This is a genomic window from Nocardia carnea NBRC 14403, assembly GCF_000308515.1.
Taxonomy (GTDB): Bacteria; Actinomycetota; Actinomycetes; order Mycobacteriales; family Mycobacteriaceae; genus Nocardia; species Nocardia carnea.
This window is the reverse complement of the sequence record NZ_BAFV01000040.1, coordinates 114276-162217: the sequence shown is the minus strand read 5'-3', so window position 1 is coordinate 162217 and position 47942 is coordinate 114276. Positions and strand designations below refer to the sequence as shown.

The following is a 47942-nucleotide window of genomic DNA, read 5'->3' as shown; positions in this document are numbered from 1 at the left end:
ATCCCGCAATCGGACGGTGTGATGCGGCGACCACACAGCTCCGTCAGGACCTCGGCGATCAAGTTCGGCCCCGGTGACGTCGGTTGCTCGCCGGCCAGCCATCGACCTACAGACGTGTGGTCGTAGCGGAGTTCTATCCCGATACCCCTGCCGCGTTCGACTATCCGGCGCGCGAATCCTTTCCGGCTCGCGCGGGTTTCGTAGAGCAGCTCGCCCAGTTGATGGTTCGGCTGCTTAGGGCGACGTCCCATTACCGAAGTGTGGCACGGACTTTGCTCCGGTAACGACCGCGCGCTTTTCTGCACACCCCCTCTGCACACACCTGCCGCCTGCGCGCGCCTTACCTACCGATGTGCTGAGCGATGAACTGGGCCAACTGATCCGATCGTGACACCAAAGGAACACATATGCCCGAGCCTGAACACGTCCACCGTGACGGACAGCGCCGCTCGCTGGTCAGTGGACCGCGACTCCTCGCAGACGAGCCTCATTCGACGTCGCCGGAAACGAGGTAGTGCCATGATCGGCCCGATCGCATTGGGGTGGATCGATTATGACGCCACCCGTGCGCCTTCATGGGACCGGTCCCAGGTGCTTCGCCTCGCGAAACGACTCGGCTACGACCTCGTGTGGCCGGACGAACGCTCGGTGCTGTCCGTGGCCGACCAAGCGCGCAATGCCGGGGCAGATGTGGTGATTCTGCCTGCCCCCGATCATCTCGGCCCGCTGGAGTTGAATCGGGTCATGGATGTCGCCGATGTGGAGACTGTCCTGCCGCGCCTCAGTTTCGCACGCTGGGCATACGGGAAGGTGTCGCCGTGAGCGCCCCGGTCGTCGCGGGTTTTGTGATCGCAATCGGTCTACCGCTAGTGGTGATCGTGGCCGCGATCTGGTGGCCGTCGTGATCGGGCGTGCGCGGTCCGGGAACGTGCGGGCGACGTTTCGAACGGAGAGGTCGGGTGTTCGGGGCAGGCTCCCATATCGTACAATAAGCCGTACAACTCCGGGAGGACCGCGCGATGACCAAAGCCCTACCTATATCGACCGTGCGACAGAACCTGTTCGGACTGGTGCAGCAAGTCAACGACGACCACGACACGGTCACTGTCGTGTCCAAGAGCGGTGAGAACGCCGTGCTCATGGCGGAAAGTGATTACAACTCGCTGATGGAGACCCTGTACGTGTTGCGTACTCACGGTGGTGCCCGGCTGCTGCAATCCGCCGAGGACGCTCGTGCGGGACGCACCGAAGCGCATGGGCTCATCGATCCGGATGCCGAGTGACCGCCGCCGAGCGGAAGCTCACGTTCACCGCGCAGGGCTGGAAGTCCTACACGAGTTGGCTTGCCACCGACCGCTCCGTGTTGAAAGGCGCGAACAAGATGATCGACGCGGTTCTGCGTGATCCGTTCGCGGGTATCGGCAAACCGGAACCGCTGCGTCACCAACTCGCTGGTTGCTGGTCGCGGCGGATCACGCAGGAGCATCGTTTGATCTACCTGGTGACAGATGCTGAAATTGTTGTGGTGCAAGTAGGCTCACACTACGAGGGCTGAAACTACCGTTCGGCGGACACTGGGGAATTGCGACCCGTGCCGGCAGCTGGCTGGGGGCGGTGATCCGCCGACGGTTACCGGAATCGTGCCGACACAAGTGCTCCGACTTCGGCTATCGCTGCCCGAGCCCGGGCAACCGACGGAGCCTGCATGGCGAATCCGTGGCCGACGCCCGGAAAGGGGAGTTGGGCGGTGGGGACGTCGGCCGCGCGGAGTCGGTCGCCGTAGGCTTCCACGGCGTCGCGCAGTGGGTCGCCGTAGCCGACGGCGAGGATCGCCGGGGGGAGGCCGGCGAGAGAGTCGGCCAGGGCGGGGACGCCGTAGGCGTCGTCGGTGGCGGGGTCGTCGCCGAGGTAGAGGTTCTTCATCCAGTCGATATCCTCGGCGGTGAAGAAGGGGGAATCGCCGAATTCGCACATGGAGGGGCGGTCGGTGCGGCGTTCGATACCGGGATAGAACAGCACCTGCTGGGCGATGGCCGGGCCGTTCTCGTCGCGGCTGCGCAGGGCGGTGGCGGCGGCCAGGCAGCCGCCGGCGCTGTCGCCGCCGACGCCGATTCGGGCCGGGTCCACGCCCCAGGTGGTCGCGTTGTCGGTGAGCCGGTGCAGGGCGGCATAGGCCTCGTCGTTGGCGACTGGGTAGCGGTGTTCGGGGGCGAGCCGGTAGTCGACACTGCAGAGGACGGCGCCGGTGGCGTCGGCGATATCGCGGCCTCGACCCCGAGTTCGTGCAGCGGGCCGGTGCGGTTCGCCCGCGTCCGCTCGATGATCACGGCCACATCCGGATCCCAGATCGCCTGCGCGGCAGCGGTGTTCTCGGCGGGTGTTCTTCCTAGGATTCGGCGGGATCGGGCGGCCGGGTGGCGCGCAGCATCGTCCCGGCGCTGGTTTCACCGCCCTGGCGGTGCAGGTTCATCAGTTCGTCGAGGCGGTCGTTGTCGTGTTCGGCGAGCGCCGCGATCATCTGGTCGTGTTCGGCGAGGACCCGGGCGCGGGCGGCGGGGTCGTACAGGTAGGTGGCGTGGTAGGGCATTGCGAGCGTCCACAGGCGCCGTACCTCGCCGACCACCAGGTTCAGCGGCGACTGTTCGAAAATGGCGAAGTGGAAGGCGTGGTTGCGCAGCCGCATTTCCAGTAGATCACCGCGTTCGGCAGCCTCTACCACCAGATCGCCGAGCCGTCGGATCTCGGCCAGCACCTCGTCGCCGAACCGGGGCAGCGTGGCGATGATCTCCCGTTCGAGCGCGGCGCGCATCAGATAGATCTGGTCGAAATCCGACTGCCGCAGTCGCGCGACGGTGTATCCCACGTTGTGCTCGTGGTCCACCAGGCCGGCGGCGGCGAGCTGGCGCAGAGCCTCCCGGATCGGCAGCCGGCTGACACCGAGGCGTTCGGCCATCAGCACCTGGCGGATCGGCTGCCCGGGCAGCAGGTCACCGGTGACGATGAGTCGTTCGATCTCCTCGACGACGCGGGCCGCAGCCCGTTCACCGGCGCGCCCGCGGTCGGCGGGCGCGGAATCTGCACTGGGTATGCTCACGGGTTCCCGAAGATACCAGCCGTGCGGAGTTGCGCGATGCGATCGGTGCCGTATCCCATCGCGGCGAGGACCGCGGTGGTGTCGGAGCCGAGGGGGACGGCGGGTCGCGGACGGCGGTGACCGGACCGGCCCAGGGCGATCGGGACGCCGATGCCGCGATAGTCCCCGTCATCGATGTACAGGCCGCGATGCCGGACCTGCTCGGATTGCAGCGCTTCGTCGACCGTATGCACCGGGCTCGCGGGTACACCGGCCTCCTCGAGTCGCCGGCCCAGATCCTCGCGCGAGCATTGCGCGATACGTTCGCTCAGCAGCGCGACGAGTTCTTCCCGGTGGGCGTAGCGATCGCCGTTGGAGGTGAAGCGCGGATCGTCGGCGAGTTCGGGCAGGCCGAGAGTTTCCGTGAGCGAACGGAATTGACGATCATTGGCCGCGCTGACGAAGAAATCGCCGTCCGCGGCCCGGAACACCTGGTACGGCGCCACCGTGGGATGGAAATCCCCTGTCCGCTTCGGCACCGTGCCGCCCACCATCCAGTTGGCCGCGTGTGGGTGCAGGATGGAGATGACGGAGTCGAGCAGCGTGATATCGATCAGCTGGCCCTGCCCGCTGCGGCCACGTTCCAACATCGCCAGCAGGATGCCGCTCACCGCCATATTGGCGGCGACGATATCGACGATGGGAATTCCGACCCGCAGCGGGTTGCCGTCGGGATAGCCGTTGATGCTCATGAGGCCGCCGAAGGACTGCAGAACGGCGTCGTAGCCGGGAAATCCGCCCATCGGCCCGTCCACACCGAAACCGGTGATCCGGCAGTAGATCATCTCCGGATAGCGTTCGCTCAGCACGGACTCGTAGTCGAATCCCCAGCGCGCCAAGGTGCCCGCTTTGAAGTTCTCGATCACGATATCGGCGCCGGCCAGAAGGTGCCCGAGGATCTCCCGGCCCGCGTCGGTGCGCAGGTCCAGGCTGATGTTGTCCTTGCTGTGGTTGAGGCTCGCGTAGTAGGCGCTGCTCGCACCGGATTCCAGAAAGGGTGGTCCCCAGCCACGGGTCTCGTCGCCGGTTGGGGCTTCCACTTTGATGACTTCGGCGCCGTGGTCGGCCAGGATCTGGGCCGTGTAGGGGCCGGCGAGTACGCGGCTCAGGTCGAGGACCCGCACCCCGGTTAGCGCACCGTTGCCTGTGGCGATATCGGCGGCCCGCCATGCGGCACGGCCGTCGATTGTAGGCATCCCCGCATGGTGCTCGGCCTGGGTGGTGACGGTCATCGATTTCTCCCTTCCGCCGCCGCGCCCGTGTCTGCGCCACCGGATCCTGTGACGAGATCCCAGACATCGACGCCGTCTTCGAGGACCTGGTCGGCGAGTACACCTGCCCAGTAGCGTTCCGAGCCATACCGCTCTCGCCAGGCCAGCAAGGCCGTAGTGGACCGGCCGAGCGGATGTTCGGCCGTGAATCCGATCGCGCCGTGGAGTTGGTGGCCCGCGGCGGCGATCTCCCGTGCCGAGGACGAGGTCACCACTTTCGCAGCGGCGATCGCGGTTCGCGCCCGCTCCGGATCGCCGCCGGCGTCCGTGGCAACGGCGGTCTCGGTGGCCGTTTCCATGAGTGCAGTGCGCGCGGCCATCCCGGCCAGCTGCTGCTGCACGGCTTGGAATTTGCTCAGCGGGCGGCCGAACTGGGTGCGCTGTCCCGCGTATTCGACGGTCCGGTCGCAGACGGCGCGCGCTGCGGCGGCGAGCGCGACGGCATAGGCGAGCGCACTGCGTTCGACGAGTTCGGTTTCGCCTACCGGGGATTCGGCATACGACTCGACCGCGGCGGCATCGAAGGCGTAGTCGGTGATGGAGGCACCGATGAGATCGGTACCGGAGGTAGCCGTGACGCCGGAACCGGTGGGGGAGAGAAACGCGACCGCGGGGCCGCGGTCCGCGGCGACCGGGTCGAGCAGTAGCACCAGCCGATCGGCGTCGGCTCCGTGCACCACCGCCCGTACCGTTCCGTCCAGGACCAGTCTGCCGTCACCGGTTTCGCGGACCGCGGTGCCGGGCTGCGCGTGGCCGATCGTCGCGGTGTGCGCACCCAGGGAGATAGCGCAGCGTGCCGCCAGCCAGCCGGCGAGCACCGTGTGCTCGATGAGCATGGTGAGAGCACCGCCGGTGACTGCGGCCGAGACCACGGTGAGTACCTCGGCGAGGGTGCCACCGCTGCCGTCCAGGTCTTCGGGGATACTGATCCCGGTGAATCCGGCCTCGGCGAGTGCCGACCAGACAGCGCTGTCCACACCGGCGGCGGGAGTGGTGGTGTCGATGCCCGCCCGTTCGATCATCGCGCGGGTGGTCGCGAATAGTTCGGAGTCCGGTCCTGTCATCGTAATCCCATTCCGCGAGCAACGATTCCGCGAAGAATCTCGTTCGTCCCGCCACGTAGTGTGAATGCCGGAATATGCAGCATGCTGTTCGCCAGCAGACGGGCGAACGGATCGCCGCCGGTGCGCCGGGGGTCGGTAGCGCAGGCGGCCCGCACTGCCTCCACGAGATCGCCTTCGAACGCCGACCCGAGGTCCTTCACCATCGCTGCCCGGACATCGGGCCGGCGTCCCGCGGCCAGTTCGGCGGCCACCGACAGCGACATCCGGCGCAGCGCCCAGGCCTGCGCCGTGAGTGTTCCCAGTGTGATGCGTTGCTCCTCGGTGGCACCGGACCAGCGCAGCTCGTCGGCCCAGGCTCGCAGCAGCGGCATCGTGGACAGATAGCGTTCGGGGCCGGAGCGTTCGAACGCGAGCTCGCGCATCACCTGCGCCCAGCCGTCACCGCGCCGGCCCAGCAGCGCCTCCGGGCCGACGCGCGCGTCGTGGAAGATCACCTCGTTGAAATGGGCCTCGCCGTCGATGCTGCGCAACGGGCGCACCTCGATATCGGGATGCGACAGGTCCACGAGGAACTGGGACAGACCGGTCTGCCGATCGCCGGCCTCGCCGTCACTGCGGGCGAGCAGCACCATGGCATGTGCCATATGGGCGCCGGTGGTCCAGACCTTTGTCCCGTTGAGGGTCCAGGATCCGTCGTCGTGACGGACGGCCCGAGTGCGGACGGCAGCGAGATCGGAGCCTGCATCGGGCTCGCTCATGCCGATCGCGAAGAACAGTGTCCCGGCTGCGATTCCGGGCAGATAACGCTGTTTCTGTTCCTCGGTGCCGTTGGCGAGGATGCCCGGCGCCATCTGGCGGTCGGCGACCCAGTGCGCGGCGACCGGGGCGCCGTGGGCGAGCAACTCCTCGGTCACGACGAAACGTTCGACCGGAGACCTGTCGTGGCCGCTGTAGGCGGCCGGCAGAGTCATCCCCAGCCAGCCCTGCTGTCCCAGCCGGGCGCTGAACTCCGGATCGAATCCGCTCATCCAATTGTCCACGGCCGGAACGAATGCGCCCGCCGCGAGTTGTTCGTTCAGGAAGGCGCGTACCTCGGTGCGTAGCGCGTGCAGTTCCGCGCTCTCGGCTACCGGCGAACCGGCTTCGGTGGTCATCGTCCCGGACCCCGCGACGACCAGGATGTCTGTCCCTTACGCGACATGGACCACATCTGCACGCCGCGCTCGATCTCGAGCGCCGATGACCAGCTGACCGCCGGCGGTCCGAGCTCGAGGCGGGCGCTGGTCATGATCCGCCGGCTCAGCTCCGGGTCGGCGGCCGGCGCGGAGGTGAGCTCGGCGATGAGCGGATCGAGATCGGCTTCGGGAACGGCGGCGTAGGCGAGCCCGCAGGCGGCTGCCTCGGCCCCGGTCATCGAGCGTCCGCACGCGGCGAGGGCTACAGTCCGCGACCAGCCGGCAGCGCGACCGAGCAGGGCGAGGTGACCGCCGCCCGGGTGGAGGTTGCGGGCCAGGAACCCGCTGTCGAGCACCGACTCCGGGGTCACCACCATGATGTCGGCGGCCAGCGCCAGGTTGAGTCCGGCGCCCACGGCGCCGCCGACGACCCGGGCGACGGTGGGGACCGGCAGGGAACCGACGCGCACGAAGGCGCCATAGACCGCGGAAGTGCGGCGCACGGCCTCCGGGGAGGCCGGATCGGCGGAGGAGGCTGCGAGATCGCGAGTGTCGGCACCGCTGCAGAAGTACGCGCCGGCGGAGCGTACGACGACCGCGCCGATGGTGGGGTCGTTTTCCACCTGATCACAGAATTCGCCGATGAGTGCGGCCATTTCGAGGGTGATCGCGTTCTTGCGGCGGGGATTGTCGAGGGTCAGCTGCGCGACACCGCTCGTGAACTCGGTGAGAACCGAGGCTGCCGGCGGCGCGCCGGCCGAATCGTCTGGCGTCATGAAGTACGACCGTAGCAGATTGGATCCAAAATAAGATCCACTTTTGATTGACAATCTGTGGTGCGCGCCCGGAGAGTGGCAACAGCGAAGAACGCGACCCGGATTCGACCGGGCGGCGGGTAGAGAGGAGCACTCGTGTTCGAGTTGAACGGGCGGATCGCCCTGGTATCAGGAGCAGGTCAAAGCGTGGGCGAAGGCATCGCGACGGTGCTCGCGCGGCAGGGCGCCGCGGTGATCGTCAACGACCTCTTCGGCGAGCGGGCCGAGCGGGTGGCCGCGAAAATTGTCGCCGAGGGCAACACGGCGATCGCGAAGGCGTTCGACGTCATCGATTACGAGGCGACCGTCGCCGCCGTCCGTGCGGCCGAGGACGAACTGGGCGGGCTAGTGAACATCCTGGTGAACAATGCCGGGGTCGCGGAGACGAGAGTTATCAAGCCGTTCCGCGAGCTCACTCCCGATCAGTGGCCGCCGTCGATCGATCTGAACATCTACGGTGCGATGAACTGCATCAAAGCCGTGCTCGACGGGATGTGTGACGCAGGCTGGGGCCGGATCGTGCAGATCTCGTCGGGCTCGGCGCGAACGGGGCAGAACATCAACTATTCGATGTATGCCACCGGTAAGAGCGGTATCGAGGGTTTCATCCGGCATCTGGCGGCGGAGACAGGGCAGTACGGGGTGACGGCGAATATTGTCGCACTCGGGCAACAGGCCAACCTGATGGAGAAGATGACGCCGGAGATGATCGACAAGATCATTGCGACCATCCCTATCGGCCGCCTCGGCGATCCGATCGAGGTAGGGGCCTTCTGTGCGTACCTGGCCTCGAACGAGTCCGGCGGGATGACCGGCCAGACCCTGGACTTCAACGGCGGGTCGCAGACCCGATGAGCGGGAAATCGGCACCGCCAGCAACGGTCCTGTCGCTCAGCGCCATCCGGGGCACCGACCTCGCGAAATCCACGGAGTTCTACACCGCGGGATGCGGCTTCGAAGTGAAGCGTGAGTTCGCCACGGCCGGTTTCGACCCGGTGATCCTGCGCACCGGTTCCGCGCCGCAGCTCCTTTCTACGTCTCGGCGTCTCACCGGAACAATGACAGGGCGGGTCGTCGACGATCACCTGAGGCGGAACCTGTGACGTGGTGGTGCTGGGCTCCGGCGGGCCCGCCGTCGCCGGAGCACCGGCTGCCACCCGCCGCGGTCTGTCGGCCTGCGTGATCGAGTAACGGACCGCTTCGGCGGAGCCTCGTGGACGTGCCGACCTGGCTGCTGTCGAAAGCACTGGATCGGCTACGAACTCGACATCGGTTCGACGCCCAAGCGCTCGAGGATTTTTCCGGGAGCGTCCGGCGCCGACAAAGTACTGAGCCGGTGGGCGCGTGCCTCGGCGAACCGGGTGCATGCTTCGTCATCCGAAAACACCCAGAAGTCGCCGCGCGCTATCGCCTCGACGATGTGTTCCGCCGCGGCGAGCGGCTCCATTCCGCGTTCGGCAACCGAACGTTTCATCGAGCCGAACAGCGCGTCGGCGGCCGGATTACCCGTGAGTGTTTCGTGCGCGGCATCCACGAATATTCGGCTTCGAATCCAATTCGGGACAACAGCCGATACCTGGATCGGTGCTTCTACCAAGGCTATTTCTTGGTGTAGGCACTCTGTGAAGGCGAGAACTGCATGCTTGGTCGCGATATAGGCTGCCTGTGCCGGCATCGAGTTGAAGGCGCCCACCGACGAGACATTCGCTATACACGCGGGGACGCCCGATTCGATCATCCGCGGTACGAATGAACGGACGCAGTGGAAAATTCCGTCGAAGTTCACTCCGGTCACTTTTTTCCACCGGGCGGGGCTCATTTCCCACGACAGTCCGCCCTCTTCGACTCCGGCATTGTTCACCAGGAGTTCGACCGAACCATAGCGCGCGAAGACATTCGACGCCATCGCATCGACCTCGTCGGCGTCGGTGACATCGACGAGCCGGGCTTCGGCTCGACCGCCGGCGGAAACGACCGCGGCCGCCACTTTTTCGGCTCGTGCCAGGTCTATGTCTGCGACTACTACGGACATCCCCAAAGTCGCCAGACGCCGGGCGAATCCCTCACCGAGTCCTGACCCACCGCCCGTGACCACTGCGGTTCCGGATTCGAATCGCCTCGCTGCAACGGTCATTCGACACTCCTCGTAGTAGATTTGCGTGCGGCAGCCCGGAGTCGGCAACGTACGAACTCGGGCTTGTTCGGCAACGTCACTGCTCGGACCCGCAGTGGGACGACGGCTAATGCGAGGCGAGGTCCGTCGCGACGCACCGATCCCAGATCTCGCGTGCCGCGATCCGGACCTGGCCCACCAGTGTGCGGTAGTCGAGCGCGGTGACAGGCGCGCATACCGAGATCCCGGCCAGGTTGCCATAGATGTGGTCGGGCGGCCCGAGAGAGACGCCCACGCAACCGAGGCCGGCGAACGACTCACCGCGGTCGAACGCTGCGCCCCGGTTGCGGACACCGGCCAGATCCTCCGCGAGCTGGGCTTCGGTGGTGACACTCTGTGGCGTGCGCCGGGCCAAGGTTCCCTTGTCGGTGCGGCGGAGTTCGCCGAAGCGCGGCCGGTCGCCGGACAGGCCGGTGAATGCGAGCTGTGCCTTACCCACCGCAGTGAGGTGAGCGGGTACCCGCTGACCGACGGCGGTGGGAGTGGGCCCCGAGGTACGGCCGTTGACCTTTGCCAAGTAGACCGTGTCACCGCGGTTGACAACGCCGAGCTGGATGGTGAGCCCGGTGCGGTGTGCGAACGCCTGCATGATCGGCCGGGCGCCGTGCAGCAGACGGTTCTGGTTGAGCGCTGCCTGGCCCATCTCGTAGGCCTTGACTCCGAGTTCGTAAGTTTGTTCGGGGGAGCGCGCGAGCCAACCCGTGTTCGTGAGCTGTTCCAGAAGCCGATGGACCGACGAGCGCGGCAGCCCGGTGCGGGAGGTGACCTGAGCCAGTGTGAGCGGACCGGCCCCGTTGAACGTCTCCAGAACGAGGGATATCCGTTCGACCACCGAGACCGGGACCCCGGCAGGGCTTGATGTTCTCATTCGACCTCCCAGCACGCATCACAGCTCTGTGACGTGGGGCACAGTACTACTGTGTGCGGGTTCGGTTCAGCGCACCGTGACCGGCGTCGTCACCGACGATGGCATTCATGCCCTGCCGGTACCGAGGGGTCTTCCCGATCAGCGAGACACCGCCCGGCTACCTCGATCCGGAACGCGTAGCCTCCCGAAGATCCGATCGGGACCCGGGTGGCTGTGCGGGCGGGGTCACGGCCTTCTCGACGACACCAAAAAGGGTCCCACTCAGCAGGAGATTCACGTCACACCGCCGCTGCGGCTGCGAAGGTGGACCCACTGCGACGAGTTCCTCGGTCGCAATCACCTGACCAGGAGGTATCGTGGGTCCCACGACCGACACCGGCAACGAAGTCCGTGTCATCGACACCGGCGCGCCGCCCACGCGTTACGCGCGAGGCTGGCACTGTCTCGGCCTGCTCCGTGACTTCGCCGACGGCCGGCCGCACCAGATCACCGCGTTCGGTACCGAACTAGTGGTCTTCCGTGGCGAGGACGGGAAGGTGAACGTCCTCAACGCCTTCTGTCCGCATATGGGCGGGAACCTGGCCCAAGGCACCGTGAAGGGCAACGATATCGCTTGCCCCTTCCACGACTGGCGGTGGCGCGGCGACGGCAAATGCGCCTCCATCCCGTATGCCCGGCGGGTTCCGCCGCTGGCGCGGACCAAGGCGTGGCAGACCATGGAGGTCAGCGGGCAGTTGTTCGTCTGGAACGACCCGCAGGGCAGTAAGCCGCCCGCGGAGCTGGAGATTCCGGCGATCCCCACCTTTGGCGATCCCGGGTGGACGGACTGGGTGTGGAATTCGATCGTGGTCGAGGGTTCGCACTGCCGCGAAATCGTCGACAACGTCGTCGATATGGCGCATTTCTTCTACGTCCATTACGCCATGCCGACGTATTTCCGGAATGTTTTCGAGGGTCATACCGCGACGCAGGTCATGCGTTCGCTTCCGCGCGCTGATGCGGCCGGAGTCAGCACCAGCACGAATTACAGCGACGAAGGCCAGTCGGACGCTACGTACTACGGTCCTTCCTACATGATCGACAAGCTCTGGAGCGGCGGCCAGGCCGGGGCCGGCGAACCGGGTATCTACCTGATCAACTGCCATTACCCGATCAGCCCGACTTCGTTCCGGCTGCAGTACGGCGTGATGGTGCAGAAGCCGACCGGGATGGACGATGCCGCGGCCGAGCAGGTCGCTACCGCTGTGGCGCAGGGCGTCGCGATCGGCTTCGAACAGGACGTGGAGATCTGGAAGAACAAATCGCGGATCGATAATCCGCTGCTGTGCGAGGAAGACGGCCCGGTATATCAGCTGCGCCGTTGGTACGAACAGTTTTATGTCGACGTCGAGGACATCAAGCCGGAGATGGTCAACCGGTTCGAATTCGAGATCGATACCGAACGGGCCCTGCAGAATTGGCAGGCCGAGGTCGATGCGAATCTGGCAGCTGGTCGTAGCGCCATTCCGGCGCAGCGTCAGGCCGCCGCCGCGTCCTCCTGACCACTCACCCCCAACTATTTCCGTTACCCGGACCAGGAGCTCCGATGTCCTACGAAGTACTCGACAAAATCGTTGCCATCGCCGACGAGATCCGCGCTGGTGCCGACGAGGGCGAATCCCTCGGCCGCCTGCCCGACGATATGACCAAGGGCCTGAAGGATGCCGGGATCATCCGGCTGCTGCAGCGCAAGAAGTACAACGGCTACGAAGCGCATCCGCGCGAGTTCGCCGAAACCGTCATGAAAACCGCGAGTCTCTACGGTTCCGCCGGTTGGGTCGGCGGCATCGTGGGTGTACACCCATGGCAGCTCGCTTTCGCCGATCCCAAGGTGCAGGAGGAAATCCTCGGCGAAGACACCGATACGTGGCAGGCCTCGCCGTATATGCCCGGCGGTATCGCCGTGCCGACAGGTGACGGTTATGTGATGAACGGCCGCTGGCAATTCTCCTCCGGTACCGATCATTGTGACTGGATTTTCCTCGGCGCGATGGTGGGGGGCGCCGACGGCGCACCGTTGATGCCGCCGCAGAGCCTGCACGTGATTCTGCCTCGGTCCGACTACGAGATCGTCGCGGATTCCTGGGATGTGGTCGGACTGCGCGGCACCGGAAGCAAAGACATCATCGTCAAGAACGCCTTCATTCCGAACTATCGAGTGATGGACGGCGGAAAGGTGATCGACGGTACAGCGGCGAAAGAGTACGGCGTCACGGAAACGCTCTACAAAATGCCGTGGTCCACCATGTTCCCGCTGGGCATCACCTCCGCGACCATCGGCATCTGTGAAGGCCTGCTTGCGGCGGGCATCGACTATCAGCGCAACCGGGTCGGCGCGACCGGCACGCTCGTCAAGGACGATCCGTATGTGCTGCACGCGCTCGGCGAGGCGGCATCAGAGATCGATGCGGCCCGCCAGCAACTACTGGCCAATGTCGACCGCATCTGGGACAAGGTCGACCGCGGCGAGGAGATCGACTTCGAAGGACGGGCCGCCGTACGCCGCGATCAGGCCCGTGCCGCCTGGCGCGCGGTCCGCGCGGCCGACGAGATCTTCGACCGGGCGGGCGGTAACGCGCTGCGGATGGACAATCCGCTCCAGCGGTTCTGGCGTGACGCGCACGCCGGTCTACACCACGCCATCCATGTCACCAGCACCACCTATCACGCGGCCGCCATGGCCTCGCTCGGTGTGGAGGTCCCCGAGGGACCGCTGCGCGTGATGATCTGACAGCCCCGGAAAGGAATACGGACACACCATGACGGAAATCAAAGCGCTCGGCTATGTACGGGTTCAGGCCACGGATATGGAACGCTGGCGCGAACTCGGGTTCGAGGTCCTGGGTTTCGCACCGGGTTTCGGTGACGAAACCGACGCCCTGCACTTCCGGATGGACGAGCGAGCATCACGCATCACCGTCGAGCGCGGTGACGTCGACCGGGTGACCGCGGTGGGCTGGGAGGTCCGGGACGCGCTCGCGCTGCGCCGGCTGACCGCCACCTTGGACGAGGCCGGTGTCGCTTATACGCCGATGCCCCAGGAGCTGGCCGACCGGCGCAAAGTCGAGGCCGGTATCTGTTTGAAGGATCCCGGCGGCACCCCGCTGGAATTCTTCTACGGGCCCGTGCTCGAACACAGTCCGGTGATCACCAAATTCGGCCAGAAGTTCGTCACCGGCGATCAGGGCCTGGGCCATGTGGTGATGCCGACGACCAACTTCGACGAATCGTTCGCCTTCTACACCGAAACCCTGGGATTCCTGTCCCGGGGTGCATTCCGGATGGGGGTGTCGCCGGAAACAGGCCGCCCGTTGCGGATCCGGTTCATGGGGGTCAACCAGCGTCATCACAGCCTCGCCATCATGCCCAGCATGGAGGGTCGCGATCCGGGACTGATCCACGTCATGGTCGAGGTGGACGAGCTCGACGCGGTCGGCCGCGCCTACGACCAGGTGATGGCCCGCGATTTCCCGGTGTCGTCGACCCTGGGCAGGCATACGAACGACAAGATGATCTCGTTCTACGTGCAGGTACCCGGCGGCTGGGATATCGAATACGGCACCGGTGCAAAGCTCGTCGACGAGACCTATTACACGGCCGAGGAGATCACCGCGGACAGCTACTGGGGTCACGAATGGAAGTGGGCCCGGGAGATGAAGGAAGCGCAGCGGGCCGCGGAGGCCGGCGCCGGGGAACCGGCGCGAGCCTGAGCTCGTCGCATTGCGGGTGGGGCATATCGGGCCGGGTGCGCTGCACCCGGCCCGACGCGCATCGAGGACCAGGTGCACCTGAACGAGGTGACCGGCCGGGGCACTACGCCGCTGTAGTGAGCGACCGGGCGCCGTGAGGAGCCCGGTTGCCGGGCGGCCCGAGGCAGGGCCGTGAACCAGGGTCCACCTGCGTTTCCATCGGAAGGGTCCGAACTCGGAAGGGCGGCTTTCAGGCAGCCGGCGAGACGATCACCATCCTGTCGGCGGTATGAATCGAATTGGAGGACCGCTGGGTGGGAACAGGTCCTCGACCCGGGCTGCGGGGCCCTTAATTTGGCTTCGAAGACAGGTACCTCAGCGAGGGAAGTGAATGTGGTGACTAACCAGGACTGCGATTTCGATGCCGTCGTCGTCGGTGCCGGGATCTCCGGCCTGTACGCGGTGTACAAGTTCCGTCGGCGCGGTATGCGCGTACACGGCTTCGAATCCGCCGAGGGCGTGGGTGGCACCTGGTATCACAATCGGTACCCGGGGGCGCGCTGTGATGTCGAGAGCATCGACTACTCCTACTCGTTCGACGAGGAGTTGCAGCAGGAATGGACCTGGACCGAACGGTTCGCCACCCAAGAGGAGATCCTGCGCTACCTCGACCATGTGGCCGATCGCCACGATCTACGGTCGGCCTACGATTTCCTGACCCGGGTGACCTCGGCCGTCTACGACGAACAGGCCGGACGGTGGACTGTCACCACCGATACGGGGAAAACCGTTACCGCCCGGTTCTGCATTATGGCGACCGGAGTACTGTCGGCCACCAACAAACCGGATATCGCCGGCCGCGACACATTTGCGGGCCAGACCTATCACACCGGTGAATGGCCGCACGAGCCAGTCGATTTCGTCGGTAAAAGGGTGGGCGTCATCGGCACAGGTTCCTCCGGCATACAGGCCATCCCGATTATCGCCGAGGAAGCCGACCAGGTCGTCGTCTTCCAGCGCAGTCCCAATTATTCGATCCCCGCGGGCAATCGGCGATTGACCGATGATGTGCTCGCCGAGGTGAAGGCGAATTATGCCGAGCGGCGCCGGTTGTCCCGGCTCAGCGGCGGCGGCACCCCGAACAGCCCGCACCCCAAAGGTGCCATGGAGGTCGACGAGGCCGAGCGGACCAGGATCTACGACGAATGGTGGCAGCGCGGCGGCTACCTGTTCACCAAGGCGTTCCCGGACCAGATGGTGAGCAAGGAAGCGAACGACACCGCGCGCGTCTACGTCGAAGCGAAGATCCGGGAAATGGTCACCGATCCCGAGGTCGCCGATCAGCTGATCCCCACGGACCATCCGATCGGGACCAAGCGGATCGTCACCGATACCGGATACTTCCAGACCTACAACCGCGACAATGTCACGCTGGTCAATCTGCGGCGCTCGCCGATCACCGAGATCACCGAATCCGGTGTGCGGACGGACGAAGCAGCCTACGACCTGGATATTCTCATCTTCGCGACCGGATTCGACGCGATGACCGGCTCGCTGTCGCGGATCGATATCCGCGGCCGCGCTGGCCGGGAACTGAGCGCCGAGTGGTCGGCCGGGCCGCGTACCTACCTCGGACTGGCCGTCGACGGTTTTCCGAATATGTTCATCATCTCAGGTCCCGGCAGCCCGAGCGTGCTCGCCAATATGGTGCTGATGGCCGAGCAGCACGTCGACTGGATCGCGGACTGCCTGCAACATCTGGACTCGCACGATATCGCCACGATCGAGGCGACCCGGGAAGCGGCCGACGAGTGGGTGGCCGAATGCAATACGAAGGCCGCGGGAACATTGTTCCCGACCGCGAATTCCTGGTACCTGGGCGCGAATGTGCCCGGTAAACCGCGCGTATTCATGCCCTATATCGGTGGTTTCGGCAATTACAACACCATCTGCGCCGACGTGGCGGCGGCCGGATACAAGGGGTTCGCGCTCGACGGCCGGGCCGCAGCGCCGGGCAACTGAGCGTTCCGCACCGAATTTCCCGGCGCGAGCGCGCCTTTTCCGTACGACGAAGAGTGAGGACGTGGTCGAGATGGGCGGACAACGAAGGTCCGACCTGCATCCGGATGTCGAGGCGATGTTGGCGGCGCTGGAATCGTTTCCGGATGTCACCCAGCACACGGCGGCGGAGCTACGCGAAATCATTGCGTCGCGCCGAGGTCCGTTGACACGCGAACCGCAGATGCGGATTGCGCAGGACCGCACCATCGACGGCCCGGGCGGCGAGCTGGCCGTTCGTATCTACGTACCGCATGGCGGCACCGGCGCGCGACCCGTGGTGGTGTTCGCCCACGGCGGTGGTTTCGTCTTCTGCGATCTCAACAGTCATGACGAGTTCTGCCGGTCGATGGCCGCGGCGGTCGATGTCGTGGTCGTCTCGGTCGACTACCGGCGGGCACCCGAGCATCCCGGCCCGGCGGCGCTCGAGGATATGTACGCAGCACTCCAGTGGACGGCCGGACACGCCGCGGAGTTCGGCGGCGACCCGGACCGTCTGGTGGTGGCCGGTGACAGCGCCGGCGGCAATCTGGCGGCGACGGTGAGCCTGGCCGCCCGCGACCGTGGTGGCCCGGCGATCGCGGCGCAGGTCCTGCTCTACCCGGTGATCGACGACGATTTCACCACCGAGTCCTACCGGCTCTACGGCGAGAACTACTACAACACCACCAAGGCGATGCGCTGGTACTGGCAGCAGTACGCGCCGCAAGGGACCGACAGCCCGTATCTGGTTCCGACCCGCGCCGAATCGCTGGCCGGACTGCCGCGCGCGATCGTCGCGACCGCCGAACTCGACCCGCCGTGCTCGGCCGGCGACGACTACGCCCGGCAGCTCGCGGACGCTGGTGTTCCGGTCACCGCACACCGATTCGACGGGCTCTTCCACGGTTTCCTTACCTTCCCGTCGCTCTCGCTCACCGGGCAAGCCCGCGAAAAGCTGTGGCAGATGATGCGAGACGTGCTAGTGGCGTCCGAGAACTCGGCGTCCATCGAGGTGAGCGGCGCATGAGGGGCGCGGGGCGAGGGGGATCGGATCGGATGCGAAACCAGTGAGCACGGAGAAGAATATGACGCAGCGATTGGCAGGCCGGACCGCTCTGGTGACCGGCAGCAGCCGTGGAATCGGACGCGCGATCGCGCAGCGGCTGGCGGCCGAGGGTGCGACCGTCGTGGTCACCGCCCGGTCGGCATCGGCTCCCACACCGTCGGTCCGGGACGGCGAGACCCTTCTGCTGTCCGGATCGCTGGGCGAGACGGTACAAGCGATCGAAAACGCTGGTGGGAAAGCGATCGCGATCCCGGCCGACCTCGAAGACGCCGGACAACGCGCCGGACTGATCGACAAGGTCGTCGAAGCGGCAGATGGCATCGATGTTCTGGTGAACAACGCGGGGTTCGCCGACTACAGCACGATCGCCGAAATGAGCGACGCAACCTTCGACCGCACGATCGAGCACTATCTGAAGGTCCCGTTCATCCTGAGTCGCGCCGCGATTCCGTACATGCGCGAGCGTGGTGCCGGCTGGATCGTGAATATCGGGTCCTCGACCGGACTGGATCCCATCCGGCCGTTCCGTGGGTACAACAAGACATCCGGTGATGTCCTCTATGCCTCGGCGAAGGCCGGCCTGCACCGCTTCAGCCAGGGCCTGGCCGCGGAAGTGCTCGACGACGGTATCGCGGTCAACGTGGTGGGCCCGTCGACGGCCATCAGGACACCGGGCGCGGCGGCGCTGCTGCCGGAAGGCTACGAGACCGAACCCGTCGAGTACCTGGTGCAGACAGTGCTGGAGATGTCGTCGGTGCCGGCCGCCGAGCGCACCGGACTGGTGGCCTTCAGCCTGCACTACCCGTACGCGACGAACACACCCGTCATGTCGCTCGATGGACGCACCTTACTGCCGCGGCGCGAGCCGCCGGCATGGGCCAACCCGAACATCCGGCCGGAAGGGATCTGATGGCCGGTCTCGCGAGGGAACGATTCGCGCGGGGAACCGCCGTGGTCACCGGAGCCGCGGCGGGTATCGGTAAAGGATTGGCGCAGCGGCTCGGTGAGTACGGGATGCTCGTGGTGGTCGCCGATATCGATGCCGGGCGCGCTGCCGAGGTCGCGGCGGGTATCGCCGAGAATGGTGGCCGGGCCGAAGGGTTCGGTGTCGACGTTGCCGACGCGGCGCAGGTGGAAGCATTGGCTGCGACCGTTTTCGAGCGCTACGGCAGCGTGGAACTCCTGATCAATAATGCCGGTGTCGAATCCTCCGGCCTGCTGTGGGAGATCGACCCGCAGCGGTGGCAGCGGGTGATGCAGATCAATGTGGACGGCGTCTTCTACTGTCTGAAATCGTTCGTGCCGCGGATGATCGATGCCGGTGCACCGGCGTGTATCGCCAACCTCTCCTCGGTCGGCGGGCTCAACACCGTCGCCGTGCAATCGCCCTATATCGTCAGCAAGTTCGCGGTGCAGGCGATGACCGAATGCCTGCATCAGGACTTGTCGATCGTGGGTGCCCCGATCCAGGTCAGTGCCGTCGTACCGAATTCCATCCGCAGCGAGATCTTTCTCGCCGCCCAGCGCGAAGCGCCCACCACGAACCCCACCGCGAATGCCGTTTTCGCGGCCATGCAGCGGGACAACGTCGAGAAAGGGCTCGACCCCCTGGAGGCAGCCGCCCATATGCTCGAACAGATCGCCCGCGGCGATTTCTGGGTCTTCTCCGACGACGAGCTGTGCACCGCCGCGGCGACCCGGCGCGGCCGGCAGCTCATCGACCAGGACCCGCCCTCCAATCCACGCGCTATGCTCGCCCGGATGGGCGTGCCGCTTCCGGAAGGCAGCTCATGACGGACATCATCGACGCCGGTTCCGACACCACAGCCGATCCGGAAACCATGCTGTACACCGCGATTGCGGAAGCCGACCCCGCACCTCTGCTGATGTCGATGGTGCACGCGACCGGTGATACCGGCCTCCTCGAGGAATTCGGCGCGCGACTCACGATCACCGAACCCGGCAACCACTACCGCACCGGCACCCGCCCGGCCGCTCCGCCCGGCACCTATCCCGAGGACGTCGTCGCCGATATCCGCGCCCGCGCCCGCGAGGTCCTCGCTCCCGGAATCGAACCGCAGCTCGGTGTTCCCGACCACGAACTGTTCGGCCGGATGGCCACCGTATGCACCTCGGAACGAGTGGACGCCGAATTCCTTCCGCTGCTGCTGGAACAGGCGGGTTTCACCGAGAGCCGGCGCCAGGTGCCGGTGACCACCACCCCGCCCGCCGATTTCGAGGTCATCGTGATCGGCGCCGGGATGGTCGGCATCAATGCCGGAATCAAACTGGGTGAAGCCGGCTTCCCGTTCACCGTTTTCGAGGAACGCGACGATATCGGCGGCACCTGGCATCGCAACACCTATCCCGGTGCGGCCGTCGACACGCCCAGCCATTACTACTCCTACTCGTTCGAACTGAATCCGAACTGGTCGAAGTACTACCCGACCGGTGTCGAGTACCAGAACTACCTGCTCGACGTGGTCGAGAAGTACCGGTTGCGCGAGCATATCCAGTTCGGCACGCGGGTGCGATCGGCGACCTGGCTCACCGAGGAGAACAGGTGGGAAGTGGTGACCGAGGATCGTGCCGGCACTGTGCGCCGGCATCGGGCCCGCGCGGTCGTCACCGCCCTGGGCATGCTCAACGCCCCGAATATCCCCGACGTGCCGGGAATGGACACCTTCGGCGGCACGATCACCCACACCGCCGAATGGGATACCGATCTCGACCTGCGTGGCAAGCGCGTCGTGGTCCTCGGGACCGGCTGCACCTCGGTGCAGGTGGTGGCAAATATCGTCGACGAGGTCGATTCCCTGGATGTGGTCGTCCGCAGCCCGCACTGGCTGGTTCCGGAGAAGTCCGTGGGCGGAGAAGTGCCCGAGGGTGAGAAATGGGCGATGGCCCACCTGCCCTTCTACGACAGGTGGTTCCGGCTCCGCACATACTGGTTCGCCTCGGACAACCTCTACGTGCTGCCCCGGATCGACAAGGAGTGGGCGGCCACCCATCTGTCGGCCTCGCCCGCCAACGATATGGTCCTGAACACGGCGCTGGGGTATCTGCAGAAGAGTTTCCCGGACCGCCCGGACATGATCGAGAAACTCACCCCCGATTTCCGGCCGTACTCGAAACGGATCGTGAAGGATCCCGGATTCTTCGCGGCACTGAACCGGGAGCATGTGAACCTGCACCGGGCGTCCTTCCGCGAAATCACCCCGGACGGTGTCGTCACGACGGACGGGACGTTCATCCCTGCCGACGTGATCGTGCTCGCCACCGGCTTCCGGCTCCAGTTCACCACCGCCATCGATATCACCGGCCGGGACGGCCGTACCCTGGCCGATATCTGGAAGGGCGGCGAGGACCCCCGGGCGTATCGGGGCGTGCAGGTATCGGGATTCCCGAACCTGTTCATCACCGCGGGGCCCAACTCGGCCCCGAACCACGGCGCCGGCCACAACATCACCGGTGAGGAACAGGTCCACTACCTCGTCGAATGTCTGCAGTACCTGCTCGAGAACGAGCACACCGCCATGGATGTCGCACAGACGGCGCAGGACGACTACAACCGCAAGGTCGACGAGGCACTCGACGAAACAGTGTGGGTGCATCCCGGCGCTGAGACCAACGGGTACTACCGCAACAGTTCGGGCCGGGCCGTCGTGCCCTGCCCGTGGCGTCTGGTCGACTACTGGACCCTGATGCGGGAACCGCAACCCGCGGACTTCACCTTCCTCCCGAACGAGAAGGCCGGAAAATGAGCTACCCGCAGATCCCCGACGTTCTCGCCCCCGCCCGGCTCGGCCCCGTGACCCTCCGGAACCGGATCATCAAATCCGCGACCTTCGAACACATGGCCCCGGGTGCGCTCGTCAGCGATGAACTCATCGATTTCCATCGCAGTGTGGCTGCCGGCGGGGTCGGGCTGACCACCGTCGCCTACTGTGCGGTCGCTCCGGAGGGTCGTACCGAAGCCGACCAGCTCTGGATGCGCGACGAGGCCGTTCCGGGGCTGCGGCGGCTCACCGATGCGGTCCACGAGCACGGCGGCGCCGTATCCGCGCAGATCGGGCATGCGGGGCCGGTCGCGAACGGGAAATCGAATGGATTGCCCGCGCTGAGCGCGTCCCGGCGCGTCACTCCGATGGGCCCGCGCATCACCCATGCCGCGACACCGGCCGATATCGCCAGAATCCGGGATGCGCACGGGAACGCCACCCGCTACGCCATCGAATCGGGGTTCGATGCGGTCGAAATCCATTTCGGTCACAACTATTTCGCGAGTTCCTTCCTGAGCCCGCTGCTCAACAAACGCACCGATTCCTACGGTGGCTCGCTGCGCAACCGGGCCCGTTTGGTGCGCGAAACCGCCGCCGAGGTCCGCGCCGCGGCCGGCGATCGGATCGCGGTGATCGCGAAACTCAATATGGACGACGGCGTGCCCGGCGGATTCTGGCTCGACGAGGCGATCCAGGTCGCGCAGTGGCTCGAAGAAGACGGCAGCCTCGACGCCATCGAACTGACCATCGGTAGCTCGCTGCTCAATCCGATGTATCTGTTCAAGGGCGATGCGCCGCTGGCCGAATTCGGCGCGGTGATGCCGCCGCTGATGCGGTTCGGGATCAAGCTGGCCGGGAAATACTTCCTGCACAGCTACCCGTACGAGGATCTGTTCATGCTCGAGGCGGCCCGCCAGATCCGGGCGAGTGTGAATATGCCGCTGGTCCTGCTCGGCGGAATCACCGACAAAGCCGCCATGGACACGGCAATGGCCGAGGGCTTCGAGTTCGTGGCCATGGCCCGGGCACTGCTGCGCGAACCGGACCTGATCAACCGGATCAAGGCGGATCACGCGACGAAATCGCTGTGTATCCACTGCAACAAATGCATGCCGACGATCTTCTACGGCACGCACTGTCCGCTGGCCACACCCAAGGTAGGGGCGAACTAGCCGGAGGGTGCCGGCGCGGACCGAACCGGCGTTCCGGTGACCGGGAAGCGCCGGCTCCGCCGTCGGGGGAGCCGATACGGTCGCACCGTGCCGAGACCGAGCATGAGGAGTAGCTGGATGACAGGCGAGCTCAGCGCGCGGTGGTGGATGGGATGACGATGCGTCCGCTCGCCTGCGAGAAATGCGGTAACCGGGTGCTGGTGGAGAAGTTCAGCCCGGTCCATACCGCCGTGCAATGGACATCCGACGCGAAGGAATGCCCGGTGATCTCGGGCCGCGGCCCGGGCATAGGCGACCGGGAACGCGAATGCGAAGCCCTGCACAGCAGCATCGATCGCGCGGTGCGCGAGCACGAACTGTACGAATCACGGATCGAACTGCCACGCGGCGACGCAATTCCCCGGCTTCATTGACCGCACCCTCCCGGGATTCGGCGACGGTGCCATCCGCCCTGTGCTGGTGCGACGAAGCCGTCGCGACCGTCCGGGACACGCTGTGCCGCTCACCGGGAGTATGCGCCGACAGGCCCCCGCACCGGTGGCAGGCTCGATGCCATGAGTACCCCAGTCGATACCCGAACCGTTCCCGAATTGCGTGAACTGCCGACCGAGCACGGCGTGCTGCGTTACCGCGAGGCCGGCGACGGCCCGCCCCTGCTCCTGCTGCACGGCTCCGGGCCCGGCGTCACCGGGTGGCGTAACTTCGGCGGTAACTTCGCCACCTTCGCCGAGCACTACCGGACTCTGGTTCTGGAGCTGCCCGGTTTCGGTGTCAGCGACGATTTCGGTGCTGTGCACCCGATGATGTCCGCTCAGCAGGCGGTCACTGCCTTCCTCGACGGGCTCGGACTCGACCGGGTCCGCATCATCGGTAACTCGATGGGTGGTTTCGTGGCCACCGATTTCGCGCTCGCATCGCCCGACCGGGTCGAGCGGCTGGTGACCATCGGCGGTATCGGTACGCCGGTGCTCACCCCGCAGCCGGGAGAGGGAATCATCCGGCTCAGCGAGTTCGTCGACAACCCCACCCGTGAGGCGCTCGTGGCGTGGCTGCGCTCGATGGTGTTCGACCAGTCGCTGGTGACCGACGAGTTGATCGAGCAGCGGTGGCAGCAGGCCACCGATCCGGCGACGCTGGAGAACTCGCGCCGCATGTACAGCAGTGCGGCACTGGCGCGGATGGCGGCCGCCGCGCGCAGTGTGGACACCACGCCGAACTGGGCGAAACTGGGCGGGCTCGCGGTGCCGACCCTCGTCACCTGGGGGCGGGACGATCGGGTCAGCCCCGTCGATATGGCATTGCTCCCGATGCGCACCCTCCGTAACGGAGAGGTGCACATCTTCCCCAACTGCGGCCACTGGGTGATGATCGAGCAGAAGGAAGCCTGGGAAGCTACCGTCCTGGCCTTCCTGCGCCGCTGATCCGGACGTCTTCCACCGTTGTCGGGGTGTGTTCCGGCGCCGGGTCGATCACCGGCGCCGGAATCGCGCAGAAGCTGTGGCAGATACGGTCTTTGACGATCTGGTTCGGGCACTCCGGATCGAACCACTGGTCCACGAGGGCCCAGTGCACCGGATGATTCATATACGGGCCGAGCAGGCCGTCGATATCGGCGAATTCCTGCTCCCAGACATGCGTCCATTGCGAGGTCCCCGTGGCACTCTCGACGCGGCTGAGCTGCCAGGCCCGGATGGCCGGGATCAGCCGGGGCATCTGTAAGGTCGCGTGTTCGAACCGGGCGATTTCCGCCGGTGCGGCGGCGTCGTCCACGCGCAAGAGCAGAGTGCGGTAGACCGTCGACGGGCTCGCGTCGTTGCGGCGACCGGATCGGCCGTCGCCGGTGCGCCCGCCGGGATACTCGGCGGAGTCGATATGGTCGATCGCCGGTCCGCTCATGGCCTCGTCGATGGCTTCGCGGCGGGACAGCCACTCGGATTTCGACGCGAACCGGAAATGGGCGAGGAGATCGCCGCCGTTTCGCACTCCCGGCAGTGTCGGGGCAACCAGCGGGCGCCGCACCCCCGCGGCTTCCGCGGCCGCGGTGAGGCGTTTGACGGTCACCTCGGTGGTCATCGCGTCGGCGGGGTCGGTAAGGCGTAGCAGACTCGTCACCTTATACATCGCACAGTCCTTCCACATCCTCGGCGCAGCTCGCCATGGAACGCGTGCGTTCGACGATCATCGGCGCCATCGAATCCCACCACCGGGCCGGTTCGGGATCGTGCCGGGCACGGACCGCCGCCGCCCACCAGGCTCTCGGGCCCGCCACCGTCCAGGTGGCGGTGACGGTATTCGTCTCCTCATCGATCCAGGCCGGCGGGCTCACCAGAATCCGATCCAGCGTCAGCCCCCGTTCGCGCGCCTGCGGCGCATAGCCGCTGAGATACGCGTCGATGAAGGCGCGTGCGCTGCCGGGCGTGAGCACGATCCGATCGATGATGTAGATGGTGCGGTCGTCCATGTCCTGAACGTAAGCGCTACCGTCTGGGCCGGTGCCGGTACCTCCCGGTGGCCGGGAGATACCACCTCCGGATGCCTTGTAGGCTGCACGATCATGGCCGCCGACCCCGATGCGTACCCCACTCTGCCCGCGACCAGCTGGGCCGTTCTGGGCATGCTGTCCTTCGGTGAGGAACTGACCGGTAACGACCTGAAGAAATGGGCGGATTGGAGTATCGGCTTCTTCTATTGGAGCCCGTCGGTGAGCCAGGTCTACGGCGCTCTGGAGAAGCTGGAGGACCACGCGCTGGTGCGATCCCATGTTGTCGCCGACGAGGGCGTGCGCGGCCGGCGGCTGTACGGGATCACCGATACCGGGTTGCGTGCCCTGCGGAACTGGTCGCGAGATGCCGAGATCGATATGCCGGTACTCAAACACGGTGTGATGCTTCGCCTCTACCTGGGGCACCTGCACGACCCCGAGGGGCTGAAAGAGATCGTCCGCCGGCATATCGAGAATCTGCGGGACCGTGCCGAGCAGGCGCAACTACATGCCGATCACTCCGAGGCAGAACCCGGCTGGGCCTTCACACAGATGAGTCTGCGGTGGTCGCAACGATATTTCGCGGCGGAGATCGAATTGGCCGAGGGGTTGCTCACCGAAATCGACGAGGCGGCCGCGCGGTATCGCGAAGCGACGGTGCGCGACGACAACGGCATGCCGATACCGCGGCAGCCCGGTAGGTGGCGCACGGTCGGTGAGGATGCCTCCGACGGTTCGTGACGACCGCGCGCCGTCCGGTCAGCCCTCGGCGAGAACGCTCGGGGCGGTGGGCAGAGAACGTAAGATGTTGCGGCGCTGCAGCGTCGGCGTGACCCGCACTCCCGCGCAGACGCTGCGCCAGATGGCGTGCGCGGTGAGCTGGACCGGGCTGATCATCCGGCTGTCGAAAGTCATCTGGGACAGCGGTCCACAGATGGACACCGCAGTGGTCGCCTCGCCGACCGGCCCGATGGGTGCGGCGATACATCCGAAACCGGGCACCGCGCTGTGGCGTTCGACGGCATAGCCGAGATCGCGGATGCGGGCGTCGTCCGATCCGTTGCCGCCGTCGAAGGCCAGTAGTGCCTTACCGAGCGCCGTCCGCGGCGCCGGCAACCGCCTGCCCACCCGGGTCGGTACATGCGCGGCGAGCCGGCCACCGATCTTGTCGAGGTAGACGACATCGTTGCCGTCGAGGACTGCCAGGTGCACCACCATGCCGGTGGCTCGGTACAGGTGGTGCAGGTGTTCGCCGGAGGCGGCGTGTATCCGGTCCTGGTGCACCGCGAGCGAACCGAGTTCGACCAATCGGATTCCGAGACTGTAACTGCGGCCTTCGCGCCGCAGCCAGCGCAACTGGACGAGCCGGTCCAGCATTCGGTGGGCGGAGGAACGGGGCAGGCCGGTGCGGAGGACGACCTCCGCCAATCCGAGGCTCTCGCGCCCGTCGAAGGCGTCCAGTACGAGCGAGATGCGGTCGAGGATGGCGCTGGGGGTCGCGGCCGTACCGGTGTGCATCTCCTGGGTGGTGATCGTCATGCTTGGCTCCCTTGCCTACCTGCGCCATCGCTCTGACATGGCTATTTCTAATAGAAATAGTGCCATAGACCCGGCGGTATGTGAAGCAGATCACGAATGGGGGAGGTCAGAGCAGGTTCCCGCTCAATGGACACGTCGGCGTATGCGCCGGCTCGGGCGGCTTACGTTTACCTCCACTTGTCGTCCCGATCGGAATGTGGAGCCCGGACCAGATGGTGAAGAAAATGCCCCCGCTCGTACCCGCCCACGACACGATCGTCGATCTGCTCGTGATCGGTTCGGGTACCGGAATGTCGGCCGCGCTCGCAGCGCACGAACTGGGACTGTCGGTGGTGATCGCCGAGAAGACGGCCTATGTCGGTGGTTCGACCGCACGTTCGGGTGGTGCTTTTTGGATCCCGGGAAGTTCGATCCTGCCGGAGCCGTACGAGAAGGGGGTTGCGGAAGCCGGAACCTATCTGCGGGCGGTCGTGGGGGATTCGGCCCCGTCCGAACGCGGTGCCGCCTTCCTGGACCACGGCGCCGAAACTGTCGAGATGCTGGAGCGGACGACGCCGATGCGGTTCTTCTGGGCCGAAGGCTATTCCGATTACCACCCCGAGAAACCAGGCGGCCGGGCCGAAGGCCGCACTTGCGAATGCCGTCCGTTCAACGCCTCCGTTCTGGGGGAGCAACGACCCAGGCTGAGGCCGGGCGTAATGGAAGCGCCGGTGCCCATGCCCGTGACAGGCGCGGACTACAAGTGGATGAACCTGGTCGCACGCAAGCCGCTGAAGGCCCTGCCGCGCATCATGCGGCGCGCGGCGCTCGGGATCGGCGGCATGCTCATCGGACGGGAATACCTGGCCGGCGGGCAGGCGCTCGCGGCGGGCCTGTTCGCGGGTGTGCTGCGGGCGGGTGTGCCGGTGTGGACCGAGACGTGCCTGGTGCGGCTCGTGCACGACGCGGGCCGGGTCTCCGGCGCAGTGCTGCGACAGGGCGAACGCGAAGTCACCGTGCGGGCCCGCCGCGGTGTCGTGCTGGCAGCCGGCGGTTTCGACCACGATATCGACGGCCGGCACAAGTACCAGTCCCCGGCGCTGATCCCGCACGCCAGCCTCGGCGCCGAAGGGAACACCGGGGACGCCATCGAAGCGGCTCAGGAACTCGGCGCCGGTACGGTCTCCATGGACCAGGCCTGGTGGTTCCCCGCATTCGCGCCCCGGCCCGGCGGTGCACCCGCCGTGATGCTCGCCGAACGTTCGCTGCCGGGTTCGTTCGTGGTCGATCAGACCGGCCGGCGATTCATCAACGAATCCACCGACTACATGACCTACGGGCAGCAGGTGCTCGCCCGTGAACGCGACGGCGACCCGATCACCGAAATGTGGCTGGTCTTCGACCAGCGCTACCGCAACAGCTACATCATGGCCGGCGGTATCTACCCTCGGCAGCCGATCCCGAATTCGTGGTACGAGGCGGGCATCGCCCACCGCGCCGACGACCCGGCCGCGCTGGCCCAGGCCATGGGCCTGCCGGTGGATACGTTCACCGCCACCTTCGCCCAGTTCAACGAGTACGCCGAAGCAGGCAAGGACCCGGATTTCCAGCGTGGCGAAAGTGCTTACGATCGCTACTACGGTGACCCCACGGTGAGCCCGAACCCGAACCTGTCCACACTGGCCAAAGCGCCCTACTACGCGGTGAAGATGGTCCTCAGCGACCTCGGTACCTGCGGCGGCGTCGTCGCCGACGAGCACGCCCGAGTCCTCCGGGAGGACGGAAGCCTCATCGAGGGGCTGTACGCCATCGGCAACACAGCCGGCAACGCCTTCGGCGCCTCCTACCCCGGCGCCGGCGCCACCATCGGCCAGGGCCTCGTCTACGGCTATATCGCCGCCCGGCACGCCGCCGCCGAATCCGTGACATCCGTGTCCGGCGAGTAGGGGCCGGTGGCCGACGCGTCGACGGCGGCCCACGGTGGCGGCCGGCCGGCCGGCAGTCTCAGCCGAGTGCCCCCGGATACGTGCTGTATCCGGGGGCATTCGTGAAAATGCCGGCCCGGCGCGTCACATATGCGAGCCGCCGTCGACCCGGACCTCCGTACCGGTGACGAAGTAGGCGTCCGGCGAACCCAGCATGGCCACCACCGACGCCACCGCATCCGGACCGGCGAAGATCGCGCCGCCGTCGAGGGGCAGCGCGGGGGAAGCCTTGGCGAACATTCCGAAATCCACGTCCGCGGGAAGTCCGGGGCCCATGCTCTGTTTGGCCGCGCCGGTGCCGTCGGTCATTCCGGAGGAGATGGACCCGGGCTGTACAGCGTTGAACCGGATGCCCTGCTTGCTGAACTCCAAGGCCAGCGCGTGGGTCATCGCCTGGATACCCCCCTTGGAGGCGGCATAGGCCGACATATACGGATGGGCGAAGGCCGCCGATGTCGAGCTGAAGTTCACCACGGCCGGCCCCACACCGTCCCGCAACGCGGCAATCGATTCCCGGGTCACCAGGAAGGTGCCGATGAGGTTGATGCGGACCACCTGTTCGAAATCGGCGAGGGTCGTCTGTTCGAAATGAGCCGAGCGGAGAACACCGGCCGCATTGACGAGGGTGTCCAAGCCGCCGAGCCGCTGCACCGCCTCGGCCACACCTGCCCGTACCGATTCCTCGTCGGCGATATCCATCGTCACGGTGCTCAGTGCGGCGGAGTCCGCCTTTTCGGCAGTATCCCGCAGACCGGCCTCACTGATATCCGCGGCGACCACCTGGCCGCCTTCCTCCAGAATGCGGAGTACGCAGGCCTGGCCGATACCCGACCCGCCGCCGGTGATCAGGACCCGCCGGCCGGTGTACCGCTGGAGAACGCCCATTCGATTTGCTCCTGTGCTCAGGGGCGGAACGCACTGGCAGCGTCGCCCGGAGTGCCGAGATTGGCACAGGCCTCTTCACTTCCGAAAAGGTGGTTCCGCTCAGCGGGCACGTTACTCGTCGGCACGGAGGCCGGCCGGCTCCGTCACTGCGGGCCTTCGACCGCGCTGTCGCCGAGCATGGTGCAGCTCTCGGGCAGGCCCCGTGCTCGGGCGCCGCCCCGGTGGATGTCCCGAATGAGACCGGACCGCCCGCGACTGCTGTGGTCGGACGAGAGCGGTCCGGGACCTCGGTCCCGGGGGTGATGTTTCGGCGAGCGGGCACCTGGGGGCGGACCCGGTCCGGTTCAGTCTCCGGCAGGCGCGTACCGGTGGGCGAATTCATGAACCTGCGCGACGACGTGGCCGAGTTCTTCGGCGGTCATACCGTGGCTCATACCCAGGGACATACCGCGTTCGAATACTTCGTCGGCATTCGGCAGACCGCCCTCGGGCACCCGGTATTCGACTCCGCGCATCATCGGATGCCGTGTGACGTTACCGCTCCACACAGTGCGAGTGTCGATACCCGCGGCCTCCAGGTGGCCTTGCAGGTCGGCGCGCGTGAATCCGGCGTTTTCGCGAATGGTGACCGGGTAGCACAGCCAAGCGGTGTGGAAATCGGGATTCTGGCGAGGCAGCCGGAACAGGGACGGGTAGGAGCCGAAGGCGGCGTTGAATGCGTCGAAGATTTCCGCGCGGCGCTGATAGTTCTTGTCGAGTTTCGACAGCTGGACGAGACCGAAGGCCGCGCCGAGCTCCGAAGGTTCGAAGTTCCAGGGCAGGACATCGAAGATGAAGTCGTTGTCGTAGGGGACGCCGTCGAGATCTTCCCGGAAGACCCGCCCGGTGCGCGCGGCCTCGGATCCGAAGAGATGCGGTTCGGAGCGGCGGCCCCAGCGGCGCAGCATCAGGCCCTTGTCACGGAGTTTCTCGTCGTCGACGCAGACCATGCCGCCGTTGCCCGCGCAAGTGATGATGTGGGACATGGCGAAGCTGGTGACGGTGATATCGGAGCGGCTGCCGGTTTTGGTGCCGCGCAGGGTGGTGCCGATGCAGTCGCAGGAGTCTTCGATGATCTTCAGGCCGTGACGGTCGGCGATATCGCGGATGGCGTCCCAGTCGGGGGCGTTACCGGCAAGGTTCGGCAGCAGGATCGCTTTGGTCTTATCGGTGATCAGCGCTTCGATAGCGGAAGGGTCGGCGTTGTAGGTATCGGGTTCGACGTCGACGAACACCGGAATCCAGCCGCCGCGAACGATGGGGGAGACGTCGGTGGAGAAGGTCAGCGGTGAAGTGATGACCTCCGAACCCTTGGGCAGATCGAGCAGTTCCAGCGCGAGGTAGAGCGCTGAGGAACCGGAGTTGCACATCAGACCGAGCTTCTTGCCGTAGAGGTCGGCGACCCGGGCTTCCATCTCGGCGACATTCTTACCGATCTTCAGCGCGTACGGCCCACCCCGCAGTACCTCCAGGCAGGCATTGATTTCGGCTTCGTCGTGGACACTGCGTGCGTAGATGACCCTGGTCACGATAGAGCTCCTCGTCGTGGTATCGGAAAGGAAACGTCGCCTGGTATGGCGTCTCGCGTCCGTCGGTGACTTCCGGACGGGTCGAACGTATGGCGGGTGCTGACGGACAGCAACCGAGGCTTCCAGCAGGCGGAACGCCTGTCTCGTCGATCCTGGATCGTGCGCGCCGGGAATCGCGCGGGAGCTATCTGCCGGCCGTGGTCTCGGACAGTTCCGCCGGGAAATGGCACGCGGCGTAGTGCCGGGGACGCACTTCGCGAATCTCCGGTTCGGATTCGGCGCACAGTGCGGTGGCCCGCGGGCAGCGGGTGCGGAACCGGCAGCCTGAGGGTGGGTCGTGCGGTGAGGGGAGATCACCGGACAGTGTGAGCGTGCCCGGTGCGACCTGGGGGTCCGGCTCGGGCACCGCGGACAGCAGTGCGGCGGTGTACGGATGCGCCGGTTGCGCGTAGAGCGAATCGGGTGGAGCGATCTCACAGATCTTGCCGAGGTACATGACGACCACTCGGTCGCTGATGTTCTTGACCACCGCGAGGTCGTGGGCGATGAACAGCAGCGTCAGATCGTAGCGGTCCTTCATATCCTCGAGCAGATTGAGGATCTGTGCCTGGACGGAGACGTCGAGGGCCGAGACCGGCTCGTCGCAGATCACCACTTCCGGTTCGACGACCATCGCGCGGGCGATGGAGATCCGCTGGCATTGGCCGCCGGAGAACTCGTGGGGCCGCCGGTCGCCCGCGGATTTCGGGTCCAGACCGACCGAATCGAGGATGTCCTCGACCATCGCGGTGCGCTGGGCAGCGCTGTGCCGACGGGCGATCTCCAAACCCTCGGCGACGATATGGCGGACCTTGCGCAGCGGATTCAGCGACGAGATCGGATCCTGGAAGATCATCTGGATCGGCCGGCGGGCCGAGCGCAGCTTCCGTATGGATTTGGTGGTGAGGTCATCGCCCTTGAACAGCACCTGCCCCGAAGTCGGTGGTGGGAGCTGCATGATCGCTTTGGCGAGTGTCGACTTCCCGCATCCTGATTCGCCGACGAGACCGAGAGTTTCCCCGCGCCGGATATCGAGGCTGACGTCCGATACGGCGTGCACCTTGCCTGAATGGGCTGTGCTGTACTCGACCACCAGGTTCCGGACGCTGAGCACCACATCGGTATCGTCCGGGCGCAGGTGGGCAGTTCCCGTTCCGGCCATCAGAGCACACTCCTCGAATTCAGGGACAGCCCGGCGGCCGAGGCGCCCGCTGCCGTATTGGCCGCCAGGGCCGCCTCGCCTTCGGAGGTGCCCGCGGGATAGAAACAGGCGAACCGGTGCCGTGGCCCCACATCCGGCGCGGCGGTCAGACCGGGTGCTTCGGTCAGGCATCGTGGCCGCGCGTACCGGCAGCGCGGAGCGAACGCGCAGCCGGGCGGCGGGTCGACGATGGTGGGCGGTCGCCCGGGGATGGCTTCCAGTCTGGTGTGGCTGGGCGCGGCAAGGCGTGGGATGGAGCGGAGCAGCGCTTGTGTGTAGGGGTGCCGGGTGGCGCGGAACAGTTCCTCGGTCGGTGCCTGTTCGACAACCCGCCCCGCATACATCACGGCGATCTCGTCGGTTCGGCCGGCCACGACTCCGAGATCGTGGGTGATGAGTACCATCGCCATCTCGTGCTCCCGCTGCAGCCGGGCCAGCAGTGTCAGGATCTGGTGCTGCACGGTCACATCGAGCGCCGTGGTGGGTTCATCGGCAATCAGCAGCCGTGGTGAGCAGGCGAGAGCCAGTGCGATCACCACGCGTTGCCGCATGCCACCGGAGAGATTGTGTGGATATTGGCGGAGCCGTTTTCGTGCGTCCGGGATACCCACCGAGGTGAGCAGTTCCGCCGCACGCCGCGCCGCTTCGGCCCTCGACAGCGGAAGATGGCGGCGCAGGGTTTCGGTGAGCTGCGCGCCGATGGTGAGCACGGGAGTGAGCGAGGTCATGGGATCCTGGAACACCATCGCGATCCGGGACCCCCATAGCGCGCGGGCTTCCCGGCGGTCGAGTGTGGCGGTATCGCGTCCGTCGACCTCGATCCGGGAACCGTGCCGGACCGTACCGTTGCGCGGCAGGATGTTCATCACCGTACGGGCGAGCACCGATTTGCCCGAACCGGATTCTCCGACGATACCGAGCGTGGTGCCCGGCGCAACCGTCAGATCGACGCCGTCGACCGCGCGGACCATGCCGTGGGGTGTATCGAACCATACCCGCAGGTCGGCGATAGTCAGTGCCGGTGACAGCGAGGCGGTCTCCGATCCCGGCGCTGCCGGAATTCCGGCTTTGTCAACAGATGTCACAGTGACGACTCCCGCCCGATACGGTCCCGCGCCCAGTCGCCGGTCAAGTTGAGCGAAAGCACGGTGAGGAAGAAGAACGCTCCGGGTACGAGCACGAGATACGGGTCCTCGTAGAGGCTTTCCCGCTCGGCGGCGATCATCCCGCCCCAGCTCGGCGCGGGTGGCGGCACCCCGAGGCCCAGGAAGCTCAGTGACCCTTCGGCCACCACCAGGGTCGCCGCGACGACGATCGCGAACGAAAACACCGGAAGTGCGACGTTGGGCAGGATCTCCCGCACGATGATGCGAAACGTACCGGCACCCAGGGATTTCGACGCGGTAACGAATTCACGGCCGGCGAAGGCGATGGTATTCGCCCGGGCAATACGTGCGAAGGTCGGCATACCGACCAGCGCGAGGCCGATCATCAGCGTGCCGATACTGGGTTCCATCACAGCGACCAGGGCGATGAGCAGAATCAGTGGTGGAAACGCGAGGATGGTGTTGGTCCCGATATCGAAAGTGACATCGACGCTCCTCCGGAAGAACCCGGCGGCCAAGCCGAGTGCGGTCCCCACGGCCAGCGCCAGCAGAGTCGCGCCGATTGCGACTGCCAGCGAGATCTGGGCGCCGTGGACGACCCGGCTCAGAAGGTCCCGTCCGAGCGGGTCGGTGCCCAGTATGTGCGCGGCCTGCTGGAACGGAGGTATCGAGTATTGGTCGGTGATCTTCGCCGGATCCGGCAGTGGGAGTATCGGCGCCGCTACAGCGGCGAGCGTTATCGCGAAGAGCCAGATCGCTCCCGCGACGGCACCGAATCTGCGGCGTCGTTTATGGCGTGCGGGCGGCTCGGCCGCGGCCGACCGGTCCGGTGGGGCTGACGGAGCGATACTGCCGGCAACGGCCGATTTCTCGGTGGTTGTGCTCATGACGTTCTCACTCTCGGGTCGAGTAAGGGGTATGCCAGATCGACCAGCGCGTTGATCAGGACGTATCCCACAGCGACCACCAGGACGACGCCCTGCACCAGCAGATAGTCCCGGGAGTTGATCGCGGTGAGGACCAGGGATCCCAATCCAGGGAGCGCGAACAGGGATTCGACGATCACCGTGCCGCCGATCAGCCGGCCCATCGATACACCGAGCACGGTGAGCAGCGAGAACGCCGACGGGCGCAAGGCGTGCACGAAAAGGATGCGACCGGTCGGAATACCACGTGCCCGGGCCGACAGAACGAAGTCCTGCTGCAGCGTCGCGACCATATCGTTGCGCAGCAGCCGGATGAAGGCGACAGCTTCGATGGCGGCCAGCGTCGCGACCGGAAGTATCAGACCGCTCAGGTGCGGGCCGAGCCCCTCGGAGAGTGGTGTCCAGCCCAGTACCGGTAGCGCCTGCATGGAAACGGCGAACACGAAGACGAGCAGGACACCGAGCAGGAAGCTGGGAATCGAAAGCGTCACCGAGCACAAGAAGGTCGTGATCCGATCCGCGATCCCGCCCGGCCGGTACCCCGCCCAAACGCCGACGGGAACGGCAACGGCCAGCGCGACGAGTATCGACAGGCCGGCGAGCTCCAAGGTGACCGGTAATCGGTCGAGGATGGCATCGGTGACCGGCAGCTGGGACTGCATCGAGCGACCGAGGTCCCCTTGCAGTGCGGAGCCCAGCCACTCGAAATACCGCTGTAGCAGAGGCCCGTCGAGGCCGAACCGTTCGGCAGCTGCGGCACGCATCTCGGGGGTGGCGCCCTCGGGTAACAAGGTGGCCAGCGGGTCTCCCGGAGTCATCTCCAGCAGCAGGAAGGTCGAAATACTGACCAGAACCAGAACCGCGACCAGTTTCGCGAGGTAGACGGCGAGCACACGTCTTGTCATCGGCCGGCCCACCGATACTGCCGGATGCCGCGTGCACAGGCGTTCACGTTGTACCTCATTCCTGTATCCACGCCAGTTCGGGGCGCATCCAGTACTGATACGTCGGTTCCACGCCGTATACATCCGCGCGGAGAATCAAACTCGTCACGGAGGGGCGCCAGTATCGGTAGGCGGTGGTGGCCACCAGTTCCCGGATCGCCGCTTTATAGGCGTCGGCGACCACAGCCGGATCGTTCGAGGTGTGAGCGCGCTCCAGGGCTCGGTCCACAATCGGGTTCGAATAGTCGGCGGTATTGCCGGAGCCCTCCGTGTGGAACACCCGGTACAGGTTCTCCGGGTGCGCGCCGCCGAGCGCATTGAGGACCAGGTCATAGGTTCCCGAAACCAATGCACTCGCAAATCCGGCACCGTCGAGGGCCTTGATTTCGAGCTCGAGACCGTCCGCCTGCTGGAGTTGTGCCTGGAGAACCTCGGCGACCCGCGTGAGCACCGGACTACCTGCGGTGGTGACGTACGACAGCACGATCTTCTCGCCACCGTGCCGGGCACGATAACCGTCCACCAGCCGCTGTGCACCCTCGACGTCCTTCTCGGGCCATTTCGCGGCCTCGTCGAACAGCGGCTGGTCCTCGGCGACGAAGTATTCGGCACCCTGCTCACCTGGGAAGGCCGCCGCCCGTATCTGTTCGTTGTCGATCAGTTTCCCGATCGCGGTGCGCAGATCGGAGTCGGCGAGCGGGCCCCGGCTGTTCAACCGCACCCCGTTCCCGCCGAGCTGCGCGTATTGGACGATTTCCAGGCCGGCGGCTCGGGCGCGGTCGGCGTATTTATCGCTGACCACCACCATCACGTCCACTTCCCCGGCCTGTAATGCGTTGTAGCGCTGGTCGTCGGCCGGGATCGTCTTGTATATGAACCTGTCCAGGTACGGTCGCGGACTATCCCAATAATCGGGATTTCGTTCGAGAACCAGTTCGGTGCCACGAGCCCAGGACCGGAAAACGAAGGGACCGGCGCCGACCGGTGCAGTGGCGAAATCCGCGCCCTTACGTTCGATAGCCGTGGGCGAACCGATGAACGCCAGCGGTTCGGTGAGCTGGTACGGGAGCTGGTAGTTCACCTCGGCGGATGTCACCCGCAAGGTCGTCGCGTCGACGACCTGCCAGTCGATCATCTGCGCGGCGGCCCTGCTCGGCGAAAGTTGGCTCGGATCCAGCGCGCGCTGCCAATTGAAGGCCACGGCAGCGGCGTCGAACGGAGTGCCGTCGGTGAACGTCACACCCGGACGTAGCTTCAGGGTCCACACCTTGCCGTCCGTGCTGCTGAACGATTTTGCCATCCCGGGAACGATCTCCCGAGTCTCGGCATCGTAGTAGAGCAGGGCCCCGTAGATCGCCTGGCAGGGACCCACTCCGATACCGATCGCGCAGGTCACCGGATCAACCGACTGTGCCTCGGTGTTGAACGCCAGCGCTACTGTCCCTCCGCGGCGTGGTTCTCCGGCGGGCTTGCGTTCCACCGTGGTCACGCCGGCGCATGAGGTGAGTAGAAGTATTGCCGCGGCCACCGCGCCCAGTGCAGAAGCCATTCGGTATCGGATTCGCAAGGGGTGACTCCTTTGTCATCGCCGTGTGGCGGCGTCTCGACTCACTGCTCGAGAGCTGCGAGCATTACGCCATCGGTCACCGTCGGTGACCAGAGCCCGTTCCGTTCAGCGGGAACGGGCCGATACGGGGAAGAAACGGGCGTCGTGGGATATGCCCATTCAGTGGAAAGACCGCCGGCGGATTGCCTTCCCGGCGTCATGATCGAGATCGGTGCGGGAGCGCGCACTCGCGCTACCTGCTCACCGGCGACTCACGAAAACGCTACCTCCGGTGCCGGGCACCGGAACCACCTGGAAATTGTTCACCGAATCGGATCGGCAGGCTATATGTTCTCGGAACACGCGTTCTTCTCCTTCATCGATCTCACCGATCCCAGCGTGCATCGCGAATACAACGAATGGCATCAACTCGATCACCGTCCGGAAAACCTGCTGCTACCGGGTGTCGCCTGGGGCGATCGGTGGGCGAGGCCGGCCGAATATTCCGCGCTGGACCGGGCTTCGTCGCCGGAGCTCGCCGACATCGACTACGTGGCGATGTATTGGTTCCGCCCGCCGTATGAGGAGAGCGTCGCGGCGTGGACCAAACTGGGGGAGGACTCCTTCCAGTGGGGCAGGGGGCCGCAACTGCCCGGGGTCCGGCGCCCGCTGCTCGGGTTCTTCACGCCGGTCAAGGGCTATGCGGCACCGCGTATCGGAGTGTCGGCCGAGGCATTGCCTTTCCGGCCCAACCGTGGTCTACATCTGACCGTCACCCATTTCGGCGACCCGCACGAGGCCGATGTGCACGAACAGTTCCGCTGGGACGATCGCGTCGGTATTCCCGCGCTACTCGACTGCCCGGGGGTCGCGGGTGCGTGGACCTTCTCGCTGCATTCGATGCAGAAACACCCCACTTTGCCCCTCGGTGCCGGCAATCGCGAATTCGCGCCGGGGTCGGTCCGGATCCGGATGCTGTACCTCGACGCCGATCCCGCCGACGTGACCCGTGCGGTGATGCAACTGGAACAGGATCTGGCGACCGGCGATGCGCCGCGGCCGGTCGTCGGGGAAACCCTGTTCGACGGTCCGCTGCGGACGATTATTCCCTGGCAGGACTGGTAACCGTTTGCCTGGCCCGCCGGCCGGCGATGAGCAGGCCGGCGAGTACGGCGGCGGCCGCGGTGGTTGCGGCCGCGATCCAGAACATGGCGGCGAACGCCGTCTCGCCGGGATACTGCGCGCCGCCGGCCGTGATGGTCCAGGTGCTGCCCACCGCGGCCATGGTGGCGCTGGCAGTGGAGGTTCCCACCGACTGGAGCAGGGCGCTGATGCTGGTGGCCGAAGCGGATTGCGATATCGGCACCAACGTCATGATCAGGGTGGGGACGGCGGCGATCGTGAGCGATAGACCGATACCGACCACCACGGCCCCCACCAGCATCTGCCACGGCTCCCGGCTGAAGGGCACCCGGAACGTGAACGCCAGGGCCAGTTCGATCGCCGCGACCAGCAGAACCGGTTGCGGGCCGAAACGTCCGATGGCGCGCGCCGCGATCGGCGCCGTCGCTATGCCCACCAGCGCTATCGGCATCAGCCAGAATCCGGCTTCCAGGACACTCAGGCCCGCACCGAACCCCGTCGCTGCCGGTAGTTGCAACAACTGTGTGGTGAGCAGGATATTGCTGAACAACGCGAAGCCGATGAGCAGCGCACACAGGTTGACGAACAGCAACGGCGGCCGCGCCGCCACGCGCAGGTTCACCAGAGGCGTCCTGGAGCGGAGTTGCAGCGGGATCCACCCTGCGAACAGCAGCACACTCGTGCCGGCCGACAACAATGTCGCGGGGCTCGACCAGCCCCACTGCCCGCCCTTGGACAACGGCACCAGCAGTGCGGTCAGCGCACCGGCGAGCACGACCGCGCCCAGGATGTCGAACCTTTCCCGGGGGCGCGCCGGCGCCGGCGGGACGACTTTCATGACCACGGGCAACAGCACCGACCCGGCCAGGGCGACGGCCCAGAAGATCCAATGCCAGTCCAGAAAGGTGACGATCAGGCCGGACAGCGGGAGTCCCGCGGCGGCGCCGATGGCCATCGAGGCGCTCATGGTGGCCACTCCACCGGGCACTCGATGCGCCGGCAGGACATCGCTCATGGTGGCCATCGCGACCGGAATCAAGGCCAGGCCACAGCCTTGAACCGCGCGTGCGAGTATCAGCGGGAGCAAAGCATCGCTGAGGGCGCCCAGGATCGACGCGGCGATCACGAGTATCAGCGTGAGCACGATCAGCCGTTTCTTGCCGAACATATCGGCCAGGCGTCCGATCAGTGGAGTGACGACGGCTCCCGTCACCAAAGTCGCGGTCACCAGCCAGGAAGCGTTGCTCGCAGAGGTATTCAACAGGGACGGCAGGGCAGGCAGCAGCGGCAGGACCATCGTCTGCTGTAGTGCCATCAGGTATCCGCATGCGGCGAGAACCACGACGATCCCGGTTCCGGACCGGGCGGTGGAGACCACCTCGGCGGGAGGCTGAGCGGGTGTCGTATCGCGCTGCCGGATGCTCACCATCGGCCGGGACGCTGTGGCTGCGAGGGAGGGTCGAGGCGGGAATTCGGCGGCATAGTCCCAGAATCGAGCCCGGTGGTGGCAGTCGCAAGGACTCCCACCGCTGAGTGGAAACCTGCCGTTGCCGTGCCGCCGAACGGCAGGGGTCCCGCCGGTGCCGATAGTCGACGGGAAGGCCGCTCGCGCCGCATGCGCGCTACCCCTCAGCTGGGTGTGTGCCGGAACAGATGACAGTGACTCACCGGTGCACCACACTGAGAGGGTTTGGTATACGCGGGAGGAGAGTCGCTATGGCTTCTCGGTACACAGCGGCGGTCGAGCGTGAGATCGCCGATATGCGAGCACAATACGAGGATTGGGCGAACACCGCAGAACCGTGGTCGTTGCGGGAATTGTTCAGCACACCGGACTCCGATATCGCAGAGTACTGCAGAGAGTTCCGTCCCAGCGAATTCGGTGCGCAGGCTTGTGACGATGTGGAAAGTTACTGCCGGGCGCACGATATCTGGCTGAAACCCGCCGGTGCGCACTACAACAGCATGACGCCATATCTGCATCCCGGAGCGGTCAGCGCGCAGCGGCTGACGGTGATCGGATTGTTCAACGCAATCCTGTTCTGGCTCAACGATACTGTGGGACGGGAGAAATACGGGCACCTGTCGGAAGCCGAACAAGACAGGGCGCGTGACGAGCTCGCGCGCCTGTGCCGCCTGCTCGAAACCCGGAAACCCGCCGCCGACCCGACCCCGGTCGAAGCGGCGACGGTCGATTTCTTGTCGCAGGTCGGCGAGTTGTCCGACCCACGATGGCTCGGCGAATTCCTCGCTTCGACCGTAGAACATCTGCGCACCGCGATCCGCGACCAGAACGCCCGCGCCCGTGGTGATCTGCTGACCGTCGCGGAGTACATCGATCTGCGCGCGCAGGTATCGGGGATGTATCCGGCCATCGCCCTGTGCGAGTTCGGCCGCGACAGCTATCTGGAGGAGGAACAGCTGGTACAGGCGGAGCTGGCTCCGGACTTACGTCGATTACGTGTGCTCACTGCCGAAATCGGTGCCTTGATGAATGACATGTTCTCCTTCGAAAAGGAGTGCATTGCGGACCGGTCGGATTTCAACCTGATCCCGGTCTGCCTGCTGAACACACCCGGCGCGACCTTGGCCGGCGCCGTCCGCGAGGCAGGTGCCATGGTGCGCGACCGTATCACCGAGTTCCGGCAGCGTCACGACGCGCTGGCGGACCGCTGCCACGAGCCGGGCGTTGCCGATACCGATCTCGCCGCGCAGCTGCGTGTGCATCTCGCCGACCTCACCGGTTGTGTCCAGGCGAGCTGGGTGTGGCAACTGACCACGACCCGGTACAAAGGTGCGAGTATTTTCTCGGAAAACCACCCCCATCCGGCCGGAGCGCGGCCGATGAGCAATGATGGTGATCATCAAGGGTAGCCACCCCACCATTCGGTAGGCGATGTTCCATGGCTGCGAACGGGGCGGTGGCGGGCACAGCAGCGAAGGGGAGCGATGGAGCCGGAGCACAGCGAACTGGTTCGAGCATGGTCTGCGGCCCTCCATGCGACCGGTGGCTCCGCCCCCTCCGATCCGAGTATCTATCACCTGCTCAGCTGGCTGGTGCACGATCTCGCCCATGCGCTCACCACCACGCCGTTCGATTTCGGTGCCGGTGCCCGGGCGGGGGCCGCCCTGGCGGCCGCGGATCTGCCGGCACCCGATGTGGTGGCCACCTCGGTCCCGGTGCTGTGGTCACTTACCGGCGGGGATCCCGAAAAGACCCGGAGGATGACGGTCCTGCTGGCCAAGCTCGGCGAAGGTTTCGGTATCCGCCGGCAGATGCTGTTCGCGCCGCCCGACGCTCCCGGCGAGGTCGCGCAACGGATGGACGAGCGCTTCCGGGTCGTTTTCGACAACGCGGCGGTAGCCATCGCCATCGGCGATACCAACGGTGTTCTGCTCAACGCCAACCGGGCGCTCGCGGATATGATCGGCGTCCCCGCCGGCGACCTGCGCGGTATCTCGGTGTACGAATTCGCTCACCCCGAGGATCGGGAACGTATTCGCCGGCTGGTCTACGAGCGGCTCGTCCCGCACAAACAGGGCGCGGTGAAGCTGGAACAGCAGATCGGGCGGGCCGACGGCAGCTACGGGTGGGCCGCCTTCTCCATCACCTTCGTCGAGGGGCGGGACGGGCATCCGGACTATCTGCTGGCTGTGGGTGAAGACGTCACCGAACAGCACCGGATGCGCGAGGAACTGCACCGGCAGGCGCGCCACGATCTGCTGACCGGACTGCCGAACCGGCGTCAACTGCTCGAATGGCTGGATTCGACGATTCGCGACGCCGGCCCGCAGGACCGGATCGGGTTGTGTTTCGTGGACCTGGACCGGTTCAAATACATCAACGACCGCTACGGTCACGGCACCGGCGACAAGGTACTCACCGAGGTCGCGCACCGGTTGCACGACAGTGTGGTGGAGTTCGATTGCCTGGTCGCGCGGATCGGCGGCGACGAATTCGTGACACTCGTCCCGCCACCCGTCGACGACGACCGGATGACCGAGGTGGCCGAACGGTTGCTCGGCGCCCTATCCGATCCGGTCATCACGGGCGGCCATCGGCTGACCGTCTCGGCCAGTATCGGCGCGGTCGTGACCACGGTCGAGGGCGGACAAGCGGAGGCATTACTGGACGCCGCCGATACCGGGCTGTATCACGCCAAGAACAGTGGAAAAGCGCAGTGGGTACTGCATACTCTGCCGGTCGACGAGGACGACGAGCCGAATCCTGTCGACGGTGCCGGCCCCGCCGACCGCGCCCACTGACCCCGGACGGTCAGGCGGTCCCGGCCATGGTGCCGACGAGCCCGCCATCGATGATCAGGTCTTGACCGTTGATGTACGAGGCTTCGGTGGAAGCCAGAAAGGCCACGGCATCGGCGACCTCACCGGGACGGCCGAATCGACCGGCCGGAACTCGGCTTCGGTTCGCGGCGGCAACCTGCGCCGGAAGCTCGGCCTCGGGGTACATCGGGGTATCGATATAGCCGGGGCTGATGGAGTTGACGCGGATACCGCGCGGAGCGAGATCCGCGGCGAGAGTCCGGGCCAGATTGTGCACGGCGGCCTTGGTGGCGGAATAGAGCCCCAGCTCATCGACCCCCCGGTGCAGGGTCCACGAGGCATTGACGACGATTGCGCCGCCGTCGGGGATGAGGGGCAGTGCCTTCTGAACGGTGAAGAAAACCCCTTTGAAGTTGACTGCCACGGAACGGTCGAAATCTTCCTCGGTGATCTCCCGGACCGGTGCGAAGATGCCGACTCCGGCATTCGCGAAGACCACATCGATCCGGTGGTGCCGGTCCCGGATGTCCCGCACGAGCGCGTCGAGTGCGGTCAGGTCGGCGACATCCGCGACGAATCCGTGCGCCCGGTCGCCGAGGTCCGCCACCGCCGCCTCCAGCCGGGTGGCGTTACGTCCGGTGACGACCACCTGTGCGCCCTCGCCGATCAGGCGTTTCGCCGTGGCGATACCTATTCCGCTGGTGCCGCCGGTGACCAGTGCGATCTTGTCGGTGTATCGAGTCATAGGGAAAGACTCGGTGGCCGGACGGCGCCTGAACAGACCGAGTTGATGCGGGGTGTGGCACCACCAGGCATCGTGGGCCCGAGCCACAGGCTCAGCTGATCAGGCGGGACTCCTCGGCGAAGGATTCCAGCCATTCCAGCGTGCCGGTGCCGGGAGTCGGATTGTGCAGGACCAGGTGGTGGCCGGGATGGTCCGGCAGCGGCAGCCGGGTGTACTCGAAATGCAGTTCACCGCCGTCCGGATGGGTGATGGCCTTGGTACCGTTCGCCGATTCGGTGACATCATGCCTTGCCCATAGCCGGGCGAATTCCGTACTGGCCGTGCGGAGTGCGTCCGTAATCCGGTGAAAGTCCCGGTCCTGAGGATGCCGCGCCGCGTCGGCGCGGAACCGCGCGACGATATCGGGCGCCGCCTCCTCCCACTGAGTGAAGGCGGCGCGGTAGCGGCTGCTGGTGAAAAACGCCACCAGGCAGTTGTCGTCGTCCTCGGTGAGACCGAATACTTCGCGCGCCGTACTGTTCACCGCCGCGAAACCCCAGTACCGGTCGATGATGTAGGCCGGGCGGGGCAGCCAGGCGTCCAGTATGCGGTGCCACTCCGCCGTGACCGGCCGGTGCGGATCGGCCACGGCGGCGCCGGGTGGTTCGAGACCGGCCAGCCGGTACAGGTAGGCCCGTTCGTGGGTATCCAAGCGCAGCGCGCCGGCGACAGCGTCCAGCACTTGCGCCGATACCCGGATATCGCGGCCCTGTTCGAGCCAGGTGTACCAGGACACCCCCACCCCCGCGAGTACCGCGACCTCTTCCCTGCGTAACCCCGGGGTACGGCGCAGACCGGCGGGCGGCAGGCCGACATCGGCGGGAGCCAGCCGGGCTCGCCGGGAAGTGAGGAATTCGCGGAGTTCGTCTCGTCGGTCCACCTCCCCAGGTTATGCGGGTTTCCGGCTATGCGGCGGGGGTGTCGCCGGCGGGCACCGGCACGCTGGAGACGGTGAACGGCAGAGACTGCGGCGCCAGCCCCGCCACCAGCCGGTTGTACTGACTGTTGACGACCAGCAGGCGCCCACCCTCGGTGAGGGCCGCCTGGCTGGGATGCAGGAATCCGCCCGGCGGAACGAGGCTGTCGACGATCCGGGCGCCGGTGAGGTCTTCGCTCATCTCCAGAACCGCCACCCGGGGCTCCTGGTCGGTATCGGCATACAGGTTTCCCTGTGTCACATAGACCCGCCGTCCGTCTTCGGAGATCAAAGCGTCGGCGCTGGGCAGCAACTCTCCGCCCAGGTCCACCTCGTCGACCTCGCCGGTGAACCGGTCGATACGCCAGAGCCGGCCGGTGTTGCTCTGCACCGACAGCAGATGCCGGCCGACGGCCAGGATGCCGTTGAGATTGTGCTCACCGTGTATCCATTCGATGGCCGTATCGTCGATATCCAGCCAGGGATCCATCTGCCAGCGGCCGTCGCGTTCGGTGATCCGGTAGATCATCGGCAGGAAGGAATCGGTGACGTAGGCCGTACCGTCGTCCGCGACGGATACCTCGTTCACGAAACCGCCCGGGAGACCGCGAAGTTCGGTGAGCAGTTCGCCGCTACCGGGGTCGTAGACCCGGGTGATGTTGCTGTCGGCGCCGTTGACGAACAGTCGTCCCGCGGCGTCCATGGTCATTCCGGAGGTGAGCGTTCGTCCGTCGGTCCCGTGCGGGGACCACAGCTCGGCGTCGGGGCGGTCCACATGTCCGCGATACAGCGCGCCGTCCGCGGCGCTGCCGACGAAATAATGCCCGGTTTCGGGATCGTAGGCGAGTCCGGTGGGAAATGCCCGGTCGCCGGGGATTACGTAGTGGCCGGGCGGTTCGGCCGGCGCGGGGGCTGTGCAGGCGAGAGTCACCGACGCAGTGAGCCCGAGGATGAGATGGCGTATACGAACGCGCATGGCGGTCGTCCTTTCCTGGATGCGATCTTCCGCATCATCTGCCATCCGCGAGGATTCTCCCGATACCTGTCGATACAGGTGTTCGCGTGCCTGGGTGTGGGAAACCCAGGCACGGCGGACGCCGGTCACCGTGGTGAACCGACGAGAAAGGCTCCGCACCCGTGGGGTGCGGAGCCTTCGAGTCACACGAAATCAGATCGCGCGGACGTCCTGAGCCTGCGGGCCCTTCTGGCCCTGGCCGATCTCGAACTCGACCCGCTGACCCTCTTCGAGGGTCTTGAAGCCCGAGCCACCGATGGCCGAGTAGTGCACGAAGACGTCAGGGCCGCCTCCGTCTTGGGCGATGAAGCCGAAGCCCTTCTCGCCGTTGAACCATTTCACGCTGCCTTGCGCCATGCTTTAATACTTCATTCCTGTAGATGAGCCGCGCAGATCACTTTGATAAGCGCAGTCTCGGTGAACCAGTGTGCCACACGCATGGGTGATCCGTCCAGGGGGGTGGACCTCAGGCGGCAACGGGGCGCCGTTCCCCACTTCGTGTCCGGCCGGTCGCGGACCCGCTACGGACCGTGAAAGGCATTGATGAGCAACATGATTCAGAGAAATACGAGAGCCGGTTCCGTCAGCGGCGCTTGGGGTCGAACGTGGACTCGACATCGGATTTCGCGACGGCTTTGGCCTTCTTTTCCGCACGCTTTTCCTTCAGCGTTTTTCCGGATTTTTTGGTGGCGCCGCCACGAGGAGATTTATCGGACATGATCGTCCTTCGTTTAGCCGGACCTGAACGGTCCCGTTGGCTCCACCGTACGCGACGCCGCCAGGTCGGGTGCGGAAAACGACTCGGTGTCGCGCCCGCGGGCGCCGGGGCTACTCCTCGGTGAGCCGGCCCGCCGCCATATGCCAGCGGCGGGTCGCATGCACGGAATCCAGCATGCGGCGGTCGTGGGTGACCAGCAGAAGCGTGCCAGCAAAAGAGTCGACCGCCTGCTCGAGCTGTTCGATGGCCGGTAGATCGAGATGGTTGGTCGGTTCGTCCAGGACCAGCAGGTTGACGCCGCGGGCCTGCAGCAGGGCCAGCGCGGCGCGGGTGCGTTCGCCGGGTGAGAGGGTGTCGCAGGCACGGGTGACGTGCGGTCCGCGTAGCCCGAACTTGGCGAGCAGCGTCCGGATATCGGCATCCGGCCAGTCGGGGACGGCCGCCCCGAAGGTCGCGGCGAGAGCACCGGCACCGCGGAACAGGCCGCGGGCTTGGTCGACCTCCCCGATCTGCACGCCGGAGCCGAGCGCGGCGGTGCCGGTATCGGGAGCGAGTTTGCCCAGCAGCAGACCGAGCAGGGTCGATTTACCGGAGCCGTTCGCGCCGGTCAGCACGATGCGATCGGCCCAGTCGATCTGGATCGTGACGGGTCCGAGCGTGAAATCGCCGCGGGTGACGGTGGCATTGCTCGCCGTCGCGACCACCGAACCGCTGCGCGGCGCCGCCGCGATCTCCATCCGCAGCTCCCACTCCTTACGTGGTTCCTCCACGACGTCGAGCCGTTCGATGCGGCGCTGCGTCTGCCGGGCCTTTGCGGCCTGCTTCTCGGTGGATTCGGCGCGGGTCTTCCGGGTGACCTTGTCGGAATCGTTCTTGCTCTTACGGCGCGCATTGCGGACACCGTGCTCGAGCCAGTTGCGCTGCATCCGCGCCCGGGCCTCCAAAGCGGCTTTGGTATCGGCGAATTCGTCGTACGCCTCGCGGGCGTGCCGGCGCGCGATCTCGCGTTCGGTCAGGTAGGAGTCGTAGCCGCCGTCGTAGAAGTTGATCTGCTGCTGGGCGAGATCGAGTTCGAGGACGGCGGTCACCGTGCGGGTCAGGAATTCGCGGTCGTGGCTGATGATCATCAGCGGTACCCGGACACCGGTGACGAAACGTTCGAGGCGGTCGAGACCGTCGAGGTCGAGGTCGTTGGTGGGTTCGTCGAGCAGCAGAATATCGAAGCGTGACAGCAGAACCGACGCGAGACCCGCGCGGGCAGCCTGCCCACCGGACAACCCTGTCATCGGCGTATCCAGTCCGCCCGCGAGGCCGACCGTGAGCCCCAGATCCGCCGCAACCTCCGCGGCACGCTGGTCGAAATCGGCGCCGCCGAGCGCGAGCCAGTGTTCGAGAGCGGGGGAGTAGTCGTCGTCTCCGCCGTCGGCGAGTCGTTCGGCGGCGGCGTCCATGACCCGCTGGGCGTCGGCGACACCGGTCCGTCGGGCGAGGTATTCGAGCACGGATTCACCCGCGGTGCGCTCGGGCTCCTGCGCCAGGTAGCCGACGGTGGCATCGGGCGGGCTGAGAGTGATACTGCCCTCACCCGGAGCACCGTCGGCGAGCATGCGCAACAGCGTCGATTTTCCCGCGCCGTTGACGCCGACCAGCCCGATCACATCGCCGGGAGCGAGTGTCAGATCGAGGTCGGCGAACAGGGTGCGTTCGGCGTGCCCGGCCGCGAGGCCGCTGGCCTGCAATGTTGCGCTCACCGCGCATATTCTGCCCGGACCGGCCGCAACGCCCGGCACCGGCTGTCGGCAGCGCATGCAGTCGTGGGCCAGGTGGCCGGGCCGGGCTCTCGCGGAGGCTCAGGCTATGCAGGGTCGGTCAGTACGGTGTCGGCGGTGATCGGGAGCGCGCGTACCCGGATCCCGGTCGCGTGATGGACCGCATTGGCGACCGCGGCGGCGGCGCCGACGATTCCGATCTCGCCCGCGCCGCGCGATCCCATCGGGTTGGTGTGCTCGTCCACTTCGTCCAGCCAGATCGCGTCGATGTCCTGGACGTCGGCGTGCGCGCTGATGTGGTAGGACGCCAGGTCGTGGGTGACGATATGGCCGAACCGGTGGTCGCGCACGCTCTCCTCGTGCAAGGCCCCGGAGATACCCATCGTCATCCCGCCGATCAGCTGCGAACGCAGGGTGCGCGGGTTGATCGCCCGGCCGATGGAGAACACGCCCAGCATGCGCGGGATACGGATCTCGCCGGTGTCGCGATGGACCCGCGCTTCGACGAAATGGGCGCCGAACGAATGTAAGGCGAACTTCTCGGCGTCCGGGTTCTTCGCCGGCTGGGCGCTGGTGTGGGCGCCGACCGCGGGGGTTTCGCCGTGCTCGCGCCGGAAGGCCCGCGCGGCGGCGACGACAGCCGAGCCCCACGAGCCGATTCCGGTGGATCCCCCGGCGACGCTGGCTTCGGGCAGGTCGGTATCGCCGATCCGCAACCGCACGGCGTCCGATCCGCAGCCCAATGCGTCGGCGGCGATCTGGGTCAACGCCGTCCAGGTGCCCGTGCCGATATCGGCGGCACCGATATCGACGGTGTAGTGCTCGT

48 protein-coding genes (1 of these 48 only partly in view) are annotated in these 47942 nt (G+C 66.2%); 21 read left to right on the top strand and 27 right to left on the bottom strand.

Annotation, left to right across the window (positions count from 1 at the left end):
* Positions 1–251 (bottom strand): hypothetical protein (locus tag ON22_RS37560; protein ID WP_218000692.1); only part of this gene is annotated, 251 nt, incomplete at its 3' end.
* 268 nt (positions 252–519) lie between these two features.
* On the opposite strand from ON22_RS37560, the gene ON22_RS15485 reads away from it, so the two are divergent.
* From ON22_RS15485 to ON22_RS15475, 3 genes are all read left to right on the top strand, one after another.
* Complete coding sequence (locus ON22_RS15485; RefSeq protein WP_033242575.1) at positions 520–822, top strand: hypothetical protein; 303 nt, start codon at positions 520–522, stop codon at positions 820–822.
* A 197-nt stretch (positions 823–1019) separates the two neighbouring features.
* Complete coding sequence (locus ON22_RS15480) at positions 1020–1283, top strand: type II toxin-antitoxin system Phd/YefM family antitoxin (protein ID WP_033242576.1); 264 nt, start codon at positions 1020–1022, stop codon at positions 1281–1283.
* Positions 1280–1555, top strand: a complete 276-nt coding sequence (locus tag ON22_RS15475) for a Txe/YoeB family addiction module toxin (protein ID WP_033242577.1) — start codon at positions 1280–1282, stop codon at positions 1553–1555. Before ON22_RS15480 ends, ON22_RS15475 begins: the two co-directional genes overlap by 4 nt.
* Before the next feature lie 74 nt (positions 1556–1629).
* Here ON22_RS15475 and ON22_RS15470 read toward each other — a convergent pair whose 3' ends face one another.
* From ON22_RS15470 to ON22_RS15445, 6 genes are read right to left on the bottom strand one after another with little or no spacing between them, the layout of a single operon-like run.
* Positions 1630–2448, bottom strand: a complete 819-nt coding sequence (locus ON22_RS15470) for an alpha/beta hydrolase (protein ID WP_231508245.1) — start codon at positions 2446–2448, stop codon at positions 1630–1632.
* The gene (locus ON22_RS15465; protein WP_033242578.1) at positions 2387–3094 is read right to left on the bottom strand and encodes a GntR family transcriptional regulator; all 708 of its coding nucleotides are present in this window, start codon (positions 3092–3094) and stop codon (positions 2387–2389) included. The genes ON22_RS15470 and ON22_RS15465 overlap by 62 nt, the downstream gene beginning before the upstream one ends.
* Positions 3091–4365 (bottom strand): CaiB/BaiF CoA transferase family protein, encoded by a 1275-nt coding sequence (locus ON22_RS15460; RefSeq protein WP_081595597.1) that lies wholly within the window; start codon positions 4363–4365, stop codon positions 3091–3093. Before ON22_RS15460 ends, ON22_RS15465 begins: the two co-directional genes overlap by 4 nt.
* Positions 4362–5468 carry an acyl-CoA dehydrogenase family protein gene (locus ON22_RS15455; protein ID WP_033242580.1) on the bottom strand — a complete coding sequence of 369 codons (1107 nt, stop codon included), beginning with the start codon at positions 5466–5468 and terminating at the stop codon, positions 4362–4364. Before ON22_RS15455 ends, ON22_RS15460 begins: the two co-directional genes overlap by 4 nt.
* Entirely contained in the window at positions 5465–6622 is a 1158-nt protein-coding gene (locus tag ON22_RS15450; protein ID WP_033242581.1) for an acyl-CoA dehydrogenase family protein, read from the bottom strand. Before ON22_RS15450 ends, ON22_RS15455 begins: the two co-directional genes overlap by 4 nt.
* Positions 6619–7419, bottom strand: coding sequence for an enoyl-CoA hydratase/isomerase family protein (locus ON22_RS15445; protein WP_033242582.1), 801 nt, complete (start codon positions 7417–7419; stop codon positions 6619–6621). The genes ON22_RS15450 and ON22_RS15445 overlap by 4 nt, the downstream gene beginning before the upstream one ends.
* Positions 7420–7554: 135 nt before the next feature.
* Here ON22_RS15445 and ON22_RS15440 point away from each other — a divergent pair, with 135 nt between their 5' ends.
* Together ON22_RS15440 and ON22_RS15435 are read left to right on the top strand one after the other, a co-directional pair.
* Positions 7555–8313, top strand: coding sequence for an SDR family NAD(P)-dependent oxidoreductase (locus tag ON22_RS15440; protein WP_033242583.1), 759 nt, complete (start codon positions 7555–7557; stop codon positions 8311–8313).
* Positions 8310–8561: a VOC family protein gene (locus ON22_RS15435; RefSeq protein WP_033242584.1), complete on the top strand. Its 252-nt coding sequence runs from the start codon at positions 8310–8312 to the stop codon at positions 8559–8561. The genes ON22_RS15440 and ON22_RS15435 overlap by 4 nt, the downstream gene beginning before the upstream one ends.
* Positions 8562–8713: 152 nt before the next feature.
* Here ON22_RS15435 and ON22_RS15430 read toward each other — a convergent pair whose 3' ends face one another.
* Positions 8714–9592: an SDR family NAD(P)-dependent oxidoreductase gene (locus ON22_RS15430; protein ID WP_033242585.1), complete on the bottom strand. Its 879-nt coding sequence runs from the start codon at positions 9590–9592 to the stop codon at positions 8714–8716.
* A gap of 106 nt (positions 9593–9698) precedes the next feature.
* The gene (locus ON22_RS15425; RefSeq protein WP_033242586.1) at positions 9699–10499 is read right to left on the bottom strand and encodes an IclR family transcriptional regulator; all 801 of its coding nucleotides are present in this window, start codon (positions 10497–10499) and stop codon (positions 9699–9701) included.
* A 356-nt stretch (positions 10500–10855) separates the two neighbouring features.
* Here ON22_RS15425 and ON22_RS15420 point away from each other — a divergent pair, with 356 nt between their 5' ends.
* The 11 genes from ON22_RS15420 to ON22_RS15370 all read left to right on the top strand — a co-directional run bounded on the left by ON22_RS15420 (position 10856) and on the right by ON22_RS15370 (position 23708).
* Positions 10856–12040, top strand: coding sequence for a 3-ketosteroid-9-alpha-monooxygenase, oxygenase component (locus tag ON22_RS15420; RefSeq protein WP_033242587.1), 1185 nt, complete (start codon positions 10856–10858; stop codon positions 12038–12040).
* Positions 12041–12084: 44 nt separating this feature from the next.
* Positions 12085–13269 carry an acyl-CoA dehydrogenase family protein gene (locus ON22_RS15415; RefSeq protein WP_033242588.1) on the top strand — a complete coding sequence of 395 codons (1185 nt, stop codon included), beginning with the start codon at positions 12085–12087 and terminating at the stop codon, positions 13267–13269.
* Between the two features lie 28 nt (positions 13270–13297).
* Positions 13298–14248 carry a VOC family protein gene (locus tag ON22_RS15410; protein ID WP_033242589.1) on the top strand — a complete coding sequence of 317 codons (951 nt, stop codon included), beginning with the start codon at positions 13298–13300 and terminating at the stop codon, positions 14246–14248.
* Between the two features lie 375 nt (positions 14249–14623).
* Complete coding sequence (locus tag ON22_RS15405; RefSeq protein WP_081595601.1) at positions 14624–16249, top strand: flavin-containing monooxygenase; 1626 nt, start codon at positions 14624–14626, stop codon at positions 16247–16249.
* Positions 16250–16319: 70 nt separating this feature from the next.
* The gene (locus tag ON22_RS15400; protein WP_033242973.1) at positions 16320–17294 is read left to right on the top strand and encodes an alpha/beta hydrolase; all 975 of its coding nucleotides are present in this window, start codon (positions 16320–16322) and stop codon (positions 17292–17294) included.
* A 58-nt stretch (positions 17295–17352) separates the two neighbouring features.
* Positions 17353–18243: an SDR family NAD(P)-dependent oxidoreductase gene (locus ON22_RS15395; RefSeq protein ID WP_033242974.1), complete on the top strand. Its 891-nt coding sequence runs from the start codon at positions 17353–17355 to the stop codon at positions 18241–18243.
* A complete protein-coding gene (locus ON22_RS15390) occupies positions 18243–19127 on the top strand; it encodes an SDR family NAD(P)-dependent oxidoreductase (RefSeq protein ID WP_033242591.1) in 885 nt (294 codons plus the stop codon). Before ON22_RS15395 ends, ON22_RS15390 begins: the two co-directional genes overlap by 1 nt.
* Positions 19124–21097 (top strand): flavin-containing monooxygenase, encoded by a 1974-nt coding sequence (locus tag ON22_RS15385; RefSeq protein WP_033242592.1) that lies wholly within the window; start codon positions 19124–19126, stop codon positions 21095–21097. The genes ON22_RS15390 and ON22_RS15385 overlap by 4 nt, the downstream gene beginning before the upstream one ends.
* On the top strand, positions 21094–22287 hold the full coding sequence (locus ON22_RS15380) for an NADH:flavin oxidoreductase (protein ID WP_033242593.1): 1194 nt from the start codon (positions 21094–21096) through the stop codon (positions 22285–22287). The genes ON22_RS15385 and ON22_RS15380 overlap by 4 nt, the downstream gene beginning before the upstream one ends.
* A 152-nt stretch (positions 22288–22439) precedes the next feature.
* Positions 22440–22700 carry a hypothetical protein gene (locus ON22_RS15375; RefSeq protein WP_051157663.1) on the top strand — a complete coding sequence of 87 codons (261 nt, stop codon included), beginning with the start codon at positions 22440–22442 and terminating at the stop codon, positions 22698–22700.
* Between the two features lie 141 nt (positions 22701–22841).
* Complete coding sequence (locus tag ON22_RS15370; RefSeq protein WP_033242594.1) at positions 22842–23708, top strand: alpha/beta fold hydrolase; 867 nt, start codon at positions 22842–22844, stop codon at positions 23706–23708.
* Here ON22_RS15370 and ON22_RS15365 read toward each other — a convergent pair.
* Both ON22_RS15365 and ON22_RS15360 read right to left on the bottom strand, forming a co-directional pair.
* Entirely contained in the window at positions 23680–24408 is a 729-nt protein-coding gene (locus ON22_RS15365) for a Dabb family protein (protein WP_081595600.1), read from the bottom strand. The two genes, ON22_RS15370 and ON22_RS15365, sit on opposite strands and share 29 nt — an antisense overlap.
* Positions 24401–24748 (bottom strand): hypothetical protein, encoded by a 348-nt coding sequence (locus ON22_RS15360; protein WP_033242595.1) that lies wholly within the window; start codon positions 24746–24748, stop codon positions 24401–24403. The genes ON22_RS15365 and ON22_RS15360 overlap by 8 nt, the downstream gene beginning before the upstream one ends.
* A 93-nt stretch (positions 24749–24841) precedes the next feature.
* Here ON22_RS15360 and ON22_RS15355 point away from each other — a divergent pair, with 93 nt between their 5' ends.
* Positions 24842–25510 (top strand): PadR family transcriptional regulator, encoded by a 669-nt coding sequence (locus ON22_RS15355; RefSeq protein WP_033242596.1) that lies wholly within the window; start codon positions 24842–24844, stop codon positions 25508–25510.
* Positions 25511–25528: 18 nt separating this feature from the next.
* Here the strand turns inward: ON22_RS15355 and ON22_RS15350 are convergent, their stop codons facing one another.
* Positions 25529–26308: an IclR family transcriptional regulator gene (locus ON22_RS15350; RefSeq protein ID WP_051157661.1), complete on the bottom strand. Its 780-nt coding sequence runs from the start codon at positions 26306–26308 to the stop codon at positions 25529–25531.
* Positions 26309–26520: 212 nt separating this feature from the next.
* Between ON22_RS15350 and ON22_RS15345 the strand changes: the two genes are divergently transcribed.
* Positions 26521–28233: a 3-ketosteroid-delta-1-dehydrogenase gene (locus ON22_RS15345; RefSeq protein ID WP_033242978.1), complete on the top strand. Its 1713-nt coding sequence runs from the start codon at positions 26521–26523 to the stop codon at positions 28231–28233.
* A gap of 123 nt (positions 28234–28356) precedes the next feature.
* Here the strand turns inward: ON22_RS15345 and ON22_RS15340 are convergent, their stop codons facing one another.
* The 7 genes from ON22_RS15340 to ON22_RS15310 form a co-directional block, all read right to left on the bottom strand.
* A complete protein-coding gene (locus ON22_RS15340) occupies positions 28357–29157 on the bottom strand; it encodes an SDR family NAD(P)-dependent oxidoreductase (RefSeq protein ID WP_033242597.1) in 801 nt (266 codons plus the stop codon).
* A 344-nt stretch (positions 29158–29501) separates the two neighbouring features.
* Positions 29502–30725, bottom strand: a complete 1224-nt coding sequence (locus tag ON22_RS15335) for a DegT/DnrJ/EryC1/StrS family aminotransferase (protein ID WP_033242598.1) — start codon at positions 30723–30725, stop codon at positions 29502–29504.
* A 184-nt stretch (positions 30726–30909) separates the two neighbouring features.
* Positions 30910–31926: an ABC transporter ATP-binding protein gene (locus tag ON22_RS15330; protein ID WP_033242599.1), complete on the bottom strand. Its 1017-nt coding sequence runs from the start codon at positions 31924–31926 to the stop codon at positions 30910–30912.
* Positions 31926–33026, bottom strand: a complete 1101-nt coding sequence (locus ON22_RS15325) for an ABC transporter ATP-binding protein (RefSeq protein ID WP_373280863.1) — start codon at positions 33024–33026, stop codon at positions 31926–31928. Before ON22_RS15325 ends, ON22_RS15330 begins: the two co-directional genes overlap by 1 nt.
* A gap of 20 nt (positions 33027–33046) precedes the next feature.
* Entirely contained in the window at positions 33047–33958 is a 912-nt protein-coding gene (locus ON22_RS15320) for an ABC transporter permease (protein ID WP_033242600.1), read from the bottom strand.
* On the bottom strand, positions 33955–34902 hold the full coding sequence (locus ON22_RS15315) for an ABC transporter permease (protein WP_033242601.1): 948 nt from the start codon (positions 34900–34902) through the stop codon (positions 33955–33957). The genes ON22_RS15320 and ON22_RS15315 overlap by 4 nt, the downstream gene beginning before the upstream one ends.
* A gap of 55 nt (positions 34903–34957) precedes the next feature.
* Positions 34958–36490, bottom strand: a complete 1533-nt coding sequence (locus ON22_RS15310) for an ABC transporter substrate-binding protein (RefSeq protein WP_033242602.1) — start codon at positions 36488–36490, stop codon at positions 34958–34960.
* Positions 36491–36835: 345 nt separating this feature from the next.
* On the opposite strand from ON22_RS15310, the gene ON22_RS15305 reads away from it, so the two are divergent.
* The gene (locus tag ON22_RS15305; protein WP_033242980.1) at positions 36836–37612 is read left to right on the top strand and encodes a hypothetical protein; all 777 of its coding nucleotides are present in this window, start codon (positions 36836–36838) and stop codon (positions 37610–37612) included.
* Here the strand turns inward: ON22_RS15305 and ON22_RS15300 are convergent.
* Complete coding sequence (locus ON22_RS15300; RefSeq protein ID WP_051157659.1) at positions 37590–39059, bottom strand: MFS transporter; 1470 nt, start codon at positions 39057–39059, stop codon at positions 37590–37592. The genes ON22_RS15305 and ON22_RS15300 overlap by 23 nt on opposite strands.
* Positions 39060–39346: 287 nt before the next feature.
* Here ON22_RS15300 and ON22_RS15295 point away from each other — a divergent pair, with 287 nt between their 5' ends.
* Positions 39347–40504 (top strand): terpene synthase family protein, encoded by a 1158-nt coding sequence (locus ON22_RS15295; RefSeq protein WP_081595596.1) that lies wholly within the window; start codon positions 39347–39349, stop codon positions 40502–40504.
* Between the two features lie 75 nt (positions 40505–40579).
* Positions 40580–41896, top strand: coding sequence for a diguanylate cyclase domain-containing protein (locus ON22_RS15290; RefSeq protein WP_051157658.1), 1317 nt, complete (start codon positions 40580–40582; stop codon positions 41894–41896).
* 10 nt (positions 41897–41906) lie between these two features.
* On the opposite strand, the gene ON22_RS15285 is transcribed toward ON22_RS15290, so the two are convergent.
* The 7 genes from ON22_RS15285 to ON22_RS15260 all read right to left on the bottom strand — a co-directional run.
* Positions 41907–42659 carry an SDR family NAD(P)-dependent oxidoreductase gene (locus ON22_RS15285; protein WP_033242603.1) on the bottom strand — a complete coding sequence of 251 codons (753 nt, stop codon included), beginning with the start codon at positions 42657–42659 and terminating at the stop codon, positions 41907–41909.
* 91 nt (positions 42660–42750) lie between these two features.
* Entirely contained in the window at positions 42751–43578 is an 828-nt protein-coding gene (locus ON22_RS15280) for a helix-turn-helix transcriptional regulator (protein WP_033242604.1), read from the bottom strand.
* Positions 43579–43603: 25 nt separating this feature from the next.
* Positions 43604–44590 carry an NHL repeat-containing protein gene (locus ON22_RS15275; RefSeq protein ID WP_156052223.1) on the bottom strand — a complete coding sequence of 329 codons (987 nt, stop codon included), beginning with the start codon at positions 44588–44590 and terminating at the stop codon, positions 43604–43606.
* Positions 44591–44782: 192 nt separating this feature from the next.
* Complete coding sequence (locus tag ON22_RS15270) at positions 44783–44986, bottom strand: cold-shock protein (RefSeq protein ID WP_033242606.1); 204 nt, start codon at positions 44984–44986, stop codon at positions 44783–44785.
* 226 nt (positions 44987–45212) lie between these two features.
* The gene (locus ON22_RS37980) at positions 45213–45347 is read right to left on the bottom strand and encodes a hypothetical protein (RefSeq protein ID WP_086007740.1); all 135 of its coding nucleotides are present in this window, start codon (positions 45345–45347) and stop codon (positions 45213–45215) included.
* A 110-nt stretch (positions 45348–45457) separates the two neighbouring features.
* On the bottom strand, positions 45458–47098 hold the full coding sequence (locus ON22_RS15265; protein WP_033242607.1) for an ABC-F family ATP-binding cassette domain-containing protein: 1641 nt from the start codon (positions 47096–47098) through the stop codon (positions 45458–45460).
* A 104-nt stretch (positions 47099–47202) separates the two neighbouring features.
* A protein-coding gene (locus ON22_RS15260; RefSeq protein WP_033242608.1) for a xanthine dehydrogenase family protein molybdopterin-binding subunit crosses the window boundary here: on the bottom strand, positions 47203–47942 show its final stretch. It continues 1363 nt past the right edge of the window; only the last 740 of its 2103 coding nucleotides appear in the window; the start codon falls outside the window, past its right edge; its stop codon occupies positions 47203–47205.

What these genes read in the sequence shown, in the direction of transcription:
- ON22_RS15390 (WP_033242591.1), top strand. Translation starts at nt 18,243, where the DNA reads ATGGCCGGTCTCGCGAGGGAACGATTCGCGCGGGGAACCGCCGTGGTC.
- ON22_RS15345 (WP_033242978.1), top strand. Translation starts at nt 26,521, where the DNA reads ATGGTGAAGAAAATGCCCCCGCTCGTACCCGCCCACGACACGATCGTC.
- ON22_RS15270 (WP_033242606.1), bottom strand. Translation starts at nt 44,986, where the DNA reads ATGGCGCAAGGCAGCGTGAAATGGTTCAACGGCGAGAAGGGCTTCGGC.
- ON22_RS15305 (WP_033242980.1), top strand. Translation starts at nt 36,836, where the DNA reads ATGTTCTCGGAACACGCGTTCTTCTCCTTCATCGATCTCACCGATCCC.
- ON22_RS15365 (WP_081595600.1), bottom strand. Translation starts at nt 24,408, where the DNA reads ATGTATAAGGTGACGAGTCTGCTACGCCTTACCGACCCCGCCGACGCG.
- ON22_RS15410 (WP_033242589.1), top strand. Translation starts at nt 13,298, where the DNA reads ATGACGGAAATCAAAGCGCTCGGCTATGTACGGGTTCAGGCCACGGAT.
- ON22_RS15380 (WP_033242593.1), top strand. Translation starts at nt 21,094, where the DNA reads ATGAGCTACCCGCAGATCCCCGACGTTCTCGCCCCCGCCCGGCTCGGC.
- ON22_RS15285 (WP_033242603.1), bottom strand. Translation starts at nt 42,659, where the DNA reads ATGACTCGATACACCGACAAGATCGCACTGGTCACCGGCGGCACCAGC.
- ON22_RS15415 (WP_033242588.1), top strand. Translation starts at nt 12,085, where the DNA reads ATGTCCTACGAAGTACTCGACAAAATCGTTGCCATCGCCGACGAGATC.
- ON22_RS15425 (WP_033242586.1), bottom strand. Translation starts at nt 10,499, where the DNA reads ATGAGAACATCAAGCCCTGCCGGGGTCCCGGTCTCGGTGGTCGAACGG.
- ON22_RS15370 (WP_033242594.1), top strand. Translation starts at nt 22,842, where the DNA reads ATGAGTACCCCAGTCGATACCCGAACCGTTCCCGAATTGCGTGAACTG.
- ON22_RS15350 (WP_051157661.1), bottom strand. Translation starts at nt 26,308, where the DNA reads ATGACGATCACCACCCAGGAGATGCACACCGGTACGGCCGCGACCCCC.
- ON22_RS15450 (WP_033242581.1), bottom strand. Translation starts at nt 6,622, where the DNA reads ATGACCACCGAAGCCGGTTCGCCGGTAGCCGAGAGCGCGGAACTGCAC.
- ON22_RS15295 (WP_081595596.1), top strand. Translation starts at nt 39,347, where the DNA reads ATGGCTTCTCGGTACACAGCGGCGGTCGAGCGTGAGATCGCCGATATG.
- ON22_RS15320 (WP_033242600.1), bottom strand. Translation starts at nt 33,958, where the DNA reads ATGAGCACAACCACCGAGAAATCGGCCGTTGCCGGCAGTATCGCTCCG.
- ON22_RS15375 (WP_051157663.1), top strand. Translation starts at nt 22,440, where the DNA reads ATGACGATGCGTCCGCTCGCCTGCGAGAAATGCGGTAACCGGGTGCTG.
- ON22_RS15485 (WP_033242575.1), top strand. Translation starts at nt 520, where the DNA reads ATGATCGGCCCGATCGCATTGGGGTGGATCGATTATGACGCCACCCGT.
- ON22_RS15385 (WP_033242592.1), top strand. Translation starts at nt 19,124, where the DNA reads ATGACGGACATCATCGACGCCGGTTCCGACACCACAGCCGATCCGGAA.
- ON22_RS37980 (WP_086007740.1), bottom strand. Translation starts at nt 45,347, where the DNA reads ATGTCCGATAAATCTCCTCGTGGCGGCGCCACCAAAAAATCCGGAAAA.
- ON22_RS15360 (WP_033242595.1), bottom strand. Translation starts at nt 24,748, where the DNA reads ATGGACGACCGCACCATCTACATCATCGATCGGATCGTGCTCACGCCC.
- ON22_RS15355 (WP_033242596.1), top strand. Translation starts at nt 24,842, where the DNA reads ATGGCCGCCGACCCCGATGCGTACCCCACTCTGCCCGCGACCAGCTGG.
- ON22_RS15275 (WP_156052223.1), bottom strand. Translation starts at nt 44,590, where the DNA reads ATGCGCGTTCGTATACGCCATCTCATCCTCGGGCTCACTGCGTCGGTG.
- ON22_RS15300 (WP_051157659.1), bottom strand. Translation starts at nt 39,059, where the DNA reads ATGGTGAGCATCCGGCAGCGCGATACGACACCCGCTCAGCCTCCCGCC.
- ON22_RS15290 (WP_051157658.1), top strand. Translation starts at nt 40,580, where the DNA reads ATGGAGCCGGAGCACAGCGAACTGGTTCGAGCATGGTCTGCGGCCCTC.
- ON22_RS15315 (WP_033242601.1), bottom strand. Translation starts at nt 34,902, where the DNA reads ATGACAAGACGTGTGCTCGCCGTCTACCTCGCGAAACTGGTCGCGGTT.
- ON22_RS15340 (WP_033242597.1), bottom strand. Translation starts at nt 29,157, where the DNA reads ATGGGCGTTCTCCAGCGGTACACCGGCCGGCGGGTCCTGATCACCGGC.
- ON22_RS15455 (WP_033242580.1), bottom strand. Translation starts at nt 5,468, where the DNA reads ATGACAGGACCGGACTCCGAACTATTCGCGACCACCCGCGCGATGATC.
- ON22_RS15310 (WP_033242602.1), bottom strand. Translation starts at nt 36,490, where the DNA reads ATGGCTTCTGCACTGGGCGCGGTGGCCGCGGCAATACTTCTACTCACC.
- ON22_RS15460 (WP_081595597.1), bottom strand. Translation starts at nt 4,365, where the DNA reads ATGACCGTCACCACCCAGGCCGAGCACCATGCGGGGATGCCTACAATC.
- ON22_RS15445 (WP_033242582.1), bottom strand. Translation starts at nt 7,419, where the DNA reads ATGACGCCAGACGATTCGGCCGGCGCGCCGCCGGCAGCCTCGGTTCTC.
- ON22_RS15400 (WP_033242973.1), top strand. Translation starts at nt 16,320, where the DNA reads ATGGGCGGACAACGAAGGTCCGACCTGCATCCGGATGTCGAGGCGATG.
- ON22_RS15395 (WP_033242974.1), top strand. Translation starts at nt 17,353, where the DNA reads ATGACGCAGCGATTGGCAGGCCGGACCGCTCTGGTGACCGGCAGCAGC.
- ON22_RS15435 (WP_033242584.1), top strand. Translation starts at nt 8,310, where the DNA reads ATGAGCGGGAAATCGGCACCGCCAGCAACGGTCCTGTCGCTCAGCGCC.
- ON22_RS15480 (WP_033242576.1), top strand. Translation starts at nt 1,020, where the DNA reads ATGACCAAAGCCCTACCTATATCGACCGTGCGACAGAACCTGTTCGGA.
- ON22_RS15430 (WP_033242585.1), bottom strand. Translation starts at nt 9,592, where the DNA reads ATGACCGTTGCAGCGAGGCGATTCGAATCCGGAACCGCAGTGGTCACG.
- ON22_RS15330 (WP_033242599.1), bottom strand. Translation starts at nt 31,926, where the DNA reads ATGGCCGGAACGGGAACTGCCCACCTGCGCCCGGACGATACCGATGTG.